46 protein-coding genes and 2 riboswitches (1 of these 48 running past the window's edge) are annotated in these 57671 nt (G+C 68.0%); of the genes, 16 read left to right on the top strand and 30 right to left on the bottom strand.

The window, feature by feature from the left end; translation table 11 throughout:
* The 4 genes from BLR41_RS07475 to cobM all read left to right on the top strand — a co-directional run.
* Positions 1 to 27, top strand: partial view of an HC3 family zinc finger protein gene (locus tag BLR41_RS07475; protein ID WP_092627544.1) — the 3' end only. It extends 252 nt beyond the left edge of the window; 27 of the gene's 279 nt are visible here — the last part of the coding sequence; the start codon falls outside the window, past its left edge; the stop codon is at positions 25 to 27.
* A 151-nt stretch (positions 28 to 178) separates the two neighbouring features.
* On the top strand, positions 179 to 919 hold the full coding sequence (yaaA, locus tag BLR41_RS07470; RefSeq protein ID WP_092627285.1) for a peroxide stress protein YaaA: 741 nt from the start codon (positions 179 to 181) through the stop codon (positions 917 to 919).
* A 456-nt stretch (positions 920 to 1375) separates the two neighbouring features.
* On the top strand, positions 1376 to 2620 hold the full coding sequence (gene cbiE, locus BLR41_RS07465) for a precorrin-6y C5,15-methyltransferase (decarboxylating) subunit CbiE (protein ID WP_092627543.1): 1245 nt from the start codon (positions 1376 to 1378) through the stop codon (positions 2618 to 2620).
* Positions 2617 to 3360, top strand: a complete 744-nt coding sequence (gene cobM / locus BLR41_RS07460; RefSeq protein WP_092627542.1) for a precorrin-4 C(11)-methyltransferase — start codon at positions 2617 to 2619, stop codon at positions 3358 to 3360. The genes cbiE (BLR41_RS07465) and cobM overlap by 4 nt, the downstream gene beginning before the upstream one ends.
* Before the next feature lie 81 nt (positions 3361 to 3441).
* Here the strand turns inward: cobM and BLR41_RS07455 are convergent, their stop codons facing one another.
* Positions 3442 to 4545, bottom strand: coding sequence for a cobalt-precorrin-5B (C(1))-methyltransferase (locus tag BLR41_RS07455; protein WP_092627284.1), 1104 nt, complete (start codon positions 4543 to 4545; stop codon positions 3442 to 3444).
* A 240-nt stretch (positions 4546 to 4785) separates the two neighbouring features.
* Here BLR41_RS07455 and BLR41_RS07450 point away from each other — a divergent pair, with 240 nt between their 5' ends.
* Positions 4786 to 5535, top strand: coding sequence for a cobalt-precorrin-6A reductase (locus BLR41_RS07450; protein WP_092627283.1), 750 nt, complete (start codon positions 4786 to 4788; stop codon positions 5533 to 5535).
* Here BLR41_RS07450 and BLR41_RS07445 read toward each other — a convergent pair.
* Genes BLR41_RS07445 through cobG form a run of 3 tightly spaced genes read right to left on the bottom strand, consistent with a single transcriptional unit; the run spans position 5523 to position 9078 of the window.
* Complete coding sequence (locus tag BLR41_RS07445) at positions 5523 to 7040, bottom strand: precorrin-2 C(20)-methyltransferase (protein WP_092627541.1); 1518 nt, start codon at positions 7038 to 7040, stop codon at positions 5523 to 5525. The two genes, BLR41_RS07450 and BLR41_RS07445, sit on opposite strands and share 13 nt — an antisense overlap.
* 23 nt (positions 7041 to 7063) lie before the next feature.
* Positions 7064 to 7690, bottom strand: a complete 627-nt coding sequence (locus BLR41_RS07440; RefSeq protein WP_092627282.1) for a precorrin-8X methylmutase — start codon at positions 7688 to 7690, stop codon at positions 7064 to 7066.
* On the bottom strand, positions 7687 to 9078 hold the full coding sequence (gene cobG / locus BLR41_RS07435) for a precorrin-3B synthase (protein WP_092627281.1): 1392 nt from the start codon (positions 9076 to 9078) through the stop codon (positions 7687 to 7689). Before cobG ends, BLR41_RS07440 begins: the two co-directional genes overlap by 4 nt.
* Before the next feature lie 124 nt (positions 9079 to 9202).
* Positions 9203 to 9327: riboswitch (cobalamin riboswitch) on the top strand.
* A 130-nt stretch (positions 9328 to 9457) separates the two neighbouring features.
* On the opposite strand from cobG, the gene cobN reads away from it, so the two are divergent.
* A complete protein-coding gene (cobN, locus tag BLR41_RS07430) occupies positions 9458 to 13072 on the top strand; it encodes a cobaltochelatase subunit CobN (RefSeq protein WP_092627280.1) in 3615 nt (1204 codons plus the stop codon).
* Positions 13073 to 13128: 56 nt separating this feature from the next.
* On the opposite strand, the gene cobA is transcribed toward cobN, so the two are convergent.
* The 10 genes from cobA to BLR41_RS07380 all read right to left on the bottom strand — a co-directional run bounded on the left by cobA (position 13129) and on the right by BLR41_RS07380 (position 25575).
* On the bottom strand, positions 13129 to 14364 hold the full coding sequence (gene cobA / locus BLR41_RS07425; protein WP_092627279.1) for a uroporphyrinogen-III C-methyltransferase: 1236 nt from the start codon (positions 14362 to 14364) through the stop codon (positions 13129 to 13131).
* 81 nt (positions 14365 to 14445) lie between these two features.
* Positions 14446 to 14595, bottom strand: coding sequence for a hypothetical protein (locus BLR41_RS22800; protein WP_176797870.1), 150 nt, complete (start codon positions 14593 to 14595; stop codon positions 14446 to 14448).
* Positions 14596 to 14759: 164 nt separating this feature from the next.
* Positions 14760 to 15860 (bottom strand): pyridoxal-phosphate-dependent aminotransferase family protein, encoded by a 1101-nt coding sequence (locus tag BLR41_RS07415; RefSeq protein ID WP_092627277.1) that lies wholly within the window; start codon positions 15858 to 15860, stop codon positions 14760 to 14762.
* Between the two features lie 513 nt (positions 15861 to 16373).
* Entirely contained in the window at positions 16374 to 16859 is a 486-nt protein-coding gene (locus BLR41_RS07410) for a cobalamin biosynthesis protein (protein ID WP_092627276.1), read from the bottom strand.
* A complete protein-coding gene (gene cbiE / locus BLR41_RS07405; RefSeq protein WP_092627540.1) occupies positions 16856 to 18064 on the bottom strand; it encodes a precorrin-6y C5,15-methyltransferase (decarboxylating) subunit CbiE in 1209 nt (402 codons plus the stop codon). Before cbiE (BLR41_RS07405) ends, BLR41_RS07410 begins: the two co-directional genes overlap by 4 nt.
* 67 nt (positions 18065 to 18131) lie before the next feature.
* Positions 18132 to 19772, bottom strand: a complete 1641-nt coding sequence (locus BLR41_RS07400; RefSeq protein WP_092627275.1) for an SAM-dependent methyltransferase — start codon at positions 19770 to 19772, stop codon at positions 18132 to 18134.
* Positions 19773 to 20265: 493 nt separating this feature from the next.
* A complete protein-coding gene (locus tag BLR41_RS07395) occupies positions 20266 to 21669 on the bottom strand; it encodes a cobyrinic acid a,c-diamide synthase CobB (protein ID WP_092627274.1) in 1404 nt (467 codons plus the stop codon).
* Positions 21663 to 22277: a cob(I)yrinic acid a,c-diamide adenosyltransferase gene (gene cobO / locus BLR41_RS07390; protein WP_092627273.1), complete on the bottom strand. Its 615-nt coding sequence runs from the start codon at positions 22275 to 22277 to the stop codon at positions 21663 to 21665. The genes BLR41_RS07395 and cobO overlap by 7 nt, the downstream gene beginning before the upstream one ends.
* 362 nt (positions 22278 to 22639) lie before the next feature.
* Positions 22640 to 24850, bottom strand: coding sequence for a VWA domain-containing protein (locus tag BLR41_RS07385; RefSeq protein ID WP_092627272.1), 2211 nt, complete (start codon positions 24848 to 24850; stop codon positions 22640 to 22642).
* A 37-nt stretch (positions 24851 to 24887) separates the two neighbouring features.
* Positions 24888 to 25093, bottom strand: a riboswitch (cobalamin riboswitch).
* 5 nt (positions 25094 to 25098) lie between these two features.
* Positions 25099 to 25575: a GNAT family N-acetyltransferase gene (locus BLR41_RS07380; RefSeq protein ID WP_092627271.1), complete on the bottom strand. Its 477-nt coding sequence runs from the start codon at positions 25573 to 25575 to the stop codon at positions 25099 to 25101.
* Between the two features lie 152 nt (positions 25576 to 25727).
* On the opposite strand from BLR41_RS07380, the gene BLR41_RS07375 reads away from it, so the two are divergent.
* On the top strand, positions 25728 to 26729 hold the full coding sequence (locus tag BLR41_RS07375) for an adenosine deaminase (RefSeq protein ID WP_218119996.1): 1002 nt from the start codon (positions 25728 to 25730) through the stop codon (positions 26727 to 26729).
* A 222-nt stretch (positions 26730 to 26951) separates the two neighbouring features.
* Here the strand turns inward: BLR41_RS07375 and BLR41_RS07370 are convergent, their stop codons facing one another.
* Complete coding sequence (locus BLR41_RS07370) at positions 26952 to 27818, bottom strand: S1 family serine peptidase (RefSeq protein ID WP_245693970.1); 867 nt, start codon at positions 27816 to 27818, stop codon at positions 26952 to 26954.
* Positions 27819 to 28140: 322 nt separating this feature from the next.
* On the opposite strand from BLR41_RS07370, the gene BLR41_RS07365 reads away from it, so the two are divergent.
* Entirely contained in the window at positions 28141 to 28776 is a 636-nt protein-coding gene (locus BLR41_RS07365; protein ID WP_092627269.1) for a LysE family translocator, read from the top strand.
* A 71-nt stretch (positions 28777 to 28847) separates the two neighbouring features.
* Here the strand turns inward: BLR41_RS07365 and BLR41_RS07360 are convergent, their stop codons facing one another.
* On the bottom strand, positions 28848 to 29654 hold the full coding sequence (locus tag BLR41_RS07360; protein WP_092627268.1) for a serine protease: 807 nt from the start codon (positions 29652 to 29654) through the stop codon (positions 28848 to 28850).
* 357 nt (positions 29655 to 30011) lie between these two features.
* On the opposite strand from BLR41_RS07360, the gene BLR41_RS07355 reads away from it, so the two are divergent.
* The gene (locus BLR41_RS07355; protein ID WP_092627267.1) at positions 30012 to 30557 is read left to right on the top strand and encodes a YbhB/YbcL family Raf kinase inhibitor-like protein; all 546 of its coding nucleotides are present in this window, start codon (positions 30012 to 30014) and stop codon (positions 30555 to 30557) included.
* An 87-nt stretch (positions 30558 to 30644) separates the two neighbouring features.
* Here BLR41_RS07355 and BLR41_RS07350 read toward each other — a convergent pair whose 3' ends face one another.
* On the bottom strand, positions 30645 to 31916 hold the full coding sequence (locus BLR41_RS07350) for a hypothetical protein (protein WP_245693969.1): 1272 nt from the start codon (positions 31914 to 31916) through the stop codon (positions 30645 to 30647).
* A complete protein-coding gene (locus BLR41_RS07345; protein WP_092627266.1) occupies positions 31913 to 33451 on the bottom strand; it encodes a cellulose synthase operon protein YhjQ/BcsQ in 1539 nt (512 codons plus the stop codon). Before BLR41_RS07345 ends, BLR41_RS07350 begins: the two co-directional genes overlap by 4 nt.
* 463 nt (positions 33452 to 33914) lie before the next feature.
* On the opposite strand from BLR41_RS07345, the gene BLR41_RS07340 reads away from it, so the two are divergent.
* Genes BLR41_RS07340 through BLR41_RS07330 form a run of 3 tightly spaced genes read left to right on the top strand, consistent with a single transcriptional unit; the run spans position 33915 to position 36990 of the window.
* The gene (locus tag BLR41_RS07340) at positions 33915 to 34706 is read left to right on the top strand and encodes a CDP-alcohol phosphatidyltransferase family protein (protein WP_245693968.1); all 792 of its coding nucleotides are present in this window, start codon (positions 33915 to 33917) and stop codon (positions 34704 to 34706) included.
* 2 nt (positions 34707 to 34708) lie between these two features.
* On the top strand, positions 34709 to 35137 hold the full coding sequence (locus tag BLR41_RS07335) for an FAD synthase family protein (RefSeq protein ID WP_092627264.1): 429 nt from the start codon (positions 34709 to 34711) through the stop codon (positions 35135 to 35137).
* 38 nt (positions 35138 to 35175) lie between these two features.
* On the top strand, positions 35176 to 36990 hold the full coding sequence (locus BLR41_RS07330) for a right-handed parallel beta-helix repeat-containing protein (protein ID WP_092627263.1): 1815 nt from the start codon (positions 35176 to 35178) through the stop codon (positions 36988 to 36990).
* Between the two features lie 49 nt (positions 36991 to 37039).
* On the opposite strand, the gene BLR41_RS07325 is transcribed toward BLR41_RS07330, so the two are convergent.
* On the bottom strand, positions 37040 to 38701 hold the full coding sequence (locus BLR41_RS07325) for a hypothetical protein (protein WP_092627262.1): 1662 nt from the start codon (positions 38699 to 38701) through the stop codon (positions 37040 to 37042).
* A gap of 1 nt (position 38702) precedes the next feature.
* Entirely contained in the window at positions 38703 to 39902 is a 1200-nt protein-coding gene (locus BLR41_RS07320; RefSeq protein ID WP_092627537.1) for a glycosyltransferase, read from the bottom strand.
* A gap of 230 nt (positions 39903 to 40132) precedes the next feature.
* Here BLR41_RS07320 and BLR41_RS07315 point away from each other — a divergent pair, with 230 nt between their 5' ends.
* On the top strand, positions 40133 to 41422 hold the full coding sequence (locus BLR41_RS07315; RefSeq protein WP_092627261.1) for an O-antigen ligase family protein: 1290 nt from the start codon (positions 40133 to 40135) through the stop codon (positions 41420 to 41422).
* A gap of 182 nt (positions 41423 to 41604) precedes the next feature.
* Positions 41605 to 42783 carry a glycosyltransferase gene (locus BLR41_RS07310; RefSeq protein WP_218119994.1) on the top strand — a complete coding sequence of 393 codons (1179 nt, stop codon included), beginning with the start codon at positions 41605 to 41607 and terminating at the stop codon, positions 42781 to 42783.
* Here the strand turns inward: BLR41_RS07310 and BLR41_RS07305 are convergent.
* The 3 genes from BLR41_RS07305 to BLR41_RS07295 form a co-directional block, all read right to left on the bottom strand.
* On the bottom strand, positions 42713 to 43915 hold the full coding sequence (locus tag BLR41_RS07305; protein WP_092627259.1) for a GDSL-type esterase/lipase family protein: 1203 nt from the start codon (positions 43913 to 43915) through the stop codon (positions 42713 to 42715). The two genes, BLR41_RS07310 and BLR41_RS07305, sit on opposite strands and share 71 nt — an antisense overlap.
* 91 nt (positions 43916 to 44006) lie before the next feature.
* A complete protein-coding gene (locus BLR41_RS07300; RefSeq protein WP_092627258.1) occupies positions 44007 to 44627 on the bottom strand; it encodes a TetR/AcrR family transcriptional regulator in 621 nt (206 codons plus the stop codon).
* A gap of 110 nt (positions 44628 to 44737) precedes the next feature.
* Positions 44738 to 46126 carry a sugar transferase gene (locus BLR41_RS07295; protein ID WP_218119992.1) on the bottom strand — a complete coding sequence of 463 codons (1389 nt, stop codon included), beginning with the start codon at positions 46124 to 46126 and terminating at the stop codon, positions 44738 to 44740.
* A gap of 546 nt (positions 46127 to 46672) precedes the next feature.
* On the opposite strand from BLR41_RS07295, the gene BLR41_RS07290 reads away from it, so the two are divergent.
* Positions 46673 to 48070: a mycothione reductase gene (locus BLR41_RS07290; protein ID WP_092627536.1), complete on the top strand. Its 1398-nt coding sequence runs from the start codon at positions 46673 to 46675 to the stop codon at positions 48068 to 48070.
* Between the two features lie 131 nt (positions 48071 to 48201).
* Here BLR41_RS07290 and BLR41_RS07285 read toward each other — a convergent pair whose 3' ends face one another.
* A complete protein-coding gene (locus BLR41_RS07285; protein WP_092627256.1) occupies positions 48202 to 49518 on the bottom strand; it encodes a CynX/NimT family MFS transporter in 1317 nt (438 codons plus the stop codon).
* 49 nt (positions 49519 to 49567) lie between these two features.
* Here BLR41_RS07285 and BLR41_RS07280 point away from each other — a divergent pair, with 49 nt between their 5' ends.
* Positions 49568 to 50263 carry a FadR/GntR family transcriptional regulator gene (locus tag BLR41_RS07280; RefSeq protein ID WP_176797869.1) on the top strand — a complete coding sequence of 232 codons (696 nt, stop codon included), beginning with the start codon at positions 49568 to 49570 and terminating at the stop codon, positions 50261 to 50263.
* A gap of 35 nt (positions 50264 to 50298) precedes the next feature.
* On the opposite strand, the gene BLR41_RS07275 is transcribed toward BLR41_RS07280, so the two are convergent.
* The 6 genes from BLR41_RS07275 to ispG all read right to left on the bottom strand — a co-directional run.
* Positions 50299 to 51822: a cobyric acid synthase gene (locus BLR41_RS07275; protein ID WP_092627534.1), complete on the bottom strand. Its 1524-nt coding sequence runs from the start codon at positions 51820 to 51822 to the stop codon at positions 50299 to 50301.
* Between the two features lie 148 nt (positions 51823 to 51970).
* On the bottom strand, positions 51971 to 52828 hold the full coding sequence (gene map / locus BLR41_RS07270; RefSeq protein WP_092627255.1) for a type I methionyl aminopeptidase: 858 nt from the start codon (positions 52826 to 52828) through the stop codon (positions 51971 to 51973).
* A gap of 110 nt (positions 52829 to 52938) precedes the next feature.
* Positions 52939 to 53352, bottom strand: coding sequence for a type II toxin-antitoxin system VapC family toxin (locus tag BLR41_RS07265; protein WP_092627533.1), 414 nt, complete (start codon positions 53350 to 53352; stop codon positions 52939 to 52941).
* A 73-nt stretch (positions 53353 to 53425) separates the two neighbouring features.
* Complete coding sequence (locus tag BLR41_RS07260; RefSeq protein ID WP_092627254.1) at positions 53426 to 55234, bottom strand: penicillin-binding transpeptidase domain-containing protein; 1809 nt, start codon at positions 55232 to 55234, stop codon at positions 53426 to 53428.
* Between the two features lie 241 nt (positions 55235 to 55475).
* Positions 55476 to 56312, bottom strand: coding sequence for a GNAT family N-acetyltransferase (locus tag BLR41_RS07255; RefSeq protein ID WP_092627253.1), 837 nt, complete (start codon positions 56310 to 56312; stop codon positions 55476 to 55478).
* Between the two features lie 294 nt (positions 56313 to 56606).
* On the bottom strand, positions 56607 to 57671 hold a 1065-nt coding region (gene ispG / locus BLR41_RS07250), incomplete at its 5' end, for a flavodoxin-dependent (E)-4-hydroxy-3-methylbut-2-enyl-diphosphate synthase (RefSeq protein WP_143013022.1).

The raw sequence follows: 57671 nt of genomic DNA, 5'->3' as shown, positions 1-57671 counted from the left end.
GAGGATCAGCCGCCCGAGGAGCGCTGAGGAAGCGCGGAACGGGCCGTGGCCGCGCGGTTGCCCGCTCGACTCCGGGGGTGACGAAGTCCTACTACTAGGCTGCGGTGGATCCCACGCGGCCCGGTTCGCCCCGGGCTCTCGGAACCCCAGGCCCATACGGAAAGGATCCCGAGTTCACGTGTTGGTGTTGCTTCCCCCGTCCGAAACCAAGTCGAACGGCGGTGACGGAGCGCCGCTGCGGCTCGAATCCCTGGCGTTCGGGGAGCTCAACCCGGTACGGGAACGGCTGGCCGAGGCCCTGACCGAACTGGCCTCGGACACCGACGCCAGCCTGCGGGCCCTCGGCCTGTCCGAACGAATGTCGGGGGAGGTCACGCGCAACGCCACACTGTGGAACTCTCCGACCGCACCGGCGCTGGAGCGTTACACCGGAGTGCTCTACGACGCACTGGAAGTCGGTTCGATGTCGGCGGTCGAGCGGTCCCGTGCCGACAACCGGTTGGCTGTGGCCTCGGCGCTGTTCGGCATGGTCCGAGGTGGGGACCCGATACCCGGGTACCGGCTCTCGGCGAACTCGACCCTGCCCGGGCTCGACCCACTGCGCACCGTGTGGCGTCCCGCGCTGGAGCCGGTACTGGCCGCCGAGCGGGCACCGGTGGTGGATCTGCGTTCCGGCGCCTACGCCGCGCTTGCGAGAACGCACGGTGCCGTGGCGGTAAGTGTGGTCACCGAACTGGCGGATGGCTCGCGCAAGACCGTGAGCCATCACAACAAGGCCCACAAGGGACGGCTGGCGCGTGCACTGGCATGTGTCGAGGAAGAGCCCGACGATCTCGACTCGATAGCCGTGGTGGCGGAAAAGGCCGGGCTCAGGGCGGAGCGGGCGGGCGAACGGGCACTGCGCGTGATCGTGGCCTGACGAGGACCGGGCCGCTCACCGGCAGCGTCGTCACCCCCGAAGTGGGCTAGAATCATCTCGTCGCGGTCGGCCGGTGAGCGGCACGGTGTCTTCGGTTGCCCTCTCGGCCGAGCGAAGTGAGGCGCAGCGCTGCGCGGAGCCCGGTAGGAGTGGCCCACGACGTCCGGAGCATCCGGCCCCCGGGGTCAACACACCCGCCGGCGGCACCGAACAGGGCTGTCCCTCCGGAGCACACTCAGCCACTCCCGCCGGTCACGGGACTGTCCGCGGCGGTGAACCGTGTTCCGCGACCCGACGAGCCCGGAGAAGGAGGACCGCGAACGTGTCCGAATGCCTCTTCCGCGGTGGGTGGACCCCACCGCCCTGCGCGGACGTGCGGTCCGGGGCGGTCCCGGAGGACGTGGTGGCAGGAGCCGTCGCGAACCGGGTGACGACGGCCGAGGCACCTGGATCCTCATGAACGAGGCGAGTACGGCGCTGCCCGAGCGAGTGCGGGTGGTGGGTATCGGCGCCGACGGTTGGCCGGGGCTGTCCCCGACCGCCAGGCAAGCGATCGCCGGGGCCGACGTGCTGCTGGGCAGCCGACGACAGCTCGATCTGGTGCCGGAGCCGAGTGGCCGTCGGATCGCCTGGCCCTCACCGCTGTTGCCCGCGCTGCCCGGCTTGTTCGCCGAGTACGCGGACAGCACCGTCTGCGTACTGGCGAGCGGGGACCCCATGTTCCACGGAATCGGTGCGACCCTGGCCAGGATGCTGGGACCGGAGCGGCTGGATGTGATACCGCAGCCCTCCTCGGTGTCACTGGCGTGTTCCCGGTTGGGATGGCCACTGCAGGAGACCAGGGTGGTCAACCTGGTCGGCAGAGCGGTGGAGAACGTGCTGGCCGCGCTCGATCCGGACGCACGCCTCCTGGTGCTGGGCTCCGACGGGACCACGCCGGGGAAGGTCGCCGAGCTGCTCACCGAGCACGGCTTCGGCCGCAGCGAACTGACGGTGCTGCAGAACCTGGGAGCCGCGCACGAGCGGCACCGGACCACGAGCGCGGCCGAGCTGCGGGAGAACACCGAGCCGCTCCACGTACTCGCGGTGCGATGTCGTACCGACGCGGAAACGCAACCCCCGTTCGAGCGCTTCCGAACCGCCGGCGCGCCGGGACTGCCGGATGAGGCGTTCGAGCACGACGGGCAGCTGACCAAACGGGATGTGCGGGTGACCACGCTGGCTCGGTTGGGCCCCTTCCCCGGTGGACTGCTGTGGGATGTCGGCGCGGGAGCCGGCAGCGTGGCCGTCGAGTGGATGCGTGCCGCTCCGTCCTGTCGGGCGATCGCGATCGAACGAGGCGCCGAGCGTGCCGAACGAGTCGTACGCAACGCCGCCCGACTCGGGGTTCCCGAGCTGAGCGTCGTTCGGGGAGCCGCTCCGGAAGCACTACGAGAACTGGAACGACCGGACGCGGTGTTCGTCGGCGGCGGGGTGACCACGCCCGACGTGTTACGGACCTGTATGGAGGCGTTGGCCCCCGGCGGACGACTGGTGGTCAACGCCGTCACGATGGAATCGGAGTCGATAGTGTCCGACTGGTACAGCAGGATGGGCGGCGAATTGGTGCGCATCGGCATCGAACAGGCCGCGCCGATCGGTGGATTCACCGCTTGGCGCCCCGCCATGCGGGTGACGCAGTGGGCGGTGACGAAGCGATGACGGTTCACTTCGTCGGTGCCGGCCCCGGTGCGGCCGACCTGATCACCGTGCGCGGCCGGGACACCCTCGCGAACAGCCCGGTGTGTCTGTACGCGGGCAGCCTGGTTCCCCGAGAACTTCTGGAACAGTGCCCGGCGGAAGCCCGACTCGTCGACACCGCCAGGATGACGCTCGACGGGATAGTCGACGAGATGCTGGCGGCCCACCGTCGGGGGCAGGACGTGGCACGGCTGCACTCCGGGGATCCGGCTGTGTTCAGCGCCGTGGCCGAACAGATGCGCAGACTCGACGCGCACGGTGTGGACTACGAGATCGTTCCGGGGGTACCCGCGTTCAGCGCGGCGGCGGCAGCCCTGAACCGAGAGCTCACCGTTCCCGGTGTCGGTCAGACCGTGTTGCTCACCAGGATCGCTGCCCGAGCTACCCCGATGCCGGAGGGCGAGGATCTCGAGACGCTGGGCGACAGCGGCGCGACGATGGTGCTGCACCTGGCGGTCAACCGCGTCGAGGAACTAGTGGAGCGGTTGGTGCCGAACTACGGGCCCGAATGCCCCGTCGCCGTGGTCGCCGGTGCGAGCAGGGACGACGAGGTCGTGCTGCGCGGCACGCTGTCGGACATATCCGGTCAGGTCAGGCAGGCGGGGATCGAGCGTACCGCCGTGATCGTCGTGGGCGAGGTGCTCACGGCGGGTGAGTTCCCGGACAGCCACCTCTACTCGGCGAACCGTTGTCGCGAGTGATCACCCGTGCATGAGGTGTGGGGGCCTCGCCGTGGAGGCCGGACGTCGATTCGTCGGGCGGTGTCGGGGGGCGAACTCCCGTCAGAACCTCGGAGAAGTACGTCCCACTATTCCGCCACCCCGGTCGATCACGATCACCTCGACCTCCACGGCTGATCCGCGCAGCGTTTCCAGGGCCACTTCGCGTGCGTGACGAGCGACGACGTCCCCCAGCGGGAAATCCTCGGCGAGGCTCCCCTGGAGCGCGTCGAGAGCGGTGTTGGCACCGCTCACGCGTTCGGCCAGCTCCGCGCTGCCGCCCTCCTGCCGCACCAGCCGGGACAGCTGCGCGAAGTTGACCTGGGAACGCTTGGAGTGCAGATCCAGGTGGCCGTCGGCGAGCTTCGCCATTTTGCCGATGCCGCCCGCGATCGTGAGCCGGGCCACCGGGTGTCTGCGCAGGTACTTCAGCACCGCTCCCGCGAAGTCGCCCATGTCGAGCAGCGCCTCGTCGGCGAGCCCGTGGAGCTCGACGACCGTGCGCTCCGACGTGCTGCCGGTGCAGCCCGCCACGTGTTCGAGCCCCTCGGCACGGGCCACGTCCACCCCCCGCCGAATGCTGTCTATCCACGCCGAGCACGAGTACGGGATCACCACTCCCGTGGTGCCCAGGATCGACAGGCCACCCGTGATCCCCAGCCTCGGATTCCAGGTGTGTCCGGCCAGCTCCGCGCCGTCCTCGACCGAGATCTCGATCACCACGTCCCCGGAGTCTCCGTGTCTCCCGGCGAGCTCGGTGACCGCTTCGGTGATCAACCTGCGGGGAACGGGGTTGATCGCGGGCTCACCGACGGCCAGCGGCAGGCCGGGCTTGGTGACGGTGCCGACACCGGCTCCCGCGCGGAAGGTAACCCCGCTGCCCTGCTCGCCACGGGTGACACGGGAACGCACGACGGCACCGTGGGTGACGTCCGGATCGTCCCCGGCGTCCTTGACCACTCCCGCGAACGCCCAGCCCGGGCCGGAGCTCTCGCGGGTGAGCGCGAAGGACGGGCAGTGCCCCTTTGGCAACCGCACCGGTACGGGATCCGGGAAGTCACCCGTGAGCAACGCCGTGTAAGCGGCTGTGGTGGCGGCCAGGGCGCAGGCCCCGGTGGTCCAGCCGTACCGGAGCCCACCCGACTGCTCGACGCTTTCGTTCGCCACGGCAGAATGCACTCCAACGGGTTCGATTGGTCGTCCTGACTGCGGAGTTCACGGTCACCGAGCCCGGCCGCCGAAGGCACCAGGGATTTTCGGCGGCCCGAGCTCACCGGCGACGAGCTCGACCTTACGACCGGTCCGGCCCGTCCGCGTCGGGAACCCGGAAGACCGCGGTCCCACCGATGTTCCGGGCCCCAGCGCGGGGGCGCCACCGGAGGTCCGCACTCGATTTGAGGGGTAACGATGAGTCCGCGTGTCCTCGTGCTGGGCGGCACCGGCGAGGGTAGGCGACTGGCCGAAAAGCTCGCTCAGCTGGGAATTTCGGTGGTTTCCTCGCTCGCGGGCCGGGTTCGCGAACCGAAACTGCCCGTCGGTGAGGTCCGGATCGGCGGGTTCGGCGGCCGGGAAGGACTGGCCGAGTATCTCCGCGCGGAACGGATCGGGACCGTGGTGGACGCCACCCACCCCTTCGCCACGCGGATGACCGAGAACGCGGTATCGGCCACCGAAACCACGGGAACCGAACTGCTGGTGCTGCGGAGAAGGGCGTGGTCTCCGGGGCCGGCCGACGAGTGGCACCAGGTGGACTCGCTGGCCGAGGCCGCCGAAAAGGTCGGCGAGCTCGGGCGGCGCGTGCTGTTGACCACCGGGCGCCAGGAACTGGGGTGCTTCGCCGCCGCACGGGACATCTGGTTCCTGGTGCGCACCGTCGAGGAGCCCGAACAACCACTTCCCCCGAACATGACCACGCTTACCGCCAGGGGACCGTTCGACACCGCCGCCGAGTTGGAGCTGCTCCGAACTCACCGGATAGAGGTAATCGTGAGCAAGAACAGCGGAGGCAGCATGACCGAGGGGAAGCTGGACGCCGCACGAAGGCTGGGACTGCCGGTGGTACTCGTGCGACAGCCGGACCTCCCGCCCGCACCGGTGGTGCACACGGTGGCGGAGGCACTCACCTGGTTCCGGGAACGCGGTTCTCATGCCGGGTAACGGCGTGGGGTGAACACGGTCGCACCGTCCGAACGCTCGACTACCCTGCTGGTGGAGGAGCCGACCAGCAACAGACACCGCATGTCGACCTGTTCCGGATCCAGCTCGTCGAGCCGGACGATCCGAACGTCCTCCTCCGCACCTCCGATGTCCCTGCCGATCACCACCGGTGTCTCGGGAGCACGGTGCCGGAGCAGGGTGTCGCGGGCCGCACCGACCTGCCAACGTCTGCTCGCGGAGGCCGGGTTGTAGACGGCCATCGCGAGATCGGCACTCGCGGCGGCCTCCAGCCGCTGTTCGATGACGCTCCACGGCTTGAGGCGATCGGACAGCGAGAGCACGCAGTAGTCGTGGCCGAGCGGCGCTCCCGCTCTGCTGGCCACCGCCTGCGCAGCGGTGAGGCCTGGGAGCACGCGGACGTTCACGTGTTCGTAGGCCGGATCGGTGGCCGCTTCCAGCACCGCGCTCGCCATGGCGAAGACACCCGGATCGCCGGACGAGACCACGACGACCTCGCGTCCGGTGGCGGCGAGTTCCAGAGCCGCCGCGGCCCGCTCGGCTTCGACCCGATTGTCCGAGGGGTGCTTGCGTTGACGCGGATTGCTCGGAATCCGGTCGAGGTAGGGACCGTAGCCCACGAGATCGTCGGCGGCGCCGAGCGCCGCCTGCGCCTCGGGAGTCGTCCACTCCCGACCAGCAGGCCCCAGTCCGACCACGCTCAGACCGCCCGGCCCCGAACCGGTGCCGCTGCGTACTTCCTCGCTCGCCCCGGTGGCGCCGCTGGCCTCCCCCACCGGACTGGGCAGCAGCGCCAGTGAGAAGTAGGGCACGCTTTCGGGATCGACGTCGCCGAGCTTCTCGACTCGTTGGCGCCTTGTGCTGGCACGTTCCACGTAGTAGGCACTGTCGAGGCAGCCGGCCTTCTCGAAGGCCTCCCGCACTCCCTCGAAGGTCCGTCCCAGTTTGAGCACAGCGGCGGCGTCGGTGTCCCGCAACCGCTCGGCCAGGGCGTGCGGCTCCAGGGTGCCGGGCAGCACCGTGAGGATCTCGTCTCGTTCGGCGAGGGGACGTCCCAGTTCGGCCGAAGCGGCGCTGACCGAGTTGACGCCCGGCACGACCTCGGTGTCGAACCGACCCGAGAGCCGTTTGTGCATGTGCATGTAGGAGCCGTAGAAGAACGGGTCGCCTTCGCCCAGCAGCGCGACGTCGCGCCCCGCGGCGAGGTGGGCGGCCAGCCTGCCCGCGATCTCGGTGTAGAACTCGTCGATCGCGCCCTGGTAACCCCCGGGGTGATCGGTGGTCTCGGTGGTGACGGGATACACCAGGGGCTCCTCGATCTGGTCACCACGCAGATAGGGCTCGGCCACCGAACGGGCGATGCTGTTGCCGTGCCTGGCGCTGTGATAGGCGACCACGTCGGCCGCACCGATCAGACGTGCCGCCTTGACCGTGACCAGTTCCGGATCACCGGGTCCCAGCCCCACTCCGAACAGTCGGCCGGGCACGGGGTCGTTGCTGTGTTGGCTGCTCACTCTTCCTCGCTCGCGATCGCGTTGATGGCGGCGACCGTCATCGCACTACCGCCGCGCCTGCCGTGCACCACCAGGTACTCGGGGCAGCCGGGGTGCTCCTCCAGCGCCTGTTTGGACTCGACCGCACCGATGAACCCGACCGGAATCCCCAGGACCGCCGCCGGTGTTCCCGCGCCCTCCTCGATCAGCTCCAGCAATCGGAACAGGCAGGTGGGAGCGTTGCCGATCGCGACCACGGCTCCGTCGAGCCTGCCGCGCCACAGCTCCATGGCTGCCGCGCTGCGGGTGGTTTCCAGCTGACGGGCAAGGCCCGGGACCCGCGGGTCGGACAGGGTGCACAGGATCTCGTTGGCGGCGGGCAGCCTGCGTCGCGTCACCCCCGCGGCCACCATTTCCGCGTCGCACAACACCGGAGCACCGGCGGCCAGCGCCTCGCGCGCGGCACCGACCACTCCGGACGAGAAGGCGAGATCGTCGACGAGGTCGACCATGCCGCAGGCGTGGATCATGCGCACGGCCACACCGGCGACGTCCGACGGCAGCTCGTCGAGCCCGGCTTCGGCGCGGATCGTCGCGAAGGAGCGCCGGTAGATCTCCTTGCCGTCCCGGATGTATTCGATCACCGGTTGTCCTCGTCACCCGTTTCCTGCTGGTCGTCCTCGTGTCCGTTCCCGGGCTCGAGGGTGCTCGGCCCGACGTGTCGGGCACGCCGGACGGCCTCGGCCACCTCCTCCGTCCCCGCCGCCGTGGCCCAGGTGTCGGTCCCGGACTCCGCGGTGGAACTGACCCGGTAGCCGGAGGGGCTCGCCAGTACTTCCACCACCGGACCACGCGGAAGCCCGCAGCGGCGCGAGCAACCGGCCCAGTGCACCGGCAGGACACCGGCGTCGGTGCCTCCGTCGTCCACCGCCTCGGCGTAGGCCAGCCCACGCGCGGCGTCCCGGTGGACGTCTGCCAGGGACTTCGCGCAGCCGGGTTCCCCCGCACAGGCGGTCGCGCCGTTGAACGGCGAGGCTGTTTCGACGATCAGACCGCACGAGTGCAGTGCGGAGAGCCACGTCGAACACTCCTCTTCGGCGACGCCGGGGACGACCACCGTCCGCCAGGGCGTCAGTCGGACCGTACCCGACGCGGCTTCGGCCGCTCGTATGATGCAACGCAGCTGCGCCGGGGACAAGCGCCCCAGCGGCGCTCCCACACCCAGGGCCACCCGCCCCTCGGAGCGAGTCAGCTCACCGACAGTGGGCCTTTCCTGGGATTTCGGCCATTCGGCGAACGAGACGGACCACCGCGATGTGACATCGGCAACGGATCCCGAGCACTGCCCCGCACGATCACGAAGCGCGTCGATCAACTCATCCAGCGTGTCCAACTCGGCCACTCGCCACGCCGTGGCACCGTGCCGTTCCCGCGTGGCGAGGAACTCGCACGCCGCCGTGACCGCGGCGGCGGGCGCCGCACCGGGCGGGACGCGCACTCCCGAATCCCTCCCCGCCAGCAGCACGGCGACGCTGTCGGAGGACACCGGCAGCAACCCCACGTCGGCGCGCAACCGCGCCAGATCACCGCTGCCGTCGTCGACGGTGAACAGGAACCTGCCGGAGAGTTCGGCCAGCGCGGGCTCGGCGCACAGCAGGGCGTCGAGCTCCGCGGCGAGCCAACGCACCGAGCCCAGTCGGCCACGACCGTCGAGTCCCGCGTAGGGAGCGGCGATGATGTTGCGCACCCGCTCGTGGGTCAGCGAAGGCAGCAGACCGACTTCGGCCAACAGTCGTCCCAGCTCGTCGGGAGCTTCGACACCGCGCAGCTGCAGGTTCGCACGCGAGGTCAGCTCTACCGTGGAGTTTCCCAACTCGACGGCGGCCTTCGTCAGGGCGCGCAGCTGCCGGAGCTCCAGTCGACCACCGGGAACCCGGACCCGCGCCAGCCCACCGTCCGCGGCCTGATGAACCCGGAGCGCACCAGGGCACGCGTCGGCTCTGTCGCGGTCGGCGCTGTAGTACTCGGACACTCCGGCGATGTTACGGGCCGCACCACTGTGCGCCGCGACACGATGGCGGGCCGGGGTGTGCCCGCAGCTTGACGAGGGATCCGCACGTTCCCGAAACTGGAGCGCGTATCTGCGGTGGATCACGGAGGAAGCCGGTGCGAGTCCGGCGCGGTCCCGCCACTGTCACCGAGGAGCGAACTCCGTAGACGGTCACTGTCTCGTGGAGATGGGAAGACCGGAGCGAGCGATGATCCGGCAGCCAGGAGACTCCGACCACCGCCGCCACTGAAAAGGGGCGAGGACCCCTGGGAAGGTTACTGATGCGCCGTTCGAACGCGCGTGCATCGCGCGTCCTGTCCTGGTCGGTCCCCCCGGTTCTCGACGCCGAGGAGCCAATCGCATGATCCTGCTGCTGTCCACTTCCGACACCGACCTGCTCAGCGCACGGGCCAGCGGCGCCGACTACCGGCTCGCCAACCCCGCCCGGGTCGGTGCGGACGATCTCCCCGGTCTGCTCGACGGGACCGACCTCGTCGTGGTGCGGCTGCTCGGCGGCCGCAGGGCGTGGGAGGAAGGACTCGACGTCCTGCTGCAGGGGCCACGCCCGGTGGTCGTACTCGGCGGTGAACAACAACCGGACGCCGAGCTCATGGAATGCTCGACGGTCCCGGGCGGAGTGTGCGCCGAGGCGCACGCCTACCTGGCCCACGGTGGACCGGAGAACCTGACCCAGCTGTTCCACTTCCTCTCCGACACCGTGCTGCTGACCGGCCACGGCTTCGCCCCACCGGAGGAAACTCCCACCTGGGGCAGGCTGGAGCGCACGCCCGGGCGGCTGGAGGGTCCCACCGTGGCGGTGCTGTACTACCGGGCGCACCACATGGCGGGCAACACCGCGTTCGCCCACACCCTCTGCGACGCGATCGAGAACGCCGGCGGACAGGCGATGCCGCTGTTCTGCGCCTCGCTGCGCACCCCCGACCCGGAACTGCTCGAAACGCTGCGCGGCGCGGACGCCCTGGTGGTCACTGTGCTCGCCGCGGGGGGCAGCAAGCCCGCGGTGGCCACCGCCGGTGGTGACGACGAGGCGTGGGACGTCGGCGCACTGGCGCAACTGGACATCCCGATCCTGCAGGGCCTGTGCCTGACCAGCAGCCGCGCCGCTTGGGAGGAGAACGACGAGGGACTGTCCCCGTTGGACATGGCCACCCAGGTCGCGGTTCCGGAGTTCGACGGCAGGCTGATAACGGTACCGTTCTCGTTCAAGGAGAACGACTCGGAAGGACTGCCGGTCTACGTCGCCGACAGCGAACGCGCGGCGCGCGTCGCGGGGATCGCGGTTCGGCACGGGAGGCTGGGACACATCCCCGCCGAACGCAAGCGCCTTGCGTTGATGCTCTCGGCCTACCCCACCAAACACGCCAGGGTCGGCAACGCCGTGGGGCTGGACACTCCGGTGTCCGCGGTACGGATGCTGCGATCGTTGCACGAGCAGGGCTACGACATCGGTCCGGCGGAGGGCCCGGACGCGCTGCCCGGTGTCGAGGCGCAGGACGGTGACGCGCTGATCCACGCGCTGATCGCGGCAGGCGGACAGGACCGCGACTGGCTGAGCGAGGAACAGCTGGCCGGCAACCCGGTACGTATCCCCGTCGGGCGGTACCGGCAGTGGTTCGACTCGCTACCCGAACAGTTGCGCGCCGACATCGAACAACACTGGGGGCCGCCGCCCGGTGAGCTGTTCGTGGACTACTCGCAGGACCCCGAGGGCGAAATCGTGCTCGCCGCCATCAGGGCGGGCAATGTCGTGCTGATGATCCAGCCACCACGTGGCTTCGGGGAGAACCCGATCGCGATCTACCACGATCCGGACCTGCCCCCGAGTCACCACTATCTGGCCGCCTACCGCTGGCTGGTCGACGACTTCGACGCGCACGCCTTGGTGCACCTGGGCAAGCACGGCAATCTGGAATGGCTCCCGGGCAAGACCGCGGGCATGTCGGCGGCCTGCGCCACGGACGCGGCGATCGCCGATCTGCCGCTGATCTACCCCTTCCTGGTCAACGACCCCGGTGAGGGAACGCAGGCCAAGCGCCGGGTGCACGCCACCCTGGTGGACCACCTGGTTCCTCCCATGGCCCGTGCCGAGAGCTACGGCGACATCGCGCGGCTGGAACAGCTGCTCGACGAGCACGCCAACATCACGGCGATGGACCCGGCCAAGCTGCCCGCCATCCGCAGCCAGATCTGGACGCTGATGCAGGCCGCCAAGCTGGATCACGACCTGGGCTTGGCGGAGCGCCCGCACGACGCCGAGTTCGACGACATGCTGATGCAGGTCGACGGTTGGCTGTGCGAGGTGAAGGACGCCCAGATCCGGGAGGGGCTGCACGTGTTCGGGGATCCTCCCGCCGGGGAGGCCCGGGTCGGCCTGGTACTGGCGATGCTGCGGGCGCGGCAGATGTGGGGTGGTCAGCAGGCCGCGGTGCCGGGACTGCGAGAGGCGCTGGGACTCGCCGAGGACGGTTCGGAGGCCCGGGAACGGGTGGACGACGTCGAAGAGCGGGCACACTCGCTGGTGACGGCCATGGAGGAGCACGGCTGGCGGGGTGAGAAGGCCGAGGAAGTCTGCCGCGCGGTGCTGGGCGAGGTTCCGGAACGGGTTCCCGAGGTGTTGCGGTTCGCCGCCACGGAGATCGTCCCCCGACTCGCGGCCACCACCGACGAGATGGGCTCGACACTGCACGCGCTGAACGGCGGCTACATCCCGTCCGGGCCGAGCGGCTCCCCGTTGCGCGGCCTGGTCAACGTGCTGCCCACCGGCAGGAACTTCTACTCGGTGGACCCGAAGGGCATCCCCAGCAGGCTGGCCTGGGACACCGGTTACGCCATCGCGGAGTCGCTGCTGCAGCGCTACCGCGAGGACAACGGGGGATGGCCCGGCTCAGTGGGATTGTCGGTGTGGGGTACCAGTGCGATGCGCACTTCCGGTGACGACATCGCCGAGGTACTCGCGCTGATCGGTGTCCGTCCCACCTGGGACGACTCCTCGCGCCGGGTGAACGGGTTGGAGACGATTCCGCTCGACGAGCTCGAGCGCCCGCGGGTGGACGTCACGGTGCGGATCAGCGGATTCTTCCGGGACGCCTTCCCGCACGTGGTCAACCTGCTCGACGACGCCTTCCGGATGGTCGCGGAACTGGACGAGCCCGACGAGTGGAACCACGTTCGGGCGCACACCAGGGCCGATGTCGCCGAACACGGCGACGAGCGTCGCGCGACGATGCGCATCTTCGGCTCGAAGCCGGGCGCCTACGGTGCTGGGATGCTGTCGCTGATCGACAGCCGCAACTGGCGCGACGACTCGGATCTCGCGGAGGTGTACACGGTCTGGGGTGGTTTCGCCTACGGTCGCGAGCTGGACGGTGTCGAGGCGAGGTCGGACATGGAGACCGCCTACCGCAGGATCTCGGTGGCGGCCAAGAACACCGACACGCGCGAGCACGACATCGCCGACTCGGACGACTACTTCCAATACCACGGTGGGATGGTGGCCACGGTGCGGGCGCTGACCGGCGAGTCTCCCGCCGCCTACATCGGGGACAGCTCGCGGCCGGACTCGATCAAGACGCGGTCGCTGCACGAGGAGACCTCGCGGGTGTTCCGCTCCCGTGTGGTCAACCCCCGCTGGGTCTCGGCGATGCGCCAGCACGGCTACAAGGGTGCCTTCGAGCTCGCGGCCACAGTGGACTACCTGTTCGGCTACGACGCGACCACCGGAGTGGTCGGCGACTGGATGTACGAGAAGCTCGCCGAGACCTACGTCTTCGACGAGCAGAACCAGAAGTTCCTCACCGAGTCGAACCCGTGGGCACTGCACGGGATCGCCGAACGGCTGCTGGAGGCTGCCGACCGCGAACTGTGGGCGGAGCCGGACCCCGAAACGCTGCGGGGACTGCGTGAGGTCTACCTGCAGGTGGAAGGTGACCTAGAGGAGGGCCCCGGCGGCGACTGACACCGAGGCTCGTCGGCGTCGATCTCGCGCGAGATCGACGCCGACGTTCGGAGGATTCAGCCAACCGGCAGGGTGCGGCGTTCGGGAGCCAACCCCGCCACCGGTCCGACGACGATCACGGCGGGCGGTCTGACCTCTGAGTTCTCGACCTCGTCGGCCACCTCGTCCAGGGTGCTTCGCAGGGTCCGTTGCGCGTGCATGGTGCCTTCCTGGACCACCGCGACCGGTGTTTCGGGACTCCTGCCGTGTTCGAGCAGCACGTCGGCGAACTCACGGATCCGTTTGACGGCCATCATCAGCACCAGCGTCCCGTTCAACCGGGCCAGCGCGGGCCAGTCCACCAGGGACTGCTCGTCGTGCGGCCCCACGTGGCCGGAGACCACGACCACCTCGTGTGCCACCCCGCGATGGGTCACCGGCACGTCTCCGATCGCCGGCGCCGCGAACGCACTGGTTATCCCGGGTACCGCAGTCACGGCCACCCCCGCCTCGACGCAGGCGAGCAGTTCCTCGAAACCGCGTCCGTAGACGTAGGGGTCCCCGCCCTTCAGCCGCACCACGAAGTTTCCCGCCGTGGCACGTTCGATCAGCAGTTTGTTGATGACTTCCTGGTTCGCCGCTCGCCCGTAAGGGATCTTGGAGGCGTCTATCACCTCGACGTCGGGAGAGAGCTCTTCCAGCAGTTCGCGCGGCGCGAGCCGGTCGGTGATCACCACGTCGGCCCTCCCCAACAACTGGCGGCCCCGAACCGTGATCAGATCGGGATCCCCCGGGCCACCGCCGACGAGGGCGACACCTGGCTCCGGTGGTTCGGCACGTTCCTCGACCTGTCCGGTGCGCAGCGCCTCCAGCAGCGTCTCCTTGACCACTGCCGACCTCCGGTGATCACCGCCGGCCAACACTCCGAGCAGCAGCCCGTCGTGTTCCGCGACGGCGGGCGTGACCGCGGTGCCCCTGCTCGCCTCGTCCGCGCGCACGCAGAAGATCCGCTCACGCTCCGCCTCGGCGACGACCCGCTCGTTGACCTCGGAGCTGGAGGTACAGGCCACCACGTACCAGGCCCCGTCCAGATCTCCCTCGGTGTACCGCCTGCGGTGCCACACCAGCTCTCCGGAATCGGCCATGGCATCCACGGCGGGGGTGGCCTCCGGCGATATCACCACCACGCTTGCCCCGGCCTTGAGCAGCCTGGGGACGCGGCGCTGTGCCACGGTTCCGGCTCCGACGACCACCACCCGCCTGTCCTGCAGATCGAGTCCGGCGAAGTAATGGTGCTGGCTGTACGAGGTCATCTGGGTAGTCGTTCCTGTCGGGTCACACCCCCGGCGACATCGGCGGGGTCGGTTCGAGACTGTTGCTGCCGCTGGTATCCGTCACTGTTGAGCACGCACGGCTTCGTGCGGCTTGGGACCGGACAGCTTCCACCAGAGCGCGGCGCCTACCCATAGTGCCATGAAGACCGCCGGGGTCGGATCCCCGAGAAGTTCGAAGTGATTTCCGATACCCCCGTCGATCCCAGCCATCGGAACACCGAGCGCCGAGAACGCACCCGCGAGCACGGCCACTCCGATGCGCGATTGCGCACCGTGGGAGTTCCATGCTCGGGAACATTCCGGACGTGCTCGTGCCCGGCCCCGCCGGGGTGACGGGGTCGGGCACGGGCACGTGGACGGGTGGGCCGGACCGATCACCGGCCGAGGATGGTGCGCAACGCGCCGAGCAGCATCTCCACCCGGTCCAGCCGCGCGTTGTTGCCCATGAGGCCGATACGCCAGACGCTGTTGGCGAACGGTCCGGCACCGGCACCGATCTCGATGCCGTAGTCGGTCAGCAGTTGCTTGCGCACGTCCGCGGAGTCCACCCCTTCGGGCACCCACACGCTCGTCAACTGGTGCAGCCTGTTGCCCTCCGGGGCGAACAGTTCGAGCCCCATCCCCCGCAGGCCTTGCTGCAGCGCCTCGCCCGCCGCGCGGTGGCGCTCGGCGACGGCGGGCATTCCCTCCTCGAGCACCCGCCCGAGCGCGGCGTGCAGCGAGGCGACCATCGCGGTGGGCGCGGTGTGGTGATAGGCACGTCCGCCGGAGGCGCCTCCGGTCACGTAGTTCCCGATGAGCCCGAGATCCAGGTACCACGTGGTGGGCTTCTCGACCCTGCGCTCCCAGGCGCGTTCGGAGACCGTGAACGGCGCGAGCCCGGGAGGCACCCCGAGGCATTTCTGCGTGCCGGCGTAGGCGATGTCGACGTTCCAGGCGTCGAGGTCGATCTGTTCACCAGCGATCGAGGTCACACAGTCCGCCAGCAGCAGGGTGTTGTCGCCGCGGGCGCGCAACGCCTCGCCGAGCCGACCGATATCGCTGCGCACACCGGTGGAGGTCTCTGCGTGCACGGCTGCCACCAGCGCCGGGGAGGGATGGGCGTCCAGCACGCGCTGGACGTCCACGGGCTCTCCCCAGTCGTGGTCGACGCGCACGACCTCGGCTCCGTAACGGCTCGCGACATCGCACATGCGTTCGCCGAACAGACCGTTGACGGCCACGACGACCACGTCACCCGGGTGCACGAAGTTGACGAAGGCCGCCTCCATGCCGATGGAGCCGGTTCCGGAAAGCGGAAGCGTACGGAGGTTTCGGGTCCCCCAGACCGACCGCAGTCGTTCCCCGGTGTCGTCGAGCAGTTTCAGGAACTCCGGGTCCAGGTGACCGAGCAGCGGAGCTGCCAGAGCCGCGGTGGCCTCCGGATAGGTGTTCGACGGCCCGGGGCCGAGTAGAGAGCGTTCAACCAGTGCCATGACGCCCAGCCTAGGCACCCCGCCCCAGCGCAACGGGCCGTACCCACTTGACGAGGATCTGACCTGGGCACACCGGATTCCATGCAACGGAAACAAGATTCCACGAGCTTGCTCGAACGAACTGTTGACAATGTCACATCCTCGAGGAATCCACGGAAGCCGCGAAACGACGCTCCGGAGAGAGCGGAAGTACGACGTTGCACAGCGAAAACACGCCCGGAAAGAAAACACCACCGCACACCCCCAGTCGGTGCGGTGGTGGGCGCGGTCGGTTCACCCGTAAGGCTGGAGGCAACCACGCAAGTCGAAGTTTTCTCACATATAGCTTGCAGTACTGTAGTGTAGGTTCACTCGTTATAGTCAAGATCTATCGCCAAATCGGACTAATAGTGGAAAAATTACTCACTTTGCGTATCCGACTTGGCCGTTGCGTATCCGACTTGGCGCGGTTGTAACACTCGGCGCGCCGAAAGGCGAGCACGGTGACCGGCCCGGGATCTCCGCACGCGAGGATCAACGCAGCCGGCGGAGCACTCTTCCGGGAAAGGCCGGTCGCAACGCCAGCGGGGCTCCCGTGGGGTTGGCCGCCGCGAGCGTGACCCCGGCGGTGACGAACTTGTGCAGCACCATCCGAGCCGGGCCCTCCCCCAGCTCGGTGGCGGCACGCAGGCAGGCCGCTTCCGCGACGCTGGGAGTGCCGACCCGTTGTCCCACGGAATCGCTCGGGTTGGGGACGGTCGTTTCGGCGAGCGCTTCGGCCGAGTAGCACAGCATCGGCAGCTCCCCTTCGACCGCGAGCGACCAGCGCCGCGAGTGTTCCCGGAGTCCGGCGCGCAGCTGCTCCGACTCCGCCGCACGCTCGATCGTGGCCACCGCCCGAACGACAGGGAAATCGCCGGAAAAACATCCGTCCAGTGCGGACAGTGCTTCCGTGACGGCGGCAGCGGTTACTCCGCTGGAAGCACCGATACCGATCGCCAGCGCTCCGGTGACGCTCACACGGCATCCCCGTTGGGAAGCTCGGCGGAGAGCAGTACCACCGGTTCACCCGCCGCCAACCCCGAAACGTCCCTATCGGAAGTGACCATCCGGTTGGCGAAGAGCTGCACTCCCTCGACGCGGTAACCGGCGTGGCGCAGCACATCCCTGTTCGCCGCGATCCGGTCCAGCGTGTGCGAAGCGAGCACGACGCGCCGCGCCCCCACATGGGCGCAGGCGGTGAGCACTTCCGCGTCGTCGAGCCCGACGAAAATCGAATCCGGCTTGGCGAGCCTCCGCAACACCGCCGGCGCGGCGCCCTCCTCGACGCGGACGTTCACCCCGTGGGCGGCAGCGTTGGAAACCAACCGTACGACCTGGGCCTCGTCGGACTCCACCGCAACGCAGGCGGCCCCCATCCTGGCGCATTCCACCGCCACCGAACCCGATCCCGCACCCACGTCCCACACCAGGGTGCCGGGCCGGGGAGTCAGTCGAGCCAGCGCGAGCGCACGAACTTCGCTGGGAGTGACGGTTCCCTCTCGATGGGAGAACTCGGCTTCCGGAAGGGCCCACCGCTCCGGAGGTGTGGGCTCGCCCCCGCTGTGCCAACTACGTCCGGGCACGGCGTCAGGATCGTCCACACAACAGACGATGTTGGGTTCGAACCAGTTGCGTTCCGCTGCCTCCTCCGGATCGATCGTGGTCACACGCTCGTGCTCACCACCGAGGTCCTCACCGACGATCATCGTGCGGCGCCAGCCACGCAGCCCGGAGGCGAGTTGGGCCGGTCCGGTGTCACCGCCGGTCAGCACCACCACAGCCGAACGCGCACGACAGATGTTGAGCGCACGGTGCAGTCCCCCGATACGCGCGCTGATCACACTGGCGTCCTCCCAGGAGCGCCCCATGCCCGCGAGCAGTCGTTGCACGCTGGACAAGGCGGGCAACACCGCGCACCGCACTCCCTTGTCGCGCAGGGCGCGGACGGCACCGAAGAACCCGGGGTCCCCCGAGGCGAGCACCACACCGGTTTCCTCGGCGGTCAACGCGGAAAGCGCGCTCAACGCGGGGCCGAACGAACCGAGCTCGACCGTTCGCACCCCTTCCGGAGCGTGCTCCCGCAAGTGCGGGGGAGCTCCCACGATCAGTTCCGCTGAGTTCAGCACCTCGGCCGCACCCTCGGGCAACGGTCCACCGTCGATTCCGATAACCGTGACCGCCACGTCGCGCACTCCGTCCGACTAGAAGGTTGAGTTGGATTCTCGCAGTGACTTCCTGTTCGGCGACTTCCTATTCGGCGGCGCGTCGCTTCCCGGAACCGGTACTCGACGAACCGCTCCTGTTCCCGTTCGTCGTGCTCTTCTGCTGCGACCTGGTTCTGGTGCCGCTCTTCGCGGTGTTCGACCTGCCACCGCCGGACTTGGTCGTCGACCTCTTGGCGCCGGACTTCGCAGAGGTATCGGCACCGGACCCGTTCTTCTCGGTTTTCGGGTCCGGGACGTCGTCGGTCGCCGCCGCACTCGATACCCCGACCTGTTCGTCCCCTTCGGCAGTGGGCCGTTCCCGCGGATTCTCCTCGGACGCGACCGGCTCCTCGGCAGTCTCCCGTTCCGCAGCGCCGGCGGAGTCGTTCGATGCGGACGGCACGTCGTCGCGCTCCCTCCCCTCGGGACCGCTCGCTCCGTCTCCCGCCGCCCCCGGGACCAGCTCGTCAGCGGTGGGCGCCGGTTCGACGTCCGCCACCGGCTCGGGCGCCGCGGAACCGTCCGCTGTCGGGGCCTCGTCCTTCCCGGTCCCGGCCACCGCGGCATCCTGTTCGGTGGCCACGTCTTCTTCGGGAACCGTGCTCCCCTCGGCGGACTGTTGCTCGGCCACGACCGAGTGCCGAACACCGCCGCGACCACCGGTCCGAACAGCATCCCTGGTGTTCTGCTGCCAGTCGCGAACCGCCCACCAGGCGACATCGGCGTCGGCACGCGCACCATCACGCTGTTCGTCCGAACGGAGCTGCGGCAACGGCCCGTCCGGACCGCTCGCGGAGCCCCCGGAAGCACCGCGGGTTCCCGAACTCCGCTCCGCGCCCCACCGTCCGGCGGAGTACCGAGCACCGGAACCACCGCGCCATCCCGAGCTCGATTCCGCGTGGCGACCGTTCCGCGTCCCCTCCCCCGGCGGCCGTCCGGAAGAATAGGATCGCGCACGTGTGGCCTGCGAGCGCAGGGCCTCACCGACCAGGAAGAGCGTGTTCCGCCAGAGCCTGTGCTTCTTGACGATTCCCTCGAGCTCGCCGACGCTGCTGCGCAGCACCAACTCGTCCGAGCACGTGACCTTGTAGGCGACGACCACGGGAACGTCGTCACCGTACCCGGCCGTGCGCAACCGTTCCACGAGTTGACCGGTGCGTGACGCGGAAACCGACAGCGCCATGGTCATACCGTTCTCGGCGAACTCCCGCGCTTTCGAGGCCTCGGGAAGCGTGTTGGATTGACCGTCCGGCCTGGCGACCATGAGGGGATACTCTTGCTCCGCACCGGTGAGTTCCCTGCCGACCGCGGCGGCAGCAGCGGTGTGGCCGGCCACCCCTGGCACCATCTCCACTTCCAGTTCCATGCGCGCGCAGGTGTCGTACTGCTGCTGTAGCGAACTCCAGACCGCGGCGTCACCGGAATGCAACCGCACCACTCGCAGGCGTTCCCGCTCCGCCCTCCGGTAGATCTCCTGGACCTCGCGCTTGTCGATCGCGGTGGTGTCGAGCAGCTCGACGTCGGCGCGTGCGTGTTCCCGCACCCCCTCGGGAGAAATCGTACTCGGGCTACAGAGAACGATGTCCGCCTCGGAGATCCGACGCGCGGCGCGCAGTGTCATCAGATCGACCGCACCGGGGCCCGCCCCTACGAAAGAGACCAGCCCGGTGCGAGTTCCCGAAGTCATGCGATCGTTCTCCTCTCCCGCCCAACGCGGTGCAAGTAATACCACTGCGGACAATCGACGCGCGCCGCACCCGGTGCGGCCGTTCTCCCGTGTCGAGGCGGACCAGACATCGGCGACCCGACGAGGGTTTCCGCTCGTCCCGCGGTCATCCGTGGCGCAGGCGAGCGGCACTCGGTTCTCGAAAACACCGCGCACCGGTCCTCGATGCGACGGTGAAAAAACCACGACGCGTACCGATCGACCGTATCGCGACACTGCCGTGGACACCGAGCGCACCGTTCCGGCCGCACACGGCACGCGAACGGGAACAATGGTTCCACAGTGGAGCAACGACGCGGCACCGCCCGGACGGTCGGGGAGCAATTCGAAGTCGATCCGACGAGATCAACGGGCCTCCCGGCACGTTTTCACTCGGACAACAGCCCGAGGACGGGGACTCACGCCCGTCCGGCGGAGGTTCCGGCGCTCGGGGCCGGGTTCACCGCCCGTGCCGTCAGCGGGAGCACTCCCGCACGAACCGCGCGATCGCCCCCGGTATAGCAACCGGGTGGGTGTGCAGGTAGGAAGCGTGCAGCCTCTCGCGCACGAATCCCTCGGTCACCACACCGTCGTCGCGCCAGAACCACGCCGGATTCTCCCCGGCTGCCCGGGTGAGCACGGTGCGGTGGAACTCGTGCCCGGACACCCTGCTTCCCTCGTCGAACAGCACCGAGTCACTCGCCGCCACCGCCTCGCGGTAGCCGAGCGTGAGCCGCGGGGACATCCGTGCGTCGGCGTCCACCACGCCGCACAGCGGATATCCGTCCAGACTCCGCGCCAGGTACAGCAGACCCGCGCATTCGGCGTGCACCGGCAGGCCGTCGTCGACACGGTTCGCGATGTGGTGGCGCAGTTTTTCGTTGGCGGACAGTTCCGCGACGTACTGTTCCGGGAAACCGCCGGGCAGAATCAATCCGCTGGTGCCCGCGGGCAACCGTTCGTCCCGCAGCGGATCGACCACGGTGACCTCCGCACCCGCCGCTCGCAGCAGCTCCACGTGTTCGGTGTAGCCGAAGGTGAACGCCGGTCCGCCCGCCACCGCCACCCTAGGCGACCCCGCCGTCACCTCGCTGTCGCCGATCGCGGTTCCGGGGCGCCACGGCTCGACGGACATTCCGGAGGCAGACTCGGCGAGCGCGGCCACCGCGTCGAGATCGACCCCCGAGGCCACGATCCGCGCCATGCCCGCGACCGCCTCATCGGCCCGTGAGCCGCGCTCGGCGGCGGTAACGAGGCCGAGATGGCGCGAGGGGACGTGCAGCTCATCGGCACGGGCGAGAACTCCGAGCACGTTGATTCCCACGGAGCGCGCGGCCTCCCGCAGGATCCCCTCGTGCCGTGCCGAGCCGACCCTGTTGAAGATCACACCTCCCAGCCGCAGTCCCGGTTGGAAAGCACGGAAACCGTGCAACAACGCGGCTACGCTCTGACTCTGCCCCTTGGCATCCACCACGAGCACCACAGGAGCGTCCAGCAGGGAGGCGACATGAGCCGTGGATCCGTAGGACGGAACCTCGTCCACGGAACCGAGCCTGCCGTCGAACAGCCCCATGACGCCCTCGACCACGGAGAGGTCCGCCCCCTCTGCACCGTGGGCGAACAACGGGGCGACACGACCCTCCCCGACCAGGACGGGGTCGAGGTTGCGGCCCGGTGCGCCGGTGGCCACGGCGTGGTACCCGGGATCGATGTAGTCGGGCCCCACCTTGAAGCCCGCCACCCTGCCGAGACGCTGGCGCAGTGCCGCGAGCAGTCCGGTCGCGACGGTGGTCTTGCCGTGGCCGGACCCCGGAGCCGCGACCACGACACGCGGACGGGCTGCCCCGGTGACCGTGGCCGAAACCCGCCGGCTCACCACTCGATCCCCTTCTGTCCCTTCTGCCCGGCATCCATCGGGTGTTTGAGCTTGCCGGTCTCCAGTGCCAGATCCGCGGCGTCGAGCAACTGCTGCGGAGCACGCCTACCGGTGATCACCACATGCTGGAATCCCGGGCGCTGCCGCAGGGTTTCCACCACTTCCGCCACGTCGACCCAACCCCAGTGCAGCGGGTAGGTGAACTCGTCGAGCACGTAGAGGTCGTGCCTGCCCTGCTCGATGCGACGGGCGATCTCGTGCCACCCCTCCAGCGCGGCCTCGGCGTGATCCTGCTCGGTGGAGCGTTTGCGGGTCCAGGACCATCCCTCCCCCATCTTGTGCCACTCGACCGGCCCACCCTCGCCGGTCTCCTCGTGCAACCTGCCGAGTGCCCGGAAGGCCGACTCCTCGCCCACCCGCCACTTGGCCGACTTGACGAACTGGAAAACCCCGATGGACCAGCCCTGATTCCAGCCGCGCAAGGCCATTCCGAACGCGGAGGTGGACTTCCCCTTCATGTCACCGGTGTGCACCGCGAGCAGGGGGCGGTTACGACGCTGCCTGGTGGTCAGCCCGTCGTTCGGCACGGAGTTCGGTTGTCCCTGTGGCATAGCGGGTTCTCCAAGCGAGGATGGTCGTTCGCTCCCACGGCCAGACCGCGGGAGGTTTACAGCGGGAGGACGTGAAGTGGGTATCCCGGTGAAGTGGGTATCCCGGTGAGGTGCGGAGAGTGCGCGGCGGCCGAACGGCGAGCGGACGCCGGTCTCCTCGGCGGCTCGCGGGAAACACGCTTCGTTCCTGGCCCGCGCTTGAGCCTCGGACGCCGAGAGAACGCCCTCGCACTCAACCGGCCTGGGGGTGCCGGGAGCGCGAGGGCGCTTTGGTCCACCCCTGGGGGTCAGGTGGACACCACGCATTGTATCAGCAATCGCCTCCGCACCGTGTGCGACGGTGCGCTCCCGACGGAGCGGAGTCACGCGAGCACCGCACCGGCTTCCCGTGCGGCGCGCACCACGCCGGCGACGTTGTCGGCGGAGAGCTCCTCCAGCCGCAGGTTGGGAGCTCCGAGCACGTGCGCCAGCCGGTCTGCCATGCCGAGACGCACCGGCCCGTTCTCGCAGTCCACCACCACGGAAGCCACGCCCATCTCGTTGAGCAGCGCGGCCGAACGCATCGCGTCGTCCACGGCGCGACGGCTACGAGTGGCGGCGTTGCCCGCGGCGTCGACGCCCACAGTGGCCTTACCGTCGGTGAGTACGACCAGCAGGGGGCGACGCTGCGGATCACGCATCCGCTCGGTACGGATCACCTTGCGAGCCGTGAGCAGCCCGCCCGCCAACGGAGTCTTGCCGCCGGTCGGCAGCCTGCGCATCCGAGTGGCAGCGGTGTCCACCGACGAGGTCGGGGGCAGAGCGATCTCGCCATCCGCACCGCGGAAGGTCACCACTCCCACTTTGTCCCTGCGTTGATAGGCGTCGCGAAGCAGCGCGATGACCGCACCGCTGACGGCGGACATCCGCTCCCTGGCAGCCATCGACCCCGAGGCGTCCACGGCGAAGAGCACCAGATTGCCCTCACGTCCTTCGCGCACCGAGTGGCGCAGATCGGTGGCGTGCAGCCGCAGGCCTGGGCCGGAACGGCCCCGGGAACGCTGATGCGGTGCCGCCGCGGCCAACGTGGCGGGCAGGTGAACACCGTGACCGTCCACCGCGGACGAGCGCACGACCTGGCCGGTGCGGGAACGCGACCGCGAGCGCCGTCCGGGCGCGCCTTCGCCGAGGCCGGGGATCTCCAGCAGGCGAGCCCGGAACGTAGTGTCCGACGCCTCGGAAGTCCGCTCGCGCGGGGCTTCGCCGGAACCGTCGGAGCTGTTCCCGTCCGAACCGTCGGCACCGTTACCGGCGGCATCGTCACCGGAAGGCGGCGCCCCTTCGGCCCCTCCCGAAGGAGCGTTGTCGGGCCCCCGGGGCGCGTCCGGAGCGCCGGTGCCGACACCGCCCCCGGAACCGTCCTCGTCGTCGGGACCCTCAGCAGGCCCGTCGGTGGGGCCGTCAGTGGGGCCGCGCTCGGAATCGTCCGACTCGGAAGCACCGTCCGAACCGGACGTGACCGAGTCCGCGCGGGGGTTCTGCTGCTGCGCCGCGTCCTGTTCGGCATCGGCCAGGGCCTGCTGCAACTGCTGCTCGTCCATCCCCGGCTCGTCGAACGGATCGCGCCGTCGGCGATGCGGCAGCGCCAGCCTCGCCGCGGCTTCCACGTCCGCCGCGGCGACGGCGTCGACTCCCCGCCACGCGGCGTGCGCGACCGCGGCACGTGCCAGCACCAGATCGGCGCGCATTCCGTCCACCTCGAACGAAGCGCACACCGAGGCGATCCGGCGAACCTCGGAGTCCGGCAGCTGGACGGAGTCGACGCGGGAGCGGGCGTCGGCGATGCGTCGCGCGAGCTCGGCGTCCTCCTCCGCCCATTCCTTCGCGAACCCGACGGGATCGGCCTCGAAGCGGAGTCGACGACGTACCACCTCGGTACGCGTGTCGACCTCTCGCGAGGCAGCCACCTGCACGGTCAGCCCGAAACGATCCAACAGCTGGGGGCGCAGCTCACCCTCTTCCGGGTTCATGGTGCCGACCAGCAGGAACGACGCCGCGTGCGAGAGCGAGACCCCCTCGCGCTCCACATGGGAGCGGCCCATTGCGGCGGCATCGAGCAACAGATCGACGAGATGATCGTGCAGCAGGTTGACCTCGTCGACGTAGAGCACCCCGCGGTTGGCCGCGGCCAGCAACCCGGGCTGGTACGCGCGGACCCCCTCGGTCAACGCACGTTCGACGTCCAGCGATCCGACCAGGCGGTCCTCGGAAGCGCCCACCGGGAGTTCCACGAGCTGGGCGGGGCGCCGAGCACCGGCCGTCGCCTCGTCGTGCGGCCCGTCGGGGCAGTCGGCGTCCGGCTCGGCGGGATCACAACCGAAGCGGCAGTTCTCGACGACGTCGAGAGCGGGCAGCAGGGCAGCGAGCGCACGCACGATGGTCGACTTCGCGGTGCCCTTCTCGCCCCGCACCAGCACCCCGCCGATACGCGGGTACACCGCGTTGAGCAACAACCCCAGTCGCAGATCGTCGTGCCCGACAACCGCGGAGAACGGGTAGCGCACGGTGGACGATGCCGATGTGGCAGCGGTCATCGCTGGTATTCCTTCCTAGGGTCTCGGACGCCCCTGGTTGCGGAACGCAGCAACGGCAGTGTCCTGACTCCCGGATCGACGCGTTTCTCCGGCCTTCCCGGGGGACTCCCGGTGACCAGTCGTGGGAAAAACGCTCCCCGGTCACAGTGGCGCCGGCCGTGCCGGATTCACACCGGCTTCCTGACCGTTGCTTGCTTGGACCACGTCGCATCCTCGCAGAAGCCCGTTCGGGCACCAAACGTCGTGCCTTATCGCGTTACTCCCGTCACGGTCGGGTCCCGATACATGTCGACGTGCGGTATCCCGTCCTCCTCGTAGGGCTCGCCGCACTCGACGAACCCGAAAGACCGGTAGAACCCCACGGCGTAGGTCTGGGAGGAAAGCACCGCGTACGACTTGCGGACCTCGGCGACAGCGGCACGCATCAGTTTCTTGCCGAGCCCCATTCCGCGGGCGGAAGGGGAGGTGCACACCCGTCCGATCCGGAAGGAGCCGTCGGGATCCTCGAGCAGTCGCAGATATCCGAGCACGCCGGAATCGGCGGAGTCGATCCAGAAGTGGCGGGTTGCCCCTTCGAGGTCACGACCGTCGAGTTCCGGATAGGGGCAGTTCTGCTCGACGACGAAGACGTCCACGCGCAGCCGCAGCATGCGGTAGAAGTCCTCCGGCGCGAGATCGGCCGTGTAGGCGCGCTGCACCGCGGTGGCGAGGGGATGCGGGGTCACCCTCCAGTACCTATCACACCGGTGCGTGATCCCGAGCGGTCGTGGCGTGCGGAGTCGGCAACGCCACGTCCCGGCGGTGGGCTCCGCGCGGAACGGGACGGAACAGTTACGTTTACTTGCTTCGGTTCGCCGCCACAGGAAGGGACGAAACATTGAGCGCGGAAACCTCGACGGCACTGCGGGTGCCCAAGACCGAGCTGCACATCCACATCGAGGGTGCGCTGGAACCGGAACTGACGTTCGCCCTCGCCGAGCGCAACGGACTCACGCTGCCGTACGCGGGGGTCGAGGAGCTGCGTGGGAAGTACGAGTTCGGTGACCTGCAGTCGTTTCTGGATCTGTACTACACCGGGATGAACGTACTGCGCAGCGCGGCGGACTTCACGGAGCTGGCCGATGACTATCTCGCCAGGGCGGCGGCGCAGGGCGTGCGCCACGCCGAGATCTTTTTCGACCCACAGGCACACACCACGCGAGGGGTGGCGCTGGAGACGGTGCTCGACGGGCTGGAGGCATCGTTGGCGAGCAGCGAGCGCCGCTTCGGGATCAGCACCGAGCTGATCGCGTGCTTCCTGCGCGACCGGGGCAGCGAGGAGGCCGCTCGGATGCTGGACGAGCTGTTGGAGCATCGGCAGCGCATAATCGGCATCGGCCTCGACTCCGCGGAGCTGGGGCATCCGCCGGGAGACTTCGCGGCGGTGTTCTCCCGGGCCCGGCAGGCGGGGCTCCGGCTGGTGGCCCACGCGGGCGAGGAGGGACCCGCGGACTACGTCTGGCAGGCGCTGGACGTGCTGGGGGTCGAGCGGGTCGACCACGGCGTTCGGGCTCTCGACGACCACGAGCTGGTCAGCAGGCTGGCGCGCGACCGTGTTCCGTTGACGGTGTGTCCGCTGTCGAACGTGCGGCTGCGCGGTGTGGAGAACCTTCGGGAGCATCCGTTGCCCCGACTGGTCGACGCCGGTGTAATCACCACGATCAACTCGGACGACCCGAGCTACTTCGGTGGGTATGTGGGTGACAACTTCCGGGCGATCGAGCGGGAGCTCGGGTTCGGCGAGACCGCACTGCGGGAGTTCGCGCGCAACTCCGTAGAGGCGTCGTTCCTCCGGGAGAGCCGACGCGAACAGCTGCTGAGCGAGATCGAGTCGGCTTGACTTCCTCCCGGCGCGAACGCCGGGACTTCCGCCGACCGGAGAAGCGGTGACCCCACCGGGAACGTGACCTCCGTATCCGCGCACCCGGACGGGTGATCGCACTCCGGGACGCTCCCGACGAGGGCAGACGCCCGTCCGGTGGGGCAGGTGCCCGCGCTCACCGGAGCGGAGTGGTGCCGGCCGGTTTTCCCGCAACGGGCCACTCCGCGTCGGCGGGCGAATTCACCGGACGGGAGCTACCGCGACGTCGCGAATCTTCGTCGTGTAGGAGGAGAGCCGCGTGTACACCCCCGGGTAGCCGGGGCGGGCGCAGCCGCTTCCGTAGGAGACCACTCCGACGAGGCTGCCGCCGACCACGAACGGCCCCCCTGAGTCGCCGCCGCACGCGTCCTTACCTCCGTCGGGATATCCCGCGCAGAACATCGCGTCGGAGTCGAAGCCCGGGTACGCCCGGGAACATCCGGAGTTCGACATCACGGGGACCCGTACCGAACGCAGCACCGGCGAGGTCGGCTCCGACTCGGCGGTGCGTCCCCACCCGTAAACGGTGCCGGTGGTGCCCGGCCGGTACCCCTCCCGCTCCCCGGCGTCCACCAGTTTCAACGGCGATGCGGAAGCCCTGCTCCGCAGGGTCAGCACGGCGACGTCGTCACCCCGGGTGAAGTGCTCGTACCGCGGGTGCCGCCACACCTCTTCGACGGCTATCACCTCGCCTTTCCGAGTTCGGAGATCGCGGCGGTCGAGCACGACTCGGATGTCGGTGGGCCTCCTGGCCGCACCGGTCGTCGGATCGAGCGTGCAGTGCGCCGCGGTAACGACCTCGCGAGCGGAAACCAGCGCACCCCCGCAGAAGTGGGTCCCCGCGGAGTCGGTGAGCGCGACGGCCCAGGGCGCGGCCTCCGGGGCGGTCGCGGTACCGCCGACGATTCTGGCCCGCACGTCACCGCGATCGGCCACCGGCTCCGCGCGAACCACATCGGTGGTCTGCACGGCCCACAACAACGGAACCAGGCAGCACACGAGCACCCGAAGTCGACGCCGCAACGGTCGGTTGGCCCCCTCGCGGGAAGGGCCGCCGTGAACGCGCAACAGTGGCCTCCAGTTCTACCCGAGCGTGGCGGATCCATGACGAAACGTATCCGCTGTTGTTGCACCGAACACAGGAGGGACAACTCACAGCTCTCATGTAATTTTTTTCGTTATACTCGACTTCGGTCGAAAAAGTTGCTTCTTAGTCGGACTTTGCACGGCATAAATCCTGAAATGCCAACCGGGCAGTCCGGCAACCAACCAGGCGGGCTCCATGATCTCCCTCGAACGTGTGAAGCCTGTCGCCCACAAGTGACCTCTTGTCGGTGAAACGCGGGTCGACGCCCCGAATCGGCCCCGGTTAAGCGCGGAAAGGAACGGCATGCTGCTGGATCCGGGAACCCTGCCGGGCTTCGTGCTCATCAGCACGGCGGTAGTACTCACACCCGGCGTGGACATGTTCCTGTTGCTTCGCACCTCGATGAGGTTCGGCACACGCCCGGGGCTGTACACCCTGGCGGGCATACACACCGCGAGCCTGGTGCAGGTGGCCTTGGTGATCTCGGGCCTGGGAGCACTCGTCACCAGCAGGCCGGAAGTGCTCTCGACGCTGAAGTGGGTGGGAGCGGCTTACCTGATCTATCTGGCAGTGACCATCCTGCGCGGACTCTGGCGCTCCCGGCACGGCGACACCGCCGAGGTGCTCGGCGACGCTCCCGCGACGCCGGATGCCAACCCGTACCTGCGGGGGCTGTTCAGCAACATCACCAATCCCAAGATGCTGCTGTTCAGCCTGGCCTTTCTGCCGCAGTTCGTAGGATCCGCGAACAGTCCGGCCCTGCAGCTGACGATGCTCGGGCTCGTTTTCCTGTCGCTGGCCGCCGTGTGGGAGCTGGCGATCGTACTCGGCGCCTCCCGAGTGGCGGGCAGACTACGGAAACCGAGCATCCGCAACTCACTCGACGTGGTCAGCGCGGCCGCGTTCCTCGGGATCTCCGTGGGACTGGTCGTCGGCTGACCGCGCCGGCGCGCTCTACCCGCGTACGGCGGCTCTACCCGCGTACGGCGGGCCACACCGGGAAACACCAGTCAGAACCGGGCCCGTATCCGCTCGGCATAGGCCGCCACCTCGGTGTAGACCCCCGGCTTTCCGGGGCGTGCGCATCCCACACCCCACGAAACGATACCGATGATCTTGTTCCCGACGACCAGTGGACCGCCGGAATCACCCTGGCAGGCGTCCACTCCCCCATCGGGATGCCCCGCGCACACCATCGCGTTCGGCACGAACTGGCGATCGTAGATCTTGGCGCACTCGGCGTCGCCGACCACCGGAACCATCGCCCGGCGCAGGACATCCGAATTCTGTCCCTCTTCGGAACGGGCTCCCCATCCCAGCACGGTCGCCTCGGTGTTGTCGCCGTAAAGGCCATCGTCGCTCGGGGCGGCCAACTTCACCACCGAACGTGATGTTGTTTCACGAAGTGTCAGCACCGCTACGTCGGCCCCCCGGTAGGGAGTGCTGTAGTCGGGGTGAACCCAGCTGTCGGTCACTCCCAGCACCCTGCCCTGCCGGCTGTTCTTGTCGGCCCGTCCGGCCACCACGCTGACCCGGGGAGCTCGGCGATCGACCACGCAGTGCGCCGCGGTCAGCACCTTGTCCGGGGCGATCAGCGCACCACCGCAGAACTGCTCCCCCCGGGAGTCGGCCAGATAGACCACCCAGGGGTACTGGTCGATGTCGGCGGGTTTTCCTCCGACGATCGGGGTGGCCGATGCCGTGTTCGGTTCGGAAGGTGGTTCCTCGGTGGCAACCGTGGCCGTGGGAAGCACCCCCCAGAACGCGAGAGTCACGAACAGTACCGCCGGAAGGTTGGGCCACAAGCCTCGTCGCATTCAAAGCTCCCTGTAGCGGTCACCGTCTTCCGGAACCGTGGTCCGAGGGGCAACGGAAAACGATTACCGGGTTTCGCGCATTGATGGTGGTTCGTAACCGGTCCGTCGCGGCCAGTGTCTACGACCCGGCTGCCGAGAGCTCAGCAGCAGGCCGACATTGGACGGCGACTCACCTGATCGAGCTACAAAATGGCGTTTCCGGCGCAGCACCGAAACCGGAGCGGGGCGGTGGGAACTCGGCGGGAGTGCCCACGATCGAAGCAAGAGCGATGATTACGGTGGAAGCGGCCGGTCACCGAGGAACGGCGATTCCGGCCGAGGTGTACCGAAATCCGATCGACGAGAAGGGTAGACGCAATGAGCCTGGAGCGTCCCATCGATCCCGATCCCTACAGTCTGCTGCCCGAAGTGCCGTCGTTCACGGTCACCTCGAAGGACGTAACCGATGGCCAACCCATGTCCAAGGCCCACGCGTACGACGGTATGGGGGCCGGTGGCGACAACATCTCGCCGCAGCTTTCCTGGCACGGCTTCCCCGAGAGCACGAAGAGCTTCGTGATCACCTGCTTCGACCCGGACGCCCCCATCCCAGGTGGGTTCTGGCACTGGGTGCTCGTCGACGTCCCTGCCTCGGTCACCGAACTGGCGACCGGCGCGGGCGACCGAAGCGGTACCGGCGTACCGAAGGGCGCCTTCCACGTGCGCAACGACGTGGGCGAGCAGGCGTTCGGTGGTGCGGCTCCCCCGGAGGGCGACCGTCCACACCGGTACTACTTCGCGGTGAACGCCGTCGACAGTGAGCAGCTCGGTGTCGACAGCACCGCCACTCCGGCCGTGGTCAACTTCATGCTCGCCTTCCACACCCTGGGGCGTGCCGTGATCGCACCGACCTACGCGCACTGAACCGTTCTTCGCGTGCGATTGGCACGGATCAACCGTAGTGCGGCCCCGAGTGAGGAACCGGGGCCGCACACGTCCGGTGTCGACGCTTCACCGGGCGTGGGAGCTCCCCGGCTCCGTCGCGGCAGCCAGGGGCACCGGTTCGGACCGGACCAACGTACGCAGCCGGTACACGGCATACCCACCGCCCAATGCCAGCGCCCAGGGCAGCACGGCAACCGGGGCGTCGAGCGCCAGCGCCGTGGTGGCCACGCCCAGCCCCACGACCGAGTCAGCCAACCGGGGGAGGAACACCGCACGGGACATGCGGCGGGTTACGAGCTCGGTGGCATAGGGCAGTCCCGCTCCCCAGCAGGCGAGGTAGCCGACCCAACCGAACACGGCCCCGGCATCGACACTCCTGCCGAACAGCGGAGGAGCGAGCAGCAGGGCCAGCACCGCGGACAGCAATCCCGCGACGACCGTTCCACCGCACAGCGACCAGGCGGCCTTTCCGATCAGACGCGGATCACGCCGATCACCACCCCGCTCACGTGCCGCCAACTTGCCCAGCAGCAGGCTTCCCGAACCGTTGATCACGACCTGTACCGGAGCGACCACCAACCGGGCGAGTTCGAGCACGCCCACAGCCGCCGTGGAAATCAACGCGGCCACCAACAGCCTGGCTGCCAGCAACGTCAGCGGACGCAACCCGGACTGCAAAGCGCGCCACACCGCGAACCGGGCCAGTCCCGGCAATTCGGCGCCCCCAGGGCGCAGACCGCGCCACTCGGAACCGGGCAACTGCCACAGCCCGAGTACTACCGCGGCGAACGCGCCGCAGCACATCGCTCCGAGCAGCACCTCCGGAGTGGGTTCCCCACTCACCGCCAGCAGTACCGGCAGCGCCGACGCGGTGACGGCAAGCGAACCCACGTCGTTGAGCAGCAGGGCGCGAAAGGAGACCCGGACCACGAACAGTCTGCGTACGGTTTCGGCGGCCAGTTTGCAGCCCACCAGCAGCGCGTACGGGACGGCCAGGCGGATCCCACCCCCGGAGAACGTCAGTGCCAGGAGCAACGCTCCCGACACGCACAACGCGGCCACCAGCAACGCCGCGCTGACCAGTGCCGCACGATAGCGGGGTTCGTGCCGGTCGAAAACTGTGAAGCTGTCGCAGACGAAGCCGATGTAGAGCGCGTTGGCTCCGACGAGCATGGCGAGCAACACCGCGAAGACACCGTACTGGGAGAGTCCCAGCGAAACGGCCGCGACCAACTGGACCAGCAGGCTGGTGGCGGCGGTGATCCCCTGTGCCGCCACTCCGGCCACACCGTCCCGAACCTGGCCACGAAGCCAGCCGGGAGCTCGGTACGAGGTCACTGTCCACCCCGGTGAACGGTTGTAGCGGAAACTCGCCCCTGCGCCTCGCCCTGCTGTTCGGTGGGCTGCGCCGTAGTCGGCGAGCTCTGGGAAGCGAAGGTGAAAACGTAACCGGCGATCTTGCCTCCCAGCAGCTCGATCCGTTCCCGTGCCCTGCGCAGCGCGGCGACGGAACGTTCCTTGCGGACGGTGAGCACGACTCCGTCCGCGGCGGGGACCAGGGCACTGACCTCCGGTGCGGACTCCAGCGGCGGCAGATCGACCAGCACGAGATCGTAACCACCCCGGGCCTCCACCATCGCTCTGCGCAACAGCGAGGAACGGAAGTAGTCGGGAGCTCCCTCGCTGGCACGCCCGGCCGGGATGACGCGGAACTCGATACCGGGCCCCACCTCGATGACCCTGGTGGAGGCGTGCACGGTCGCCGCGCCGGTGGCGATGGGGGCCATGCCGTACCAGTCGTTCTGCAACGCGACGTTGTGCGAGAGTTCCCGGGTCCGAACAGCAGCGTCCACCACCAGCACCCGGAGACCGTCCCGTGCGGCGGCTCCCGCCACCTGCAGCACCGTCGTGGTGGCGCCGTCCCCGGCGGAGACTCCCGTGACAGCCACCAACCCACCTCGGACGGTGTTGCGCAGTACCGAGGAAACGAGACGGTAGGACCCGAGCGGCGGAACCACCAGGTTGTGCAACCGAGCGGTCTCTCCCTCGCCGAGCGCTTCCACCTCGCCCAGCAGCGGTTCGTCGGACAACCGCGCGAGGTCCGCGGCATCGCGCACCCTACGGTTGCGATCGGCACGCGCCCAGGCGACCGTCGCGGCCAACAGCACTCCCACCGCGAATCCGACGAGCGCGTCACGCAGCAGGGCGGTGATGACGCCCGAGGAGTCGGTAACAGCCCTGTCGACAAAGGACACACCATCGCCGAACTGGTCGGAGGCGATCCTGATCTCGGTTATGCGCTGGTCCAACTCGCTGATGGTGCGGCTGGAGGCGGCATCCACGCCGGAACCCGATTCGGCGACGTCGGCAACCAACTGCTCGCGTCGGTTGCGCAGCGCCTGCAACGCCTCGTCCGCCGCCGCGGAGACCTCGGCCTTGGACTCTCGCTGGTAGGCGGTCACGACGGCGTTGGCGATCTCGGTGGACCGCTCGGCATCGCCGATGTCGACCCGCACGAGAATCGAGTCGCCGTTGTCGGAGGCCTTGGCGGTGACCGCCTCACGCAGTTCCTTGATCGTCTCCTGCCCGCCGAGCCGTTTCCGGGCGGCCCCCAGCGTGCGATCGGAGGTCACGAACAGCGCACGCTGGTTGACATAGCGCACGAACCCCGATTCGCTGGTGACCTCGAAACCCAGCGCCTGCGCCGAATCGGGGGCCTTGAGCACGATGCGGGCCTCGGCCACTCCGGCACTACCCACGGTTAGCGCGACGAGGACGCTGACAAGCACGGTGCCGAGGACGATCCCGAGCGAACTCAATCGATAGCGCCATAACGCGCCGAGAATGTTCGGCGCGGGCAGGGGTTCATTCATACGAGCTCCATTCGACGCGTGAGCGGCCACCGGAGACGGTCACGATCGAGCTGGTCACCGCGCCGACAGGCACGGGTACGGCGACACCGATCACGATAGCCTCCGCGGGTCCCCGACCCGCGAGCGGACGATTATCTCGTCCAACCGGTCCGAAGTGTCCGAACAACGTGCCGGTCGGCGTGCTCCGCGGGAGAGCTTACGCCGGGTGTGGGTCACGGTGTCACTCCCCGAGGCGAACACCATGATTACGATAACGGTGTAACGAACGGCGCCCACTTGACGAGTATCCGGACACGTCCGAGAGTCTGACGAATCGCGAAGTTTCCGCCCGCTCGGAGCACCCGGCGATTTCTCCGACTTCTCGAGTGAACGCTCCTCGGAAACATCGATTCGATAACAGCCCGCCCGGATCCGGGTGATGCATTCGGACAGAGCTACGAGTACCTTCGACGAAGGAGATCCTGTGCGCGGACCTGCCTTACGGAGTGGTTCCCGGCCCGGGAACGATCGGGCCGACTCGGCGTTTCGGGAAGCGTTACACCGCCTCCCCGGAGCGCAGAAGTCGGCCGGCGGAGCACCCGCGTACTCCAGGTTCATCAACCGCAAGGCGGGCGGTTACCTCGCCGCCGCGGCGTATCCGGCCGGGTTCACCCCCAACCAGGTAACCACCATGAGCGCGGTGTTCACGTTCGGTGGAATCCTCGGGTTGGCCACCGTTCCTCCTTCCCGTCCACTGGGTGTGATCGTCGCGCTGACCCTGCTGCTCGGTTACGCGCTCGACTCCGCGGACGGGCAGCTGGCCAGACTGCGGGGTGGCGGAAATCCGGCCGGGGAATGGTTGGACCACATCGTCGACAGCACGAAGATCCCCACGCTGCACCTGGCGGTGCTGCTTTCGACGTTTCGGTTCGGGGACACGGCGCACGCGTGGTTGTTGGTTCCGCTCGGTTTCGCGGTGACCGAAAGCGTGTTGTTCTTCGCCATGATTCTCAACGACCAGTTGCGGCGCGCACATTCGAAACCGTCCTCCGCATCGTCGACGAATTCCACCTCGTCGGGAGTCACCAAGTCATTACTGGTCGCACCGACCGACTACGGAGTGCTGTGCTTATGCTTCATTCTTTTGGGCGACAGGATTCCTTTCATGACGGTGTACACGATGTTGTTCGCGGCACACCTCTGTTTCGCCTGTCTGGCACTACCGAAATGGTTCCGCGAGATGCGGGCACTGTGCCCCCCGGATTCGGGAAGGTGAACATGCCGGTGATCGGATACGCGCCCGGTGCCTACGACATGTTCCACATCGGCCACCTCCGGATTCTGCAGCGAGCGCGTTCGATCTGCGACCGGCTCGTCGCCGGTGTCGCAACCGACGAGATGATACTGCGCGCCAAAGCCAGGCATCCCGTCGTTCCGTTCGAGGAACGACTCGAGATCGTCGCGAGCGTCCGGCACGTGGACGAGGCGGTGGCCGACCCCCATCTGGACAAGTTCCTGGCATGGCGGAAGGTCGGTTTCCACGTCCTGGTCAAGGGTGATGACTGGAAGGACACCGAACGGGGCGAGGACCTGGAGAGCAGGCTGGGAGCCGTGGGAGTCAGAATCGTGTACTTCCCGTACACCGCACACGTGTCCAGCACTGCCCTCCGTGACCGGATCTCGGTACCCGAGTGTCCCGGCGGCTGACCGAGCAGCACACGACTACCCGATGAGGCCAACCCGAGATGTTTCCGCTGGTTCCGCGCACGAAGAAACACCGAAACCGACTCGTCATCGCCTCGGGAGCGATCCTGCTGTGCGCCGCGGCCGTACTCGCGGGAATCCTGGTAAGGACCAATTCCGGAACGGCGGAACCGGTGGGCAGGCATCCGCTCCCCGACGCCTCCCCGCTCCCCACGATTCCCGGCACGACCGCACCGGTCTCCCCGGACGCGCTGTTCGTGGCCACCGATGGCTCCGACGACGCCGCGGGCACCAGGCAAGCACCGTTGCGCACTCTCTGGGCGGCGGTGGACAGGGCAGGCTCACCCTCGACGATCGTGCTCCGCGAGGGAACGTACCGGGAGAGTGTGGGAATCGTGCGGAAACGGTTGCGGATCAGATCCTTCCCCGGTGAACAGGTGTGGTTGAAGGGCAGTGAGGTCGTCGCGGACTGGACCCGCACCGAACGGGGATGGCTGCACCGGGACTGGTCACCGGGTTACTGTCGGGACTGCTTCCTGCCGAAGATAATCGATTCCCAGCATCCGAACGCCGGCCTGCCGGACATGGTCTTCCTGGACGGGGAACCGTTGCGCCAGGTGGCCGAGCGCGAGGAGGTCAGCCCGGGTACCTTCCACGTCGACACCGGTGACAACACCCTGCTGTTGGGCTCCGACCCGACCGGCAAAACCGTCGAGGCGAGTGTGCATCCGTGGCTGCTGCAGTTCGACGGCTCACGCGCGGCGGGCAGCAGGCTGCTCGGTGTAGGGATCGCGCATTACGCCTCCCGGCAGGAATACGGCAGGAAAGGCGCGATGGTGGTGGTCAACGCCGCCGATGTCGTGCTGCGCGACAACGCGTTCGCGTGGTCGGCATCCAGCGGGGTGGCCGTGTTCGCCCCGAACGCCGAAGTGGACGGCAACATCATGGCCGACAACGGTCTGGTGGGGCTGATGTCGAACAAGGCGCACGACGTACGCCTTGTGGACAACCGGGTGGTGCGAAACAACCGGGAGCGATTCGCCCTCTCCGGGCCCGCCATCGGGGCAGGTGGCGTGAAGATGACCCGCACCCGGGGCGCGCTGATCGAGCACAACTCGTTCGTGAACAACATCGGCACCGGTTGGTGGTGCGACCTGGGCTGCACCGACGCGACTGTCGTGCACAACACCACACGTGACAACGCCAAACACGGCTTCTACTACGAGGTGTCCTCGCGAGCCCTGTTCGCCTCGAACCTGGTTTCGCACAACGACCGGTTCGGTGTGAAGATCTCCAGCGCCGACCACGTCGGATTCCGCAACAACACGTTCTGGCGGAATCACGGTTCCCTGGGGATTTACAACGATCCGCGCCCGCCCTCCTCCGATCCCTACAGCCACCAACTGGGCCAGAGCTGGATCACAGCCGACACCGAGATCGTGAACAACCTCTTCGCGGGAACCGCTCGCGACGAACCGTTCATCAGGATGGGCGGCGACAAAGCAGCGGACGTGCGCACCCCTGCTTTCGTGTCGCGCAGCGACGGAAACGTCTACCTGCGGGGCAACGAGCCCTACCTCGCGGAGTGGTACCACGGTGACGACGAGAACAGCCGGTTCGAGTCGCTGGCCGAACTGACCGAGGCAACCGGACAGGGCGAGCACAGCACTTCGAAGCGCACCGAGCGTCACCCGTTCCGCGCGCCGGAAGGCGGGGACTTCCGGCTGCGTGACGGGGCGGTGGGGTTCAGGGCCGGACGCCCGCTACCGGAGGATGTCGCAGAGGAACTCGGCGTGCCCGCGTACCGACGTCCGGATGTGGGGCTGCTGACCGACCCCGGAGCCCGCGGGAGTTGAGCGGACCGGCCCGATCCGCCCGGGGGCGGATCGGGCCGGTGACAATCGCTCACCAGTCCGTGCCGCCCCGTGGCGAACCGATGGCCGCCCCGTCGGCGTCGACGGCTCTGATCCAGTACTCCGTACTACCGTCGGGAGCCTGGGTATCGGTGAACCGCATGGTGGGCCGCGACCACGGCCAGGACTCCTTCGTCACCGTGTGGATCGGCTCGGACGCACCGACCCGCACCACTTCGTAACGAATGGCGCGGTTCTGGGCGTCCCAGGTTCCGGTCCACTCGATCGTGACGTCTCCGCTGGGCCACTGCCGCTGTACGTCCGGGGCCCGGAACGGCACCTGGGGACCGTTGTTGACCGCTTCCGGCACCGAACGCGCCGCGAACCTGGTCAACGACTGCTGCTGCGTGCCGTTGACGGTGGTGAACTCACCACCGACGACGACGTAGTCCGAACTCGCCTCGATCGTCCACGTCCCGTTCTGCCAGGGGCTGTCCGCCGGCCCACCGTCGGTGTTGGGCAACCAGGGCAGCAACGCGGGAACGGGATCTCCCTCCTCCACGTGGTTCGGGTTGGCAGCCGCGGTACCGGCCACGGCCGTGCTCTCCGCGGTCAACCGCTGGTAATCGATCACCCCGTCCTCGGGAAACGCCCCGAGCGCGGCACAGGAGTGCGTGTGGGACGCCGAGTAGACCACGCCCCCGGACACGGCGACCGACTGGGTGTCGCCGTAGCACCCGTCCATCCAGACAGTGGCACCGTTGTCGATGCGCACGGCACCACGGCCCTCGAAGCGAACTGGGCCGTCGGCGTTCCAGTTGTAGGCGCCGAAGTAGGCACGGCCGTTCCCGTCGGTGTCGATGTCGGTGACCACGTCCTCGGCAGTGGGAGCCTCCCACTGCCAGGAGACGTTCGCGCCGGTGGTGTCGTCGACGGCCATCAGTGCGGAGTGGGCCTGCCCGTTGACACTGTCGAAGGCACCGCCGATGAGCGTGCGCTGCTGTGCCGGCACTGCCGAGATACTGTGGACAGTAGCGTCGGCGGTGGGGTTCCACGGCAACAGCTCTCCTGCGGTGGACACCGCGCCCAGCCTGGTGCGATCGGTGCCGTCGACACTGTCGAAAGCACCTCCCATGTAGACGGTGTCCTCGGTGACCGAGAGAGCCCGTACGCGACCTGCCACCGTCGGGTCGAACCCGTTCACCAGGGTGCGGTCGGCCGCGTCGAAGGAAGCCACTCTGGAACGCCACCGATCGTTGATCCGGTCGAAGTCACCCCCGACGTAAACCCTGCTCTCGTCGGGGGAGGCGGTGACGTTGAAAACCGTGTCGCATCGCCAGCGGTCATCGCCGAGCGAGTCGCACAGCGGACCGGGATCCGCGCTGGATTCGAACGCTGTGGAGGTCACCGAGGGGGACCAGTCGAGCAGCTGCCCGGTCCGGATGTCGAAGGCCAACAGGTTATCCCGGTCGACCTCACCGGCGCCTCCCGGAGAGACCCCGGCGGGACGGGCCTTGCTGAAGTGACCGCCCGCGTAGACGGTATCGCCCACGATCGCCATCGACAGCACGATCCCGTCCGTCTGCGGGGTGGGCAACGCGCCGGCGGTAACCGGCTGTGGTTGTTGCTCGGCCGCCCCCGCCGGAGCGGTCAACAGCCCCAGCCCGAGGATCCCGACAAAAGCCGCGCCAACTCTTCGGCTACGACGTAACATCTCACTCCTTTCTGTCCGGTTGACTCCGTCGCGGTTCGGTACGGCCGGTCACGGCGCGACCGAACAACCGCGACATCTTCCCCGTTACCGGGAAGACTCGACGGGCGCACAATCGTTCCGCGAGTTCCGCGTAGCCACGAGCCACGACGTCCCAGTCGTAGTTTCCGCGCAGCGCGGCGAGCTGGGCGCGCCCACGATCCATCGTGTCCTGTGGGAACTCCTCGGCACGGTCGAAGCATTCGGCCAACGAAACCGGATCGGTGAAATAGACCCCGTGCTCCCCCAGCACTTCCCGGTTGAACGGCACGTCGTAGGCCGAGGTCGCGGTTGCGGCCCCCATCGCTCGCAGCAATGAGGGATTGGTGCCACCGACCGAATGCCCGTGAACATAAGTGAGCGCGTTCGCGTAGAGCTGGTCGAGCCCCCGCTGATCCCAGATCGACCCCAGCAGCCTCACCCCGGAGCCGCGCGCCGCGAGCCTGCGGACGTGCGCGGTATAGGAATCCGCGTAAGGAGCCGCCCCCACGATCACCAGCGGATGCGCCGCACCGCTCCGGAGATATCCGGCCACCGCGACGTCCACGTGGTTCTCCGGTTCGAAACGCGCCACCACCAGGTGGTACTCCCCGGCCCGCAGCCCGTGCTCGGAGAGGGTGTCGGCACCGACCGTGTCCAGGACGGGAGCGCCGTAGGGGATGTATTCCGTGTCGACGCCGAACCGCTGTGCGTAGTACTCCTGGATCCCCCTGGAATCGGCGATGAGCGCGTCGGAACAGCGAACCGCCGCCGCTTCGGCCGCCCTGTAGTAACGGGACCCGAACCTCCCCCACTTGGCACGTTTCCACTCCAAGCCGTCTACATGGGTGACGACCGGCACCCCGCGAGCACGCAGCAGGGGCAGGAACGGCGCGTTCGCGGCGTTGAAAACCACGGCCACATCCGGTGGATTCCGCAGCAGGTGGCCCACCGAGAGCCCGGTGTGACTCAACGTCTCCAGGGTTTTCTTGCGGAGAGCGGGCAACCGCACCAACCGCATTCCCCGGTACCCGGGACTTCGTTCGGCCTCGTCGTTGCCGTTGCGGCAGTACACGGTGACCTCGTGGCCCAGTCGAACCAACCGGGCCCCGACCTCCTCCACGCAGGTCTCGAATCCACCGTATCGCGCGGGAACACCCCGCGTACCCAACATCGCTATGCGCATCGCCGTCCAATCGAATCGCGCCTGTTCGCCGTAGTTCGGCAATCAATGGTGCGGGCGCGGTGACCGCTGTATAAGCTCGCGGTATCAGTTCGTTACCAGATCTCCTCCGAGACGCGCTCCTCGACTCGTTTCCGTCCTCGCGAGCACACGCTGTCCGGGCGACCGGTTCCCGCCACCTCGGGCGGGACTGGTAGAACCCGTTTCGCAAGACACCCAAGCCGAGGATTTCCGTGCTCGACTATCGCCACTTCCTTACCGACGCATCCGGTTTCCGCTCCGATCGGGACGCGATCCGACTGACCGTGTGCGCACTGGCGTTCATCATAGCCAGCGAGTACGAATTCCGACTCCGCGATCAGGACCAGTCCATTTCGGGCAACCCGGACCTTTTCGTGCTGCTCGAGATCGCCACCTACGGAGTGATCTCCTGCTGGTTGTTCCTGCGGTTCCGCCCCACGCCGAGGCTCGTGACGGCCCACTGGACGACACTCGCGGCTTATGCCTACGTCGCGGTGTTCTTTTTGTCCACAGTGTACTCACCGTATTTCGAGATGGCTCTGGTGCGGTCCTGCCAGATGGCGGTCATCCTGGCACTGACGCGTACGACGGCGCGGCACGCGGATCGCGCGAGCATGCACTTCTTCGCACACGCCTACAGCGTGCTGATCACGGTATCGGTGATCTTCGGAGTGCTTGTCCCCTTCCCGCGCAGGGAAAGCCAGCCGGATCGGTTCACCTGGTTGCACCTGCACCCCGTCGCCGCGGGGCAGCTACTGGCGATCGCCGTGATCGTGCTCGCGAGCTACGTCATCGGCCGACGCAACACCAGGACCGGTCCGCGCTGGCCGCTGGGGATCTATCTCGGCATGCTGACCGTCTGTGCCGGCGGGCTGATCGCGACGAACACGCGGAGCGCGGCACTGGCCGCCGCCGTCGGTTCGGTCGTGGCGCTGTGGATCAGGTGGCGGGGAACCCGCAGGCTGGAGATAACGGCTTTCCTCTTCGTCGGCGTGTTGACCGTGGTACTGGCCGCCGCCCCGGCCATCGCCGGATTCTTCACTCGCGGGCACTCGATGTCGCGGCTGCTGACCCTCAACGCCCGTACCGAACTGTGGAGCTACGCCCTCGAAGCCTTCGCCCAACGGCCGTTGTACGGCCACGGCCTGAGTGCCACTCGCGGGCTCTTCCTCGACGAGATGGGACTCGGCGGCGGTCACAACGCCGTGATCAACCTGCTCGTGAACACCGGCCTGCTCGGACTGCTCGTCTGGTCGGCGCTGGTGATCGGTATATTCGTCAACACCACGCGCGCCAAGCGGCTACGACCGGAACCGCGAGCAGACCGCACCCTCATCATCTCGGTCACCTTGGGAATGCTGGCCAACTCGGTGTTCGCCGAATCCCTCGGTGCGCCCGCCAACGCATCGGCCGTGTGGCTCCTGATGCTCGCGGCCTGGGCCGGGACGCTCCGGACGGAAACGGAACCCGCGGGCAACGGGAACCCCGCGGCCAACCGCTGACAGCGTCGACCCCCCTCGACCTCCGCACCTCCCGCGACGCCGGGACAGCCACGATGGGAGCAGCGATGACCCGTTCGCCGTTCGAAAGCCCCGTTACGGCCCGGAGGACAGCGGCGATGTTTCGGAGGTTTGTCCGCGACCGCTTTCGGCCCCACGCCCCTCGGGACCACTCGCCGAGCGAATTGCTGCTGGTACACCCCTCCGCCGAGTTGTACGGTTCCGACCGCGTGTTCCTCGAATCGGTGCGAGCGCTGACCGGGGCGGGACACCGTGTACTGGTGGTACTGCCCGGAGAGGGGCCGCTCGTATCGCAGCTGCGACGAACCGGAGCACGGGTGCACCACTGCCCCACGGCGGTGCTGCGCAAAAGCGTGCTGCACCCCACCGGCCTGCTCGGTTTCCTGCGGGACGGCCTCGTCTCGTTACCCGCCGTACTTCGAGTGCTGAGACGTCGTTACGCGGCCGTCTACATCAGTACGATCACCGTTCCCACCTGGACGTTGCTGGCCGCCGCGCTCGGGCATCGGGTGGTGACGCACGTGCACGAAGCCGAGGACACCCAACCGTTACCGATACGTGTCGGGCTGACGCTACCCTTGCTCGCTTCCCGCCGCGTCGTGGTAAACAGTCGTGCCGCCGCGGACGTGCTGCACCGCGCGATTCCCCGGCTGCGGGACCGCACAAGTGTGGTCTACAACGGGGTCGCGGGCCCCGCCGAACACCCCCGCGCGGAAACCTCGAGCACCCGGCCGCACCGGCTCATCCTGGTGGGCAGACTTTCGCCGCGCAAGGGCACGGACACGGCGGTTCGGGCGCTCGCGCTGCTGCGGGAACGGGGGCATCCGGTCACGCTGGACCTGATCGGCTCCGCCTTCGACGGTTACGAATGGTTCGAACGCGAGATCGAGCGCCTGGTCCGTGCGCACGGGCTGTCGGACTCGGTCCGGCTGCACGGCTTCGACTCCGATGTCTGGCACCACTACGCCGAAGCAGACATCGCCCTGGTGCCCTCCCGATTCGAGCCGTTCGGCAACACCGCTGTGGAGGCGCAGCTCGCCGGATTGCCGGTGGTGGTCACCGACGTCCAGGGACTTCCCGAAACCGTCGGTGACGGCAGCCGCGGCCACATCGTCGGAGCCGACGACCCCGAGGCCCTCGCGGACGGCGTGGAACGGCTGCTACTCGACTGGCCGGGTGCGTTGGAGCTCGCGGAGCACGCCTGTCGCGAGGCCGCCGCGCTGTTCGCCCCGGAGCGCTACCACGAGTCGCTACGAGAAACGATCGACGAGCTCACCGCGCCCGGGACCGCTGGTCGTCGTGCCCCGCGAAGGGCCCTTCGGGGGCGAAGGCGAACCCGGTGAAACGTTCACCCATACGACGGTGAGCGGCGGAATCCGGATGGAGCTCGTCGGGTAGTGGTAGTTCGGCGTAATCGGTCGGGCCGTAGAGTTCGCGTCCGTCCAGGTAGTGCAACCTCGGATCCTCCTCCGCCCGCTGCGCCACGATCCCGGCCAGTTCCGCTCGGATCGTTTCCAGCGTGAGCTTCCCGTTCGCACGTTCCGCCGGGTCCCCGGTGGCGAGGAAGCGCAACCGCCCGAGGTCGGACTCGGTGAAGTCGGGAGCGCTGGGGCCCGGGGTGGCTTCGTGGATCGGGCAGTGGATGGGTGAGACGACCAGCAGCGGAGCGTCGGGGTGCCCTTCCCGGATGGTGTCGAGGAAACCGTGCACCGCGGGTGTGAAGGCGCGCAGCCGCATCAGATCGGCGTTGACCAGGTTGATGCCGAGCTTGAGGCTGATCAGGTCGGCCGGGGTGTCGCGCATCGTTCGCGCCGTGAACGGATCGAGCAGCGCGCTGCCGCCCAGTCCCAGATTGATCAGGTCCGCACCAGCGGTGTTCGCGGCGATCGCGGGCCAGGTCGCGGTGGGGCTCGCGGCGTTGGAACCGTGGCTGATCGAGCTGCCGTGGTGCAACCAGACGGCACGGCCCGATTCCGGGGACGGCTCGACAGGGGCGTCGGTGCGCAGGGCCACGAGTTCGGTGGTCTCGTCGTGCGGTAACCAGATCTCGAGGTCCTTCACACGTCCGGGCAGTCCGGTGAAGCGAAGGGTTCCGACCGGCCCGGGGTACCGCTGGACGTCACCTGTCGTCATGTCGATGTCGAGGGTGTCACCCCCGCTGACGTGGGCCTGCTCCACCAGCGAGCCGTCGACGAGCAGGTCGTAGATTCCGTCCGGTCGAGGCGGCACCCCACGATAGGTCCGCTTGGCCGGCACGGTGTCCAGCTCGACGGTGGTGGCTCGACTGCGCAGGGCGAGCCGGACACCGGAGGGCTGGCTCTCGGCCATGGCGAGTTGCCCGTCACCGCCCTGGGCGAGCGCCCTGGCGGGCAGCCGGTGCGGTAGCAACCCCCGTTCGGTGTGCTCCGTCTCCACCGCGCCGCGCAGCAGATCAGCGGTGAGGGGTGTGTCGATCAAGGTGTGTTCGTGGTGCATGGCCTTTTCCTGTCGCGTGTTGCCGGGCCGAAACCGCAGGTTGTTTCCCGGTACGTTTCGGATCCGCGAGCGCTGCCGGGGTTCGAGTCCCCTACTGGGAGGCCTCGGGCTGGGAGGCCTCGGTTCGGGAAGCGTCGGAATGGGAGGGGTCGGGCCAGTTCCGCAGCAGGCCATCGAGGACTTCCACGATTCGCGCCCAGGACCGCTCGCTGTCGGGAGCGCTGTGGCTGAACCCACCCTCCAGCTCCAGGCTGACGTAGCCGTGGAAAACGCTGCCCAGCAGTCGAACCGCGTGTGTCTGCTCGTCGCCGGTGAGGTCGTAACCCCGCAGGACCGCGCGCAGGAGCCGCGCGTGCCTGACTCCGGCACTCGCTGCCGCCGTCTCCGGATCGAGCCGGTATCGGCTCGCGGCGTAGCGGCCGGGATGTTGCCGGGCGTAATCACGGTAGACCTCGGCGAAGGCGAGGAGGGCGGCCCTACCCGCCCGCCCGGCCAGTGCGGTAGCGGCGCGATCGGTGAGTTCCTCCAGGGCGAGCAGCGCGATCCCGGTCCTGAGATCGTGCGAGCCGTCCAGGTGCGAGTACAGGCTCGCGACCCTGACGCCGAATCGTCTGGCCAGCGCGGAGACCGTTACCTGCTCGAAGCCGACCTCGTCGGCCAGCTCCGCCGCTTCACCGATGATGCGTTCCGCGCTCAGCCCCGCTCTCGGCACAACCACCCCTCACTCGCAGAATCCCTAAAGGGACTATACAGAAGCCTAAAGGTTTTAGGAAATTTGCGTATAGTCACCCCAAGAGGCGGTAGCGGCCCGGCTGTCCACAGTCAGTAGGCCCCCTCCCTGGTCATCACGGCACGCACCGTCTTCCAGAGGATCATCCAGTCCAACGTCAGTGACCAGTTCTCCACGTAACGCAGATCCAGCCGCACGCTCTCGGCCCACGAGAGATCACTCCTGCCGCTGACCTGCCACAGTCCGGTCATCCCCGGACGCACCAGGAAGCGACGGTGCATCTCCGGCTCGTAGGACTCTGTCTCGGCGGGCAGCGGCGGCCTCGGCCCCACCAGTGACATGTCACCGAGGAGAACGTTGACCAGCTGTGGCAACTCGTCCATGGAGTAACCCCGCAGCACGGAGCCGAGACCGGTCACCCGGGGATCGCACCGCGACTTGAACAACGGACCGGCCCCCTCGTCGGTGAGGTCACCGTCGGAAGAGGGGGAATCGGCGCCGCTGACCATCGTCCGGAACTTCAACATCGTGAACACGTGGCCGTTGTGTCCGACGCGTCGTTGCCGGTAGAACACCGGCCCCGCACTGTTCAACTTGATGCCGATGGCTATCACGAGCAGCAGAGGTGACAGCGTCAGCAGCAACAGCAGTGCCCCCGTTCGGTCCATAACGGACTTGACGAACAGGCGCGGCCCGGTCAGCACCGGCTCGCTCAGCCGCAACAGCGGCATGCCGAGGACTTCGGACACGTGCACTCTGGGGCCGGCGATGTCCATCAGTACCGGAGCCACCACCATCTCGGTGGCAGTGCCCTCCAGTTCCCAGGACAGCCACTGCAGCCGTTGCCGTGTCCAGTACCGGTCGGCACTGATCATCACCGCCCGGTAGGCATCCAGTCGCGCCTGTCGGGCGATGTCGTCGAGACTTCCCACCACCGGAACGGAGTCGATCTGGTCGACGGCCACACCGCTCCCCGAGCGCCCCGCGGTGCACACCGCGCGGATCTGCCAACCGAGGTGGGACTCCCTCCGGGTACGCGCGATCAGATCTCGCAGTGCCTCGGGATCCCCCGCGGCGATGACCGGAAGCATGCAGCGCCCCAGCGCTCGTTTCCGATGCAGCAGTTTGCGCAGCACGTAACGCTGTAACAGACACAGCACGGCAGCAGCGGGCAAAACGGCGAAGATCCACCCCCGCAACTGCCCTAGACCGGCGGCGACCGCCCCGAAGGCCAGCAGTACGGCAGCGGTGAGCAGTGCCCTGCCCAACCGGCGGAATTCCTCGGCTCCCTGCCCGAGGATTCGGTGGTCCCAGGCCGGGACCAGGGCGGTGAGCAACGCGACGGCGGTGACGGACGCGAACAGAACCGTCAGCCACGGCTCGGCGGGCGCCGAGACCACCGTGCCTCCCGCCACCGCGAGCCCCGTGGCGGTCACATCACCGACAGCCACCAACGAGCGGTAGCGACGCTCCCAAGGCAAGGCTCGAGCACTGTGGGGCCGCTGCGCACCATCGCGGCGCCCGTCGCGCCTCGCTCCGGTGGTTCCGGGCCCGGAAGACTGGGAATCCGATCCGCCTGCGGAGGGGATCTTCTGTCGTAGCTCGACGGGATGGTCCCGCTGCCGCGAGGATAGCCGCATTCGTACTCCAACTCACCGCGAACGCACGGACCCCTCGGCCCGCGGAACCCCGTGGATTCCTTCGTCACGGGAATGTTCGACTTGCTCTTCTCCCACTTTTTCGAGCATCTTTCATGTCACGTTACATCCGGCACACCCACGCAATCGCGGAATATCCCCTGCGCACAGCGTCATCAATGCGTTCGCACCGCGTATTCCGGATAGAGAACAGCCTCGTAACAATTGGCTATTTTCTGTTCAAGGAAACAAAACTCGTCGCCGAAGGGAGCACTCGGCCCTGCCGCCCGGCGGGAGGTGTTGGCGCGCGGCCACCGGACACCGTAGGAATTTCCGGAACGAGCCCCGGGTTGTACGCGGCGATAAGGAAGCAGAGACGGGATGGGGCACGTGCGACACTTCGATCTGATCATCATCGGCACCGGTTCGGGTAACGCGATCCTCGACGAACGATTCGCCGATTGGGACGTCGCGGTCGTGGAGAAGGGCGTCGGAAGCCACTCGTCCTACGGCGGCACCTGCCTGAACGTGGGGTGCATACCGACGAAGATGTTCGTGCACACCGCCGATGTCGCGAACTCCCCGACCGCGGGAGAACGCCTCGGAGTCGGGGTACGGCTGGACGAGGTGCGGTGGCGCGAGATCAGGGACCGCGTGTTCGGCAGGATCGACACGATCTCCGAAAGCGGAAAGCGGTTCCGCAGGGACGAGAACCCCAACGTGACGCTTTACGAGGGCACCGCACGGTTCACCGCGGCACGGGAGCTCCGGGTGGAGACCGCCGAGGGGCCGACCACGATCAGTGCCGACCGAGTGGTGATCGCGGCGGGAGGTCGTCCGGTGATTCCGGAAATCCCGGGCATCGAGGACGTCGATTACCACACCAGCGACAGTGTGATGCGGCTGGAAAGCCTTCCGGAAAGCATGATCATCATGGGTACGGGCTTCATCGGGGCGGAGTTCGCGCACATCTTCTCCGCGCTGGGCGTGCGCGTGACCATGGTCGGCCGTTCCGGACGGGTGCTGCGTAGCGAGGACGTCGACATCTCGGAACGGTTCACCGAACTGGCCGCGAGGCAGTGGGATCTGCGGCTGAACCGGCGCGAGATCGAGGTGAGTGGTTCCGGGGAAGGTGTGCGGCTCCGGATGGACGGCCCGGAAGGAGCCGAGACCCTCGAAGCCGGGACGCTGCTGGTGGCGACGGGACGTCGCCCCAACTCGGACCTGCTCGACACCGCCGCGGCGGGAATCGAGACCGCCGAGGACGGAAAAGTCAAAGTGGACAGCACACAGCGCACCACCGTCGAAGGGGTGTGGGCACTGGGCGACGTCAGCAGTGAGCACGAGCTCAAGCACGTCGCCAACCATGAGGAGCGGGTGGTGCAGCACAATCTGCTGCACCCGGACACGCCGATCGAGTCCGATCACCGCTTCGTACCGCACGCGGTGTTCTCCGAACCACAGATCGCCTCGGTGGGACTCACCGAGCAGCAGGCTGCCGAACACGGCATCGGTTATGTCACCGCCACACAGGACTACGGCGGTATCGCCTACGGGTGGGCGATGGAGGACACCAGCGGTTTCGCCAAACTGCTCGCAGCCCCCTCGACCGGGAAACTGCTCGGCGCACACATCATCGGACCGCAGGCACCCACCGTGATTCAGCCGCTCATTCAGGCCATGGAGTTCGGTATCGACGCGCGCACCATGGCTCGCGGCCAATACTGGATCCACCCCGCGATGCCCGAGCTGGTCGAGAACGCACTGCTCGGGCTTCCCCTGGACTGATTGGGCGAGCACGACCGCGGGCGCGGCGTGTTCCGGTGGGCACCGCGGTGCTCACCGGGCCGCTCGGCCTCCATCGCTCGCACGAGTCCGGGCTTCGCCTCCTTCCGGAACCCCGGGACGGGGACCCCGGATCAGACGGTTCGGGGGCGCCCTGCGAACGCGCCGAGGACGGCCTGCACCGCGAGCGCTCCTATCAACACCAGCAGCGAGGCCGACCAGTTCGAGGTGACGTCGTGCAGCATTCCGAACAGGAAGGGGCCGGTGGAGGCGATCAGGTAACCGATGCTCTGCGCCATTCCCGACAACTTGCCCGTCTCGGCCGCACTGCTGGTACGTAGCGATATGAGCACCAGCGCCAGCGGGAACGCGCTCATCCCCACGCCGATCAACAGCGCCCAGAGCAGCGGCGCGCTCATCGGCGCGTACAGCACCCCGAGAAAACCGCTGATGGCCGTGGCCGCCAGACAGACCGTCCAGACCGACTGCCCCCTCGTCCTCGTGGCCAGGGGTGGCAACACCATGCTGATCGGAACACCGATCAGCAGCACCAGGCCCAGCAGTCCGCCGGCGGCGCCGGCGCCGGCACCGGCTGATTTGAACACCTCGGGAAGCCAGCCCATGACCACGTAGGCCACCAGCGACTGCATCGCGAAATAACCGGTAACCGCCCAGGCCAGCGGACTGCGCAGCAACGAGGAACCTTCCGCCGTCGCTTCCGCTCGCTGCCGGGCCCCTGCTCCGGATCGGGGAGCGCCACCACCGCCCGCCGAGTTCCAGACGACGAAGGCGGCGAGGGCGAGCACCGCCCAAGTGGCCAGTGCGAGACGCCAACCACCCAGTTCGGCACGTAACCAGGGGGTGAAGGCCGAGCCCACGGAGCCGCCCGCGGCCATCGCCGTGGTGTAGAGGCCGGTGGCCATACCAACCCGGTTGGGGAACGACTCCTTGACCACCACCGGGATGAGGACGTTGCACATCGCGATGGCCGCGCAGGCGACCACGGTGCCCGCGAGCACGGTGACCGTACCGCCCACCACCCGTAGCAGCATCGCCCCGGTCAGCACACCCAGCGCGACACCGACGACACTCCGCATCCCCCAGCGCCGTGCCAACAGCGGTGCTGCTATGCCCGCGGCCCCGAAGCACAGCGTCGGCACCGAGGTGAGCACGCCGGCCCACACCGTACTGGCACCGAGCGCGTCGCGTACCCCGCCGAGTATCGAGGAGAGGCTGGTCACCGCCGGACGCATGTTCGCCGCGGCGAGGGCGACCCCGAGCAACAGCAGTCCACCACCGGCGGCCGCGTTCCGATCGGGAAGGCCGTTGATCTCGGGGGTACTTTCGTTGGCTTGCGAACTCGCATCATTCCGGGCCTCGCCCGCCCCGGAACTGGCATCCTGGACGATCAACCGATCGGGAACGGTTTCGGTGCGCGACTCGGAAGACATCGCGTACTAGTATCGCAAACGTAGGATGTTTGGATGAAAGGACCTCGCTGTGCCCTTGGTCACGACAACGAGGACCGGTTTGGTGGATCAGGTCATCGCCCAGATGCGTGAGTTAGTCGCATCCGGCGAGTGGCCCCTCGGACAACGGATCCCACCGGAAGCGGAACTCGTCAACGCGCTCGGCGTCGGGCGGAACACGGTCCGCGAAGCGGTGCGGGCCCTGGCCCATGCGGGACTGCTGGAGGTCCGGCAGGGAGACGGCACGTTCGTACGCGCCACGAGCGAGCTGTCGGGAGCCGTGAGCAGGTTGTGCGACACCGAACTCCGACAGGTTCTCGAAGTGCGGCGCGCCCTGGAAGTGGAAAGCGCCCGATTGGCGGCGAACGCCCGGACCGAGGCCGACGTCGCGGACCTGGAGATCGCGCTGCGGGAACGGGACACCGCCCTCGCCGAACGCGACTCGGAGCGGGTCGTGCACACCGACAGCCGATTCCACCTGCGGCTGGTGGAAGCCTCGCACAACCCGGTGCTGATCCAGCTCTACCAGGGCATCAGCGAAGCGGTGCTCTCCAGCGTGGCCACCACCTTCGATCCCGAGGTTCCTCCGGAGCGCGACGTCTCCCACACCGAACTGCTCGAAGCCGTGCGCGACGGTCATCCCGAACGGGCCGCGGCCGAGGCGGGCGGCTTCCTGGACGAGCTACTCGCCGAGTTCACATCGGGGGACGAGCAGCACACCACCTGAGACCGATTCGGAGATCACGGCCGGGAACGCACTGCTCAGGGCGAGACCAGACCGCTGGAGACGCGCGGTAGACCGGCGGGGACACCACTGTCGAGCAACCGAAGCAACGCGTCGGTGTCCAGGTGGTGTTCGACCATGTCCCCGAGCAGGTCCAACTGGTCGCGGCGCAGCTCCGCGAACGAGGTGTCCGCGGCGACCCGGAAGCCGGTTCTCCCGGCGGCGCGGGCTACGCGCGCCAGGTAGTCGCGACGGAACGCGTCGTTCTCGAACAAGCCGTGCCAGTGCGTGCCCGCGACGGAGCCGTGCAGTGCTCCCTCCCCGTCACCGGCGGGAAGTCGAATCAGCGGCTCGCTCTCGGGATGACGCCGCACGCTGCCGTGGTGGATCTCGTAACCGGAAACCGGCTGCCCCAGAGCGGTGCCCACCGGATTGCCCAGCGTCTTGGTCGTCTCGAACTCGATCTCCATGTCCAGCAGTCCGAGAGCGTCGACCTCCGCGCCGGACTCGACGGGATCGTCGATCCGCTCACCCAGCATCTGGAACCCACCGCAGATCCCCAGCACCGGCAGTCCCGCGGCGGCGTGTCCGAGAACCGCCTCGGCCAGTCCGGTTCGCCGGAGCCAGTCGAGATCGCCGACCGTGGACTTGGAACCGGGAAGCACCACCAGATCGGCATCAGCGATCCGGGAGGGCTCGGTCACGAAGCGCACCGAGACACCGGGTTCGGCGGCCAGTGCCTCGACGTCGGTGGCATTGGATATGCGAGGCAGTCGCGGCACGGCCACCCGCAGCCACTGCTCGCCCACCGGTGGGGCGGGACGACCCACCACCCCGTCGGCCACGTACGACAGCGAGTCCTCGGCGTCCAACCAGAGCTCCTCCGACCACGGCAGTACACCGTGCACGCTTCGACCGGTGAGTTCGGTGAGTTCCCGCAACCCCGGGGTGAGCAGCTCGGGCTCACCGCGAAACTTGTTGACCACGAACCCGGAAACGAGCGCCTGATCGGCCGGATCCAGCAGCGCGAGCGTGCCGAACAACTGCGCGAACACCCCACCCCTGTCGATGTCGCCGACCACCAGCACGGGCAGCTCGGCGGCACGGGCGAGTCCCATGTTGGCGATGTCCTGGGCACGCAGGTTGATCTCGGCCGGTGACCCGGCCCCCTCGCAGATCACGTAGTCGTACTCGGAGCGCAGTTCGGAGAGCGTCGCGGTAACCGTGTGCAGCAGTTCGGCCTTGCGCTCGCGATACGACAGCGCGGTGGCCTCCCCCGCCACCCGACCCAGCACCACGACCTGGGAAGTGCGATCACTGCCCGGCTTCAACAGCACCGGGTTGAACCGAACGTCGGACTCGACACCGGCAGCCATGGCCTGTACTGCCTGCGCACGTCCGATCTCGCCGCCCGAGGTGGTAACGACGGAGTTGTTGGACATGTTCTGCGCCTTGAACGGCGCCACCCGGGCACCGCGACGCGACAACCAACGGCAGAGCGCGGCCGCGAGTACGCTCTTGCCCGCGTCGGAGGTCGTCCCGGCAACCAGCAGTGAATTCACGTCGGATTTCATACACCACGACCACGGCACCGCACGCCCACCCGCCACGCGGAAGTGCCCTCGCTCACACTCCGCTCCCTCCCGCGACACGGGGGCGTGCCCGACGTGAGCGCGCCCCGGCCGGGCATCTGCGTTGTTTCCGTAGCGTTCAGGGACGAGTGAGGATCTCGTTGCCGTCCTCGGTGATCAGAATGGTGTGCTCGAACTGCGCGGTCCAGCTCTTGTCACTGGTCGTGACCGTCCAGCCGTCGTCCCAGACGTCGTACTCGTGGGTCCCGAGCGTGATCATCGGTTCGATGGTGAACGTCATACCGGGTTCGATCACCGTCTGTACCGATGGTTCGTCGTAGTGCAGCACCACGAGACCGCTGTGGAACGAGCGGCCGATGCCGTGCCCGGTGAAGTCCCGTACGACTCCGTAACCGAAACGCTTGGCGTAGGACTCGATGACTCGTCCGATCACGTTCAGCTGCCGCCCCGGCTTCGCCGCTCGGATCGCGCGCATCGTGGCCTCGTGAGTACGCTCCACGAGCAACCGAGCCTCCTCGGAGACCTCGCCCGCGAGGAAGGTCGCGTTGTTGTCACCGTGCACACCGCCGATGTATCCGGTCACGTCGACGTTGACGATGTCCCCGTCCTCGATCACCGTGGAATCGGGTATCCCGTGGCAGATGACCTCGTTCAACGAGGTGCAGCACGACTTCGGAAAACCGCGGTAACCGAGGGTGGAGGGGTAGACCCCGTTGTCGACGAAGAACTCGTGCACCACGGCGTCCACGTGGTCGGTGGTCACACCGGGACGGACCGCCTTGCCCGCCTCCTCCAACGCCTGGGCCGCGAGCTTGCCGGCGACCCGCATGGCATCGATCACTTCGGGAGGCTGCACGTCGGGATCGGTATTGCGCCGCGGTGCCGGTTTGTCGACGTACTCGGGACGCTCGATACCGGACGGCACCGGACGGCGAGGGGTTTGCTGTCCTGGTTGCAGCGGGCTTCGTACGGGCATGTCCTCACTCTAGAACGTCGGCGCCACGCGCAACCGCCCGCAGTCGACCACGTGGCCCCGAAATGACCAACCACACAGCGCCGTACCGAAAGCGGGGAGGACGACTCCGCTCAACCGGTCACACCGGGTGCGTCGTTGCCCGGTGAAACGGTCACCAGTCCGACGCGTTCGGCGGCACGCAGCATCACCGGGTCGTAGGAGACGAACGCGTGCAGTCCGTCCCGCGCCCGGCAGGCGGATGCCAACTGGATGGCCTCGGTGGAGCTAAGTGGCGAGTCGAATTCGCTAGCCGTGTCGAGCACGTCCTGCCCGACGGGTAGTTGTTCGATCTTCGATACCACGATCGAGGCAAGATCCTCGGCCGCGGGCCCCGCCGTACGAAAACTACGGAGTATGTCGACCCTGGAAACCGCACTGGTGGCACGTGGCTGTTCCCAGTTGCTCCGGATCCACACGCTGAGCGCGTTGCTCTCCGGCTCCGCGGCGATCAGTTTCTGCAGGGCAGAAGAATCGAAGTAGATCACATCCACTCCCGTCCACGGTGATCTCGCACCGCGCCCGGAACGGCACGGTGCGCGACAACCTAACACACCGGGATCAGCCGATCCCGGAGAGAAACTCCTTCGAGACCCGAACCGCCCGCTCCGAGGTCCCCGCGTCGGTCACCAGCACCGCGAACGACAGGTCCCCCCGATAGCCGGTGAACCACCCGTGCGCCCGACTGCCGTCGCCGAACTGTGCTGTTCCCGTCTTACCCGCCACCTCGCCGAGACCGGACAGCTCGGTGGCGGTCCCGGAGCGCACGACCTCCCGCATCATCTCGCGGAGTTTCCGCAACGCCTGTTCGGAGGGGGCGCGTTTCGCCTGCTCGTTCACCCGCGTGTCGGCGGATTCGAGCAGTTTGGGCGTGGGCATGGAGCCATGGGCCACCGAGGCGCTGGCCAGCGCCATCCCGAACGGGCTGGCGAGCACCTTGCCCTGGCCGATGCCGTTGACCGCCCGCGTCACCTCCTCCTCGGAGGAGGGCACTTCTCCGGTCAGGGTGGTTATGCCGGGGATCGCGAAGTCGGCGCCGATACCCAGTTTCTTCGCGGCCGTCGGCAACGCCGAGGCGGGCAGCCGGGAGGCCAGTCCGGCGAAGGTGGTGTTGCAGGACTCGGCGAAGGCCTTCTTCATCGTCACGCGGCCGAGGTCGAAATGGTGCGCGTTGGGCAGCGTCTTCCCGTTGAAGGTCCGCTCCGCGGGACAACCGAGCTCAGTACCGATGTCGACCTCTCCGGCTTCGAGAGCCGCGAGAGCGGTCGCCATCTTGAAGGTGGAGCCCGGCGGGTACTGCCCCGTGAGTGCCAGTGCCCCCTTGTCGTCGGCGGCCCTGTTCTGCGCCACAGCCAGCACACCACCGCTGGAGGGGCGCATCGCCACGATCATGGCGGGCTTGTCGAGCGGGTTCACCGCGTTCTCGGCGGCCCGCTGCACCTTGTCGCTGAGGGTGGTCCGGAGTGCCTCGGTAGGCTCGGGTTCGACCTGGTGCAGCGTTTTCAGCTCGGCGCCGGAGGAGTTGGCCGTGAAGACGCGCCAGCCGTCGCTGCCGTTCAACCGATCTTTCCGGTTCTTGGAGATGGCGGGCAGCACCTGGGAGGCGTAGTCCTGTTCCGAAGCCACCAGGGCGGTCCTGTCCGGGAACCGGACACCTGGTAATTCGTATATCGCGGACTTGACCCGCCGATAGTCGGACAGGCGCAATGTGACCACGGTGTAGGCCTGGTTCTCGGGCGTCTCCTTGGCGCCCTCGACTATTCCCCGCTTGGTGACGCCGGGGGCCACCGGCTCCAGCCCCTGGGCCAGTGATCCGGCGACCTCGGGGAGGTTGTCCACCTCCTTGCGCACCACTGTGACGCGAACCAGTCGTTGGGGCCCCATCAGACGAGTACCGTCCCGGCCCAGGACCGGCGCGGGAGTGGCGGGGTCCAGCTGGTGGTGCAGGCTCTGCCCCGAACCGAGCTCGGGATGCACCACGGCGGGCTGCCAGTGGACCTTCCAGGCGTTGTCGTTCTCGCGCAGCTCGAACTCACCGTCGTAGCTCCACACCCGGTCGGAGCCGAAATTCCACGAGACGCGGAACTTCGCGGTGGTGGGACTGCCACCGCCCCCGGAGTCGACCCCGGTGACGGAGGCCTCGACCTTCTCCGGCGAGAGATTCCGCCTGGTCTCGGCCAGGAACTTTCTAGCGGTTTCCGGTGCGTCGGTACGACCGGCAGCGGCCGCGTTGTCGCCTGCGGCGAAGTCACGCAGGTAGGCGGACGCCGCGTCCTCGGCCGAGGGGCCGGAGTCGAAGACGCCGCAGGAGGCCAGCGGCAGGGTGACGAGCAGTCCCGTCAGAAGGCTGAGAGCACGAGCTGTACGCACAGATCGCAGTATGCCGAAGAAACCGGACAGGTGTCGTGCGTACTGTGTTGCGCAGAGCGCACCATGACACGGACGGGGTCGCTGAACAGGGGAAAATATCCATCGAACGTATTACAGCGAGTAAGAAGTGTTTCGATTCACACCCGTTCCCCCGTCCAGGCAGTCGGGGCTCGCCGGACGAGAGCCGCACGAGAGGTCCTGTCGAACGAGCGCGGCAGAAAACCGGCGCAACAGAGTTCGACTAGAGCAGTACGGTGCTGAACGTTCCGGCCCGCCGGAATCCGACCTTTCGGTAGGCCGCTCTGGCTGCGATGTTGAAATCGTTGACGTAAAGGCTTGCCCTGCGCCCCATCCCGCGCACCAGATGGTCGGCGACGGCCGCCGTACCGGCGGCCCCCAGGCCACTGCCACGCCGATCGGGGTGGACCCAGACCCCCTGGATCTGACCGACGGTACCGGAGATCGCACCGATCTCCGCCTTGAAGACCACCTGACCGTCCTCGAACCTGGCGAACGCGCGACCACTGGCTATCAGATCGGCTATCCGCGCGCGGTATGCAACGGCACCACCGTTGCTACGGGGATCCACGCCGACCTCCTCGACGAACATGGACACCGCCGCGGGCAGATAACTGTCGAGCTCCTCGGAACGAACCTGGCGCACCGCGGGATCCACCCATCCCGCGGGGGGTTCGGACAGCGCCAACAACGGCTGCTCGGGGCGCACCTCCCTGGCGGGTCCCCAGTGGGCGGACAACTCGGACCACAGCGACATGACCTGCCTGGCGGGCCCGACGAGCGAGGAGCACACCCGCCGACGCCGACTCGCACGATCGGCGAACGCGCGCATCGCGTCCCTGCCCCCGCGCAGCGGTATGAGATTGGCGCCGGAGTAGCAGAGGCCGTCGAAGCCGCTGCCGTAGCCCCACAGCTCACCACTCAGATAGACCGGGTCGATCTCGGCGGCCTCGATCCGGGAAAGCACCATGCAAGCGGCCACGGGATCCGATTCCAGCAGGGAACGAACGCTTGCCAAGTCCCGTCCCTGTAACAACCGCGCACCCGCGAGCTTGAGCACCGCTCAAGCGTGCCAGAAAGCCGGGGGACAACGCCGCACGAGACATTCCGGAAGTGAGGTATTCCGCATCGAGATCACCCGATCGAAGGAACTTCTCGAGCAGGACCACCGGACTGAGCAGGGAACCCCGTTCGACAGGAGACTCCTGGCGGGACGAGGCGGAACGGCTCGCCGACGACGAGCCGTTCGTAACCATCAACCTGTTCGTAATTACCGAATCGTCGGAAACAACAGGAGCTTCCGCTTACCGACAGCCGGAGAGCACCGACAGCCGGAGAACGGGGAGCGCGCCGCTCAGCCGACGGTGACGGTAGGTGACTCCTCGGAACCCTGCTCCATCCCCTCCGCCAGGCGTCCGGCTTCCTCGATGAGGGTTTCCACGATCTGGTTCTCCGGCACGGTCTTGATCACCTCGCCCTTGACGAAGATCTGCCCCTTGCCGTTGCCCGAGGCCACCCCGAGGTCGGCCTCGCGGGCCTCACCGGGACCGTTGACCACGCAGCCCATCACGGCCACGCGGAGGGGAACCTCCATGCCCTCCAAACCGGCGGTGACCTCGTCGGCGAGTTTGTAGACGTCGACCTGCGCCCGGCCGCAGGACGGGCAGGAGACGATCTCCAGCTTGCGCGGCCGCAGGTTCAGCGACTCCAGAATCTGGGTGCCGACCTTGACCTCCTCGACCGGCGGGGCGGACAGCGACACGCGGATCGTGTCGCCGATGCCCTGCCGCAGCAGCGAACCGAAGGCCACGGCCGACTTGACCGTGCCCTGCATCGCCGGACCGGCCTCGGTCACACCGAGGTGCAGCGGGTAGTCGCACTGCTCGGCCAGCAGTTCGTAGGCCCGCACCATCACCACGGGATCGTTGTGCTTGACCGAGATCTTGACGTCGTGGAAGTCGTGCTCGGCGAACAGCGAGGCCTCCCACAACGCCGACTCGACGAGCGCCTCCGGTGTGGCCTTGCCGTACTTCTCCAGCAGACGCTTGTCCAGCGAGCCCGCGTTGACGCCGATGCGGATCGGCGTGCCGTGGTCCTTGGCCGCCTTGGAGATCTCCTTGACCTGATCGTCGAACTTGCGGATGTTGCCCGGATTGACCCGCACGGCGGCGCAGCCCGCCTCGATGGCCGCGAAGACGTACTTCGGCTGGAAGTGGATGTCGGCGATCACCGGGATCTTCGACTTCTGGGCGATCGCGGGCAGCGCCGCCGCGTCGTCGGCGGTCGGGCACGCCACACGCACGATGTCACAGCCCGAGGCGGTCAACTCGGCGATCTGCTGCAGCGTGCCGTTGATGTCGGTGGTGTTCGTCGTGGTCATCGACTGCACCGAGACCGGGTGATCACTACCGACACCGAC

The organism is Actinopolyspora mzabensis (assembly GCF_900101095.1).
Lineage (GTDB): Bacteria > Actinomycetota > Actinomycetes > Mycobacteriales > Pseudonocardiaceae > Actinopolyspora > Actinopolyspora mzabensis.
Note: the sequence above shows the minus strand (reverse complement) of the source record. Positions and strands in the feature narration are given on the sequence as shown.

Coding starts and splice junctions, on each gene's coding strand:
- cbiE (WP_092627543.1), top strand. CDS start 1,376: ATGAACGAGGCGAGTACGGCGCTGCCCGAGCGAGTGCGGGTGGTGGGT.
- cobM (WP_092627542.1), top strand. CDS start 2,617: ATGACGGTTCACTTCGTCGGTGCCGGCCCCGGTGCGGCCGACCTGATC.
- BLR41_RS07450 (WP_092627283.1), top strand. CDS start 4,786: ATGAGTCCGCGTGTCCTCGTGCTGGGCGGCACCGGCGAGGGTAGGCGA.
- cobN (WP_092627280.1), top strand. CDS start 9,458: ATGATCCTGCTGCTGTCCACTTCCGACACCGACCTGCTCAGCGCACGG.
- cobA (WP_092627279.1), bottom strand. CDS start 14,364: ATGACCTCGTACAGCCAGCACCATTACTTCGCCGGACTCGATCTGCAG.
- BLR41_RS22800 (WP_176797870.1), bottom strand. CDS start 14,595: ATGGCTGGGATCGACGGGGGTATCGGAAATCACTTCGAACTTCTCGGG.
- BLR41_RS07415 (WP_092627277.1), bottom strand. CDS start 15,860: ATGGCACTGGTTGAACGCTCTCTACTCGGCCCCGGGCCGTCGAACACC.
- BLR41_RS07400 (WP_092627275.1), bottom strand. CDS start 19,772: ATGACTTCGGGAACTCGCACCGGGCTGGTCTCTTTCGTAGGGGCGGGC.
- cobO (WP_092627273.1), bottom strand. CDS start 22,277: ATGCCACAGGGACAACCGAACTCCGTGCCGAACGACGGGCTGACCACC.
- BLR41_RS07385 (WP_092627272.1), bottom strand. CDS start 24,850: ATGACCGCTGCCACATCGGCATCGTCCACCGTGCGCTACCCGTTCTCC.
- BLR41_RS07365 (WP_092627269.1), top strand. CDS start 28,141: ATGCTGCTGGATCCGGGAACCCTGCCGGGCTTCGTGCTCATCAGCACG.
- BLR41_RS07360 (WP_092627268.1), bottom strand. CDS start 29,654: ATGCGACGAGGCTTGTGGCCCAACCTTCCGGCGGTACTGTTCGTGACT.
- BLR41_RS07355 (WP_092627267.1), top strand. CDS start 30,012: ATGAGCCTGGAGCGTCCCATCGATCCCGATCCCTACAGTCTGCTGCCC.
- BLR41_RS07345 (WP_092627266.1), bottom strand. CDS start 33,451: ATGAATGAACCCCTGCCCGCGCCGAACATTCTCGGCGCGTTATGGCGC.
- BLR41_RS07335 (WP_092627264.1), top strand. CDS start 34,709: ATGCCGGTGATCGGATACGCGCCCGGTGCCTACGACATGTTCCACATC.
- BLR41_RS07330 (WP_092627263.1), top strand. CDS start 35,176: ATGTTTCCGCTGGTTCCGCGCACGAAGAAACACCGAAACCGACTCGTC.
- BLR41_RS07325 (WP_092627262.1), bottom strand. CDS start 38,701: ATGTTACGTCGTAGCCGAAGAGTTGGCGCGGCTTTTGTCGGGATCCTC.
- BLR41_RS07320 (WP_092627537.1), bottom strand. CDS start 39,902: ATGCGCATAGCGATGTTGGGTACGCGGGGTGTTCCCGCGCGATACGGT.
- BLR41_RS07305 (WP_092627259.1), bottom strand. CDS start 43,915: ATGCACCACGAACACACCTTGATCGACACACCCCTCACCGCTGATCTG.
- BLR41_RS07285 (WP_092627256.1), bottom strand. CDS start 49,518: ATGTCTTCCGAGTCGCGCACCGAAACCGTTCCCGATCGGTTGATCGTC.
- map (WP_092627255.1), bottom strand. CDS start 52,828: ATGCCCGTACGAAGCCCGCTGCAACCAGGACAGCAAACCCCTCGCCGT.